Annotated in this window: 53 protein-coding genes and 2 riboswitches (1 of these 55 only partly in view); of the genes, 46 read left to right on the forward strand and 7 right to left on the reverse strand. The window is 38.6% G+C overall.

Going from position 1 to position 57,671, the window contains the following annotated elements:
* From I0Q91_RS07855 to hisC, 31 genes are all read left to right on the forward strand, one after another.
* Window positions 1-849 (forward strand): carboxypeptidase-like regulatory domain-containing protein (locus I0Q91_RS07855; RefSeq protein WP_270453904.1); only part of this gene is annotated, 849 nt, incomplete at its 5' end.
* Between the two features lie 550 nt (window positions 850-1,399).
* Window positions 1,400-2,392, forward strand: a complete 993-nt coding sequence (locus I0Q91_RS14435; RefSeq protein ID WP_270453905.1) for a tocopherol cyclase family protein — start codon at window positions 1,400-1,402, stop codon at window positions 2,390-2,392.
* 115 nt (window positions 2,393-2,507) lie between these two features.
* Window positions 2,508-2,990, forward strand: a complete 483-nt coding sequence (locus tag I0Q91_RS07865; protein ID WP_270453906.1) for a hypothetical protein — start codon at window positions 2,508-2,510, stop codon at window positions 2,988-2,990.
* Between the two features lie 174 nt (window positions 2,991-3,164).
* Window positions 3,165-3,791, forward strand: a complete 627-nt coding sequence (locus I0Q91_RS07870) for a YczE/YyaS/YitT family protein (RefSeq protein ID WP_270453907.1) — start codon at window positions 3,165-3,167, stop codon at window positions 3,789-3,791.
* Window positions 3,792-3,970: 179 nt separating this feature from the next.
* A complete protein-coding gene (locus tag I0Q91_RS07875; RefSeq protein WP_270453908.1) occupies window positions 3,971-4,105 on the forward strand; it encodes a hypothetical protein in 135 nt (44 codons plus the stop codon).
* 212 nt (window positions 4,106-4,317) lie between these two features.
* Window positions 4,318-4,854 carry a hypothetical protein gene (locus I0Q91_RS07880; protein WP_270453909.1) on the forward strand — a complete coding sequence of 179 codons (537 nt, stop codon included), beginning with the start codon at window positions 4,318-4,320 and terminating at the stop codon, window positions 4,852-4,854.
* Window positions 4,855-4,910: 56 nt separating this feature from the next.
* A complete protein-coding gene (locus I0Q91_RS07885; RefSeq protein ID WP_270453910.1) occupies window positions 4,911-9,047 on the forward strand; it encodes a GLUG motif-containing protein in 4,137 nt (1,378 codons plus the stop codon).
* Window positions 9,048-9,065: 18 nt separating this feature from the next.
* Complete coding sequence (locus tag I0Q91_RS07890; RefSeq protein WP_270453911.1) at window positions 9,066-9,626, forward strand: porin family protein; 561 nt, start codon at window positions 9,066-9,068, stop codon at window positions 9,624-9,626.
* Between the two features lie 174 nt (window positions 9,627-9,800).
* Window positions 9,801-9,888: riboswitch (cyclic di-GMP riboswitch) on the forward strand.
* Window positions 9,889-9,913: 25 nt separating this feature from the next.
* Entirely contained in the window at window positions 9,914-10,720 is an 807-nt protein-coding gene (locus I0Q91_RS07895) for a hypothetical protein (protein ID WP_270453912.1), read from the forward strand.
* A 109-nt stretch (window positions 10,721-10,829) separates the two neighbouring features.
* Window positions 10,830-11,510 (forward strand): hypothetical protein, encoded by a 681-nt coding sequence (locus I0Q91_RS07900; RefSeq protein ID WP_270453913.1) that lies wholly within the window; start codon window positions 10,830-10,832, stop codon window positions 11,508-11,510.
* A gap of 105 nt (window positions 11,511-11,615) precedes the next feature.
* Window positions 11,616-12,047, forward strand: coding sequence for a curli assembly protein CsgF (locus tag I0Q91_RS07905; protein ID WP_270453914.1), 432 nt, complete (start codon window positions 11,616-11,618; stop codon window positions 12,045-12,047).
* A 54-nt stretch (window positions 12,048-12,101) separates the two neighbouring features.
* A complete protein-coding gene (locus tag I0Q91_RS07910; protein WP_270453915.1) occupies window positions 12,102-12,425 on the forward strand; it encodes a hypothetical protein in 324 nt (107 codons plus the stop codon).
* A 1-nt stretch (window position 12,426) separates the two neighbouring features.
* A complete protein-coding gene (locus tag I0Q91_RS07915; protein WP_270453916.1) occupies window positions 12,427-12,945 on the forward strand; it encodes a hypothetical protein in 519 nt (172 codons plus the stop codon).
* 57 nt (window positions 12,946-13,002) lie between these two features.
* Entirely contained in the window at window positions 13,003-13,821 is an 819-nt protein-coding gene (locus I0Q91_RS07920; protein WP_270453917.1) for a CsgG/HfaB family protein, read from the forward strand.
* A 213-nt stretch (window positions 13,822-14,034) separates the two neighbouring features.
* Window positions 14,035-15,441: a DUF2330 domain-containing protein gene (locus tag I0Q91_RS07925; RefSeq protein ID WP_270453918.1), complete on the forward strand. Its 1,407-nt coding sequence runs from the start codon at window positions 14,035-14,037 to the stop codon at window positions 15,439-15,441.
* 51 nt (window positions 15,442-15,492) lie between these two features.
* Window positions 15,493-15,747, forward strand: a complete 255-nt coding sequence (locus I0Q91_RS07930) for a hypothetical protein (RefSeq protein WP_270453919.1) — start codon at window positions 15,493-15,495, stop codon at window positions 15,745-15,747.
* Between the two features lie 196 nt (window positions 15,748-15,943).
* Window positions 15,944-17,152 carry a pyridoxal phosphate-dependent aminotransferase gene (locus I0Q91_RS07935; RefSeq protein WP_270453920.1) on the forward strand — a complete coding sequence of 403 codons (1,209 nt, stop codon included), beginning with the start codon at window positions 15,944-15,946 and terminating at the stop codon, window positions 17,150-17,152.
* 123 nt (window positions 17,153-17,275) lie between these two features.
* Complete coding sequence (locus tag I0Q91_RS07940) at window positions 17,276-18,913, forward strand: glutamate synthase-related protein (protein ID WP_270453921.1); 1,638 nt, start codon at window positions 17,276-17,278, stop codon at window positions 18,911-18,913.
* A gap of 29 nt (window positions 18,914-18,942) precedes the next feature.
* Window positions 18,943-20,688 (forward strand): biosynthetic-type acetolactate synthase large subunit, encoded by a 1,746-nt coding sequence (ilvB, locus tag I0Q91_RS07945; RefSeq protein WP_270453922.1) that lies wholly within the window; start codon window positions 18,943-18,945, stop codon window positions 20,686-20,688.
* Window positions 20,685-21,167 (forward strand): acetolactate synthase small subunit, encoded by a 483-nt coding sequence (gene ilvN / locus I0Q91_RS07950; protein ID WP_270453923.1) that lies wholly within the window; start codon window positions 20,685-20,687, stop codon window positions 21,165-21,167. Before ilvB ends, ilvN begins: the two co-directional genes overlap by 4 nt.
* A gap of 22 nt (window positions 21,168-21,189) precedes the next feature.
* The gene (gene ilvC, locus I0Q91_RS07955) at window positions 21,190-22,179 is read left to right on the forward strand and encodes a ketol-acid reductoisomerase (RefSeq protein WP_270453924.1); all 990 of its coding nucleotides are present in this window, start codon (window positions 21,190-21,192) and stop codon (window positions 22,177-22,179) included.
* Between the two features lie 9 nt (window positions 22,180-22,188).
* Window positions 22,189-23,694 (forward strand): 2-isopropylmalate synthase, encoded by a 1,506-nt coding sequence (locus I0Q91_RS07960; RefSeq protein WP_345790964.1) that lies wholly within the window; start codon window positions 22,189-22,191, stop codon window positions 23,692-23,694.
* A 20-nt stretch (window positions 23,695-23,714) separates the two neighbouring features.
* Window positions 23,715-24,977: a 3-isopropylmalate dehydratase large subunit gene (gene leuC / locus I0Q91_RS07965; RefSeq protein WP_270453926.1), complete on the forward strand. Its 1,263-nt coding sequence runs from the start codon at window positions 23,715-23,717 to the stop codon at window positions 24,975-24,977.
* Window positions 24,978-24,979: 2 nt separating this feature from the next.
* Complete coding sequence (leuD, locus tag I0Q91_RS07970) at window positions 24,980-25,480, forward strand: 3-isopropylmalate dehydratase small subunit (RefSeq protein WP_270453927.1); 501 nt, start codon at window positions 24,980-24,982, stop codon at window positions 25,478-25,480.
* The gene (locus I0Q91_RS07975; RefSeq protein ID WP_270453928.1) at window positions 25,473-26,519 is read left to right on the forward strand and encodes a 3-isopropylmalate dehydrogenase; all 1,047 of its coding nucleotides are present in this window, start codon (window positions 25,473-25,475) and stop codon (window positions 26,517-26,519) included. The genes leuD and I0Q91_RS07975 overlap by 8 nt, the downstream gene beginning before the upstream one ends.
* An 18-nt stretch (window positions 26,520-26,537) precedes the next feature.
* Window positions 26,538-28,109 carry a citramalate synthase gene (gene cimA, locus I0Q91_RS07980; protein ID WP_270453929.1) on the forward strand — a complete coding sequence of 524 codons (1,572 nt, stop codon included), beginning with the start codon at window positions 26,538-26,540 and terminating at the stop codon, window positions 28,107-28,109.
* Window positions 28,110-29,777 (forward strand): dihydroxy-acid dehydratase, encoded by a 1,668-nt coding sequence (ilvD, locus tag I0Q91_RS07985; protein WP_270453930.1) that lies wholly within the window; start codon window positions 28,110-28,112, stop codon window positions 29,775-29,777.
* A gap of 115 nt (window positions 29,778-29,892) precedes the next feature.
* Entirely contained in the window at window positions 29,893-30,966 is a 1,074-nt protein-coding gene (locus I0Q91_RS07990) for a branched-chain amino acid aminotransferase (RefSeq protein WP_270453931.1), read from the forward strand.
* Between the two features lie 384 nt (window positions 30,967-31,350).
* Complete coding sequence (aroF, locus tag I0Q91_RS07995; RefSeq protein ID WP_270453932.1) at window positions 31,351-32,184, forward strand: 3-deoxy-7-phosphoheptulonate synthase; 834 nt, start codon at window positions 31,351-31,353, stop codon at window positions 32,182-32,184.
* An 18-nt stretch (window positions 32,185-32,202) separates the two neighbouring features.
* Entirely contained in the window at window positions 32,203-33,090 is an 888-nt protein-coding gene (pheA, locus tag I0Q91_RS08000) for a prephenate dehydratase (RefSeq protein ID WP_270453933.1), read from the forward strand.
* 18 nt (window positions 33,091-33,108) lie between these two features.
* Window positions 33,109-34,206, forward strand: a complete 1,098-nt coding sequence (hisC, locus tag I0Q91_RS08005) for a histidinol-phosphate transaminase (RefSeq protein WP_270453934.1) — start codon at window positions 33,109-33,111, stop codon at window positions 34,204-34,206.
* 100 nt (window positions 34,207-34,306) lie between these two features.
* Here the strand turns inward: hisC and I0Q91_RS08010 are convergent, their stop codons facing one another.
* Both I0Q91_RS08010 and I0Q91_RS08015 read right to left on the reverse strand, forming a co-directional pair.
* Window positions 34,307-35,383 (reverse strand): alanine racemase, encoded by a 1,077-nt coding sequence (locus I0Q91_RS08010; RefSeq protein WP_270453935.1) that lies wholly within the window; start codon window positions 35,381-35,383, stop codon window positions 34,307-34,309.
* 134 nt (window positions 35,384-35,517) lie between these two features.
* Complete coding sequence (locus tag I0Q91_RS08015) at window positions 35,518-35,964, reverse strand: FMN-binding protein (RefSeq protein ID WP_270453936.1); 447 nt, start codon at window positions 35,962-35,964, stop codon at window positions 35,518-35,520.
* Window positions 35,965-36,274: 310 nt separating this feature from the next.
* On the opposite strand from I0Q91_RS08015, the gene I0Q91_RS08020 reads away from it, so the two are divergent.
* The 5 genes from I0Q91_RS08020 (at window position 36,275) to nhaC (ending at window position 42,074) form a co-directional block, all read left to right on the forward strand.
* The gene (locus I0Q91_RS08020) at window positions 36,275-37,009 is read left to right on the forward strand and encodes a histidinol-phosphatase (RefSeq protein ID WP_270453937.1); all 735 of its coding nucleotides are present in this window, start codon (window positions 36,275-36,277) and stop codon (window positions 37,007-37,009) included.
* A 63-nt stretch (window positions 37,010-37,072) separates the two neighbouring features.
* Window positions 37,073-38,758 (forward strand): DUF2207 domain-containing protein, encoded by a 1,686-nt coding sequence (locus tag I0Q91_RS08025; RefSeq protein WP_270453938.1) that lies wholly within the window; start codon window positions 37,073-37,075, stop codon window positions 38,756-38,758.
* Window position 38,759: 1 nt separating this feature from the next.
* Window positions 38,760-39,515, forward strand: a complete 756-nt coding sequence (locus tag I0Q91_RS08030; protein WP_270453939.1) for a Mut7-C RNAse domain-containing protein — start codon at window positions 38,760-38,762, stop codon at window positions 39,513-39,515.
* Window positions 39,516-39,593: 78 nt separating this feature from the next.
* Window positions 39,594-40,346 (forward strand): cytochrome b5 domain-containing protein, encoded by a 753-nt coding sequence (locus I0Q91_RS08035; protein ID WP_270453940.1) that lies wholly within the window; start codon window positions 39,594-39,596, stop codon window positions 40,344-40,346.
* Between the two features lie 285 nt (window positions 40,347-40,631).
* Window positions 40,632-42,074: a Na+/H+ antiporter NhaC gene (gene nhaC / locus I0Q91_RS08040; RefSeq protein WP_270453941.1), complete on the forward strand. Its 1,443-nt coding sequence runs from the start codon at window positions 40,632-40,634 to the stop codon at window positions 42,072-42,074.
* Window positions 42,075-42,192: 118 nt separating this feature from the next.
* On the opposite strand, the gene I0Q91_RS08045 is transcribed toward nhaC, so the two are convergent.
* The 4 genes from I0Q91_RS08045 to I0Q91_RS08060 are packed head-to-tail and all read right to left on the reverse strand — an operon-like array spanning window position 42,193 to window position 45,738.
* Window positions 42,193-43,113: a PLP-dependent cysteine synthase family protein gene (locus tag I0Q91_RS08045; RefSeq protein WP_270453942.1), complete on the reverse strand. Its 921-nt coding sequence runs from the start codon at window positions 43,111-43,113 to the stop codon at window positions 42,193-42,195.
* Window positions 43,114-43,152: 39 nt separating this feature from the next.
* Window positions 43,153-44,169, reverse strand: coding sequence for an ABC transporter substrate-binding protein (locus I0Q91_RS08050; RefSeq protein WP_270453943.1), 1,017 nt, complete (start codon window positions 44,167-44,169; stop codon window positions 43,153-43,155).
* Between the two features lie 17 nt (window positions 44,170-44,186).
* Window positions 44,187-44,960 (reverse strand): ABC transporter permease, encoded by a 774-nt coding sequence (locus I0Q91_RS08055; RefSeq protein WP_270453944.1) that lies wholly within the window; start codon window positions 44,958-44,960, stop codon window positions 44,187-44,189.
* 1 nt (window position 44,961) lies between these two features.
* Window positions 44,962-45,738: an ABC transporter ATP-binding protein gene (locus tag I0Q91_RS08060; protein WP_270453945.1), complete on the reverse strand. Its 777-nt coding sequence runs from the start codon at window positions 45,736-45,738 to the stop codon at window positions 44,962-44,964.
* Window positions 45,739-45,912: 174 nt separating this feature from the next.
* Between I0Q91_RS08060 and trhA the strand changes: the two genes are divergently transcribed.
* The 4 genes from trhA (at window position 45,913) to I0Q91_RS08080 (ending at window position 49,930) form a co-directional block, all read left to right on the forward strand.
* Window positions 45,913-46,554: a PAQR family membrane homeostasis protein TrhA gene (gene trhA / locus I0Q91_RS08065; protein ID WP_270453947.1), complete on the forward strand. Its 642-nt coding sequence runs from the start codon at window positions 45,913-45,915 to the stop codon at window positions 46,552-46,554.
* Between the two features lie 128 nt (window positions 46,555-46,682).
* The gene (locus tag I0Q91_RS08070; protein WP_270453949.1) at window positions 46,683-47,381 is read left to right on the forward strand and encodes an RNA polymerase sigma factor; all 699 of its coding nucleotides are present in this window, start codon (window positions 46,683-46,685) and stop codon (window positions 47,379-47,381) included.
* A 57-nt stretch (window positions 47,382-47,438) separates the two neighbouring features.
* Complete coding sequence (locus I0Q91_RS08075) at window positions 47,439-48,587, forward strand: BTAD domain-containing putative transcriptional regulator (protein WP_270453950.1); 1,149 nt, start codon at window positions 47,439-47,441, stop codon at window positions 48,585-48,587.
* A gap of 140 nt (window positions 48,588-48,727) precedes the next feature.
* Window positions 48,728-49,930, forward strand: a complete 1,203-nt coding sequence (locus I0Q91_RS08080; RefSeq protein WP_270453951.1) for an AfsR/SARP family transcriptional regulator — start codon at window positions 48,728-48,730, stop codon at window positions 49,928-49,930.
* Between the two features lie 201 nt (window positions 49,931-50,131).
* Here the strand turns inward: I0Q91_RS08080 and I0Q91_RS08085 are convergent, their stop codons facing one another.
* Window positions 50,132-50,791, reverse strand: coding sequence for a hypothetical protein (locus I0Q91_RS08085; RefSeq protein ID WP_270453952.1), 660 nt, complete (start codon window positions 50,789-50,791; stop codon window positions 50,132-50,134).
* 798 nt (window positions 50,792-51,589) lie between these two features.
* Between I0Q91_RS08085 and I0Q91_RS08090 the strand changes: the two genes are divergently transcribed.
* The 6 genes from I0Q91_RS08090 to I0Q91_RS08115 form a co-directional block, all read left to right on the forward strand.
* Window positions 51,590-53,140 carry a hypothetical protein gene (locus tag I0Q91_RS08090; RefSeq protein WP_270453953.1) on the forward strand — a complete coding sequence of 517 codons (1,551 nt, stop codon included), beginning with the start codon at window positions 51,590-51,592 and terminating at the stop codon, window positions 53,138-53,140.
* A gap of 497 nt (window positions 53,141-53,637) precedes the next feature.
* Window positions 53,638-55,053, forward strand: a complete 1,416-nt coding sequence (gene ltrA / locus I0Q91_RS08095; RefSeq protein WP_345790970.1) for a group II intron reverse transcriptase/maturase — start codon at window positions 53,638-53,640, stop codon at window positions 55,051-55,053.
* A 210-nt stretch (window positions 55,054-55,263) separates the two neighbouring features.
* Window positions 55,264-55,620 carry a hypothetical protein gene (locus tag I0Q91_RS08100; RefSeq protein ID WP_270453955.1) on the forward strand — a complete coding sequence of 119 codons (357 nt, stop codon included), beginning with the start codon at window positions 55,264-55,266 and terminating at the stop codon, window positions 55,618-55,620.
* A gap of 116 nt (window positions 55,621-55,736) precedes the next feature.
* A riboswitch (cyclic di-GMP riboswitch) is annotated at window positions 55,737-55,825 on the forward strand.
* 31 nt (window positions 55,826-55,856) lie between these two features.
* A complete protein-coding gene (locus I0Q91_RS08105) occupies window positions 55,857-56,828 on the forward strand; it encodes a hypothetical protein (protein WP_270453956.1) in 972 nt (323 codons plus the stop codon).
* A gap of 180 nt (window positions 56,829-57,008) precedes the next feature.
* On the forward strand, window positions 57,009-57,275 hold the full coding sequence (locus I0Q91_RS08110; protein ID WP_270453957.1) for a hypothetical protein: 267 nt from the start codon (window positions 57,009-57,011) through the stop codon (window positions 57,273-57,275).
* 60 nt (window positions 57,276-57,335) lie between these two features.
* Window positions 57,336-57,671: the 5' portion of a hypothetical protein gene (locus tag I0Q91_RS08115; protein WP_270454223.1), read on the forward strand. The gene runs 213 nt beyond the window's last position; only the first 336 of its 549 coding nucleotides appear in the window; the start codon lies at window positions 57,336-57,338; its stop codon lies off the right edge, out of view.

A 57,671-nucleotide genomic window follows, 5' to 3' on the forward strand; every position in this document is an offset into this window, starting at 1 on the left:
GTAGACGAAGATAAGACTGTAACAGTTAATATGGTAACCGAAGCCTATGACGTTACTTTTGAAGTAGTTGATGGAGATAATAATCCAATAGATGGAGCAGAAGTAGAGCTTGGGCCATTACCTTCACAGACTACAGACGCTGATGGCGAGACTGTATTTGAAGATGTACCTGCTCAGGAGTGGGGCTATACAGTAACAGCTGCTGGTTTTGATGATGCTACTGGAACAGTTGATGTAGACGAAGATAAGACTGTAACAGTTAATATGGTAACCGAAGCCTATGACGTTACTTTTGAAGTAGTTGATGGAGATGGTAATCCAATAACAGGAGCAGAAGTAGAGCTTGGGCCATTACCTTCACAGACTACAGACGCTGATGGCGAGACTGTATTTGAAGATGTACCTGCTCAGGAGTGGGGCTATACAGTAACGGCTGCTGGTTTTGATGATGCTACTGGAACAGTTGATGTAGATGAAGATAAGACTGTAACAGTTAATATGGTAGAAGAAGGTAAAGTTGTTCCTATAATTGATAAAAGTGATGTGTTTGTTTCACCAGGCAATGACACAATTACCTTTAATGTTAGGGATACTTCTGGTAATAGAGTTGAGGGATTAGATGATAAAGATGAATGGAAAGTTGAATTAACTGTAGATGGAAATAGTAGTATAGTTTGGGTTTTATATGCAGAGGATTCAGTGAGTGGTTATCCACTACAGGGAGGACTTGATTTCCAAATTAGAGTAGAAGATATTCCAAAAGGTACTGCTTTAAGACAAGTCAAAGTTACGTATATGGGATATGATGAAGATGTAATTGTTGTGGATGGAATGTCATTAGATGAATAATAGAAGTATTTTAAAAGTTATATTAGGTTTTATTTAAAATACTATTGCATTGTATTAGAAAGGTAAAGAATAAATATCCCGCAGTGGATTAGTTTCCCTGCGGGGTTTTTAATTTTATTTTTAAAAGTTAATGTGATAGCAAAACAGGTAAAACATTACATTTTTAGTAATTTAACAGGATTATAATCATAAGAAAAAACTTTTCATGTTAAAGGTCTCTAGAATTTATGATTTTAGATATATATCTTTTTGACTTTGTACATATGGTATAAGTTGCTTTAATACTAATTACGTTTAGTTTTATTTAAAGAAGGATTATATTAATAGATATTATTTTAATGAACATGATATGATTAATAATGATGAATTAAATAATAGAGAGGTTGATTAGTTATCTCCAAAAATATATATTTGTTTTGAAATTGTGACAATGATTTATTATCTGCATAGTGCATCAACAATGGCAGACAGTTTACAGGTGAATTTTGATGATTTGGTCAGGTGTAAAAGGTTGGTCCTAATATATATTTTTGGGATAGGGATAAGGGAGGTGGGCTTTATATTTAATCTGAAAAGAGTGTTAAAGCCGGAGGTTTTTCATGGTCATAAAAAGGAGAAGGATTTCTTTGAGGGCTGGTATTTCAAGATAGTTGATAAAGATGGGGAGAATATTTTTGCGTTTATTCCAGCGGTTTTTCTCAGTGAAGATGAGAGCAAGAGTCATTCATTTATTCAGGTTCTGGATGGGATTAAAATGGAGCCTTATTACCATCGCTATGGGGTTAAGGAGTTTGTGGCTGATGGAGATATTTTTGAGCTGGAACTTGCTGGCAGTTATTTTTCTAGAGATAGGATAAGCCTGGATATTGATGGTGAAGGGCAGCGGATTAAGGGAGAACTCAGTTTTTCAGGGCATAAGCCCTGGCCGGTATCGCTAACTGCTCCAGGTGCGATGGGCTGGTATGCTTATATTCCGCTGATGGAATGTTATCACGGGGTTTTGAGCTTTGATCATGAGATTGAGGGCAAACTGGTTATTGATGGGAGAGAGATTGATTTTACTGGGGGCAGGGGTTATCTGGAAAAGGATTGGGGTAAATCTTTTCCTAAGGCCTGGCTCTGGATGCAGTCGAATCATTTTGAGATGAGTGGTACATCTTTGATGGCTTCAATTGCTCTTATTCCATGGTTGAGAGGTCATTTTCGGGGCTTCATTATTGGGTTTTATCATCAGGATAAGCTCTATCGTTTTACTAGCTATAATCGGGCTAAAATAGACTGCTTTACAATTGATGATGGTGATAATATTCTGCTGGAGCTGGTTAATAAGAATTACAGGCTGAGTATTCAGACCAGGGCTGATGCCGGGACTGGGCTTTTATATGGGCCTTATAAGAATGAGATGATCGGGAATGTTAAGGAGAGTCTGACTGCTGAAATAAAGGTTGAGTTGGTTGATAAGGGGCCAGAGAAGGTGATTTTTGCTGGTACTGGGAGAAATGCTGGAATGGAGCTGACCAATCAGAAGATGATTGTTGATTAAGTTAGTTAGCTTATTTCTGGCTGATTATGCTTTCGGTAGGTATTCCTCATTCTTTTGTTGATCTTCTGTGGTATTATTGTATTAAGAGTATAATGTCGTAGAGGAGGATATAATAATGAGAGAATTAATCAGGCAACATTCGAAGAAATTGGTTTTAATTGTTGGTATGCTGGCATTTGTATTTATTATAGCAGGATGTAGTGCAAATATTTCGCTGTCGATTGATCCTAATCCGATTAGATTTGACGTGGATAATTTAGAGCAGGAAGTTACTGTTACTTTAAGGACTTCCGGGATTGGCAGTGTTGAACTTGACTATATTGATGTACTGATACTGGATAATCAAGATGAAGAAGTTTATTCTGATAGAATTGAGATAAATGAGAGTTCATTTGTTGTGCCTGGAGTGGAGGTCCAGGAGGGTTTTGAGATTGATATCTGCGAGGATTTTATTGATGGAACTGGGCATGATGATATTGATGATGAGCTTTGCCGCGAACTATATGAAGAGCAGTTACAGGGCAGGGAATATAAACTGAGGATTATGGTTCAGGGGTCGATTAGTCCGACTGCTGAGGCTGATATAATATTTGATTAAAAAATGGTATTTGTATGACAATTCTGGATCTTTGGTATATCCTGCTAATTGTTAAATCATACCTTGACAATATAGTTTATAGGTATTACAATGGTTGAGGCTCAAATGAGTTTCAATGTAATATTTATTAACTTATGATGAGTTATAAGATATATTGTTAAGAGGAGTGATTTTTTGATTGATAAGATTAACAGGGTTTTTACCAGAGATTTTTTCTTTAGGTTTGGAGTTTTAATGCTTGGAGTATTTTTGATTAGTTCAGGGATTTATCTATTTATCAATTCTCAGATGGGGTCGGACCCTATTACGGTTTTAATAGATGGTGTTGCAACAACCTTTGGGCTTTCATTTGGTCAGTCAACTTTTGCAATAAATATTGGGATTGTTTTGATGTTGTTGCTTTTGACTGGCAAGAAGTTTGGGCCAGGAACAATCTTGAATGCAGTTTTCGTGGGGGTTTATCTTGACGGATTATTTTTGTTGTTTGGAAATATCACCCCTGATTTAATGGTTTATCGATATCTGATGCTTGTAACTGCAGTTATTTCTCTTGGTAGCGGGATTGCTATTTATGTTTCTGCTAATATGGGAGAAGGACCGATTGAGGCGCTGATGATGGTATTGAAGGAGAGAACTAACTTTTCTTTGAAATCTGTTAAGATGTCGATGGATTTCTGTTTTGGTGCTTTAGGCTTTTTAATGGGCGCCACTTTAGGAATTGGAACTGTTGTCGGTGTTGTGGCGGTTGGTCCTGTGACTCAGACAGCGTTTAATTTTGTCGAAAGAATTAAAAGGAGATAATGTCGTATGGTGTTGCAAATTGGCGTACAGACTTTGTGAAATATGCAAAGAGATACTACCTGGTAACCGTCGGGTAACCGGCAGGTCTGGTGGTGGTTTATATGTCGAATTGATATAGTTTTGCGAGAAAATCGACATTAGTTGCATGTATATTTAGTTTGAATGTGGAGGTGAATTTGATGGAAGCAATGAAATTAATGGTTACAAATTATGAAAAGAAGACGACTGAGGAAAAAGCTGAAAAGGTTAAGCGAGAAGTCATAAATGAAAAGCAGAGTGATGGCTTTGTTAATGGATTTTTAAATTTAATCTAAATTAATTAACTCCCCGGGCAGTTATTTGAACTGTCAGGGGAGTTTTTTTGTTTTTTTGTGGGTTGGGTAGGAAATCGGAGTATATAGGATTTATTGTTTAATAATTGGCTATAATAGTTGTTAATCAACTTTGATGATACTGAAGATTTTGAGCATATATGTCGATAAGTACAATAGATGAAATAAATATTGCTTAAAAGGAGATTACATATATGAAAAGATATAAGATTCCTGTTTTGATGCTAATAGTTTTGTCTGTTTTTTTATTGGCTGGTTGTGACAATCCTTTTACCAGTGATCCGACTGATATACTTTCTGAGTTTTCAATTCCTGAGAGGGTTGAGCCTCAGTATGATCGATCTTATTTTACTGCCATTAGAGACCAGAACCCCAGGATGCTGAGGAACACTCTTCATCCAGATGAAGAGATAATAATAGTTACAAATGGAGATTTTTATGGTAGGGATCTGAGTATTGAGGAGTATAGAACTGTTGAGGATTATGTAGGTAGCTATGTTGATGTTTATTTTCAGGAGTTTGCTATTAATAGAGTTAATTTAAGAGAAAGATCAGTTAGTAATAATAATGACGATTCATTTATATATACAGCTGAAGTTGAAAAGACTTTCCATGAAGTTCCTCATGATGATGAGATAGATAGTAGTTATGTTCTTGAGTATGATCTTGAAATTGAATTGGTAAAAGAAGATAGTGTTTATTATATTGTGAGGATAGAGAAGACTAATTAATATTTATTTGATATATCAAAATAGACTTGACTTAAAGGTAACAAGAGGAGGAAAAAATGAATATAAAATCAACTAAAAAATTTTTATTTATGTCTTTTATAATCGTTTTATTATTAGCTTTTACAGGTTGTGATTCTGTAAGCGATAACTTTGGGAGCTCAGGCTCATATTATGATTCTGATATTAGAGTTGTAATAAATAATGGTGGTTATTTATCAGAAGATGATTTAAATGATATTGCAAGGCAGTTAAGATTAAATCGTGGAGATGAACTGATAGTAAATAGTATCGAAGATGTTGGAGAAAATGAGCCGGTAATTTATGCGACTATTAAAAATTTACGTGGAGAAAATACTGTTGAAATAGGTCATCAAGTATATGGATCTAGTTCAAGGTTAATTAATAATGGCAGTGATAATACCAAATTTACATTAGATGGAGATGTTGATCCAGGTATTGGGAGGGATGATGATCAGAATGATAATGGCGATGAAAATGATAATGATGGAGGACCATCAGGAAGTTTTGTGGATGTAAGTGTTGAAAAATCTTCAATGGCTGATATCCTGGAGCTAACCTTTGTTGATTATGATCAACTTGGAAGAACTTTTCAAGTGTTTGTTAAAGTGTTAGAGCATGATGAAATTGAAGAACAGTCATATATAAAGACTTTAGATGATTTAGAAGCTGGTGATAAATCACTTGATATAGGAATGTATGATGATTATGCTTATGCTGATATTAAACTGCTGGATTCTCATGGAAGAGTTTTAGCTAAAGCTCTTGATTATGAGTTTGATGAAAATACTAATGAAATTGAATTTGATGTTTTAGAGGAACCAGAGGATTTTGAAGAATCTGAAGTTTCGGCGTTAGCTTCTATACAATCAAGATCTCAAAGTGATTATCTTGCTAAGTATACTATGGATTTAAGGAGTAATTATCAGGATGATTGGGTTGATTTAGAATTGGCAAGTGGATATACGAGAGGTCTTCCATCTAGACTATTTACAATTAATCATATTGGGATTGATAGAAGTTTTGATTTTGATGATGTATCTGATTCATTTAATAATATTTTTGATAGAGAACATGAGATGAGTGGAAGCCAGATAGACAATATGGATATTTATTATAGATTAAATGATCAAACAGATTTTCAGAATGCGAGAACACATGAAGTTGCAGGCAATCAGGATGAGATTATAGCAAATCTTACATCTTTATATTTAGATCCAGATGAACATGAAGATGTTAATGCGGAGGGAGATGCACCATATGCTAGGGCTTCGGCTGCTATTTCCTTGGATTATGAAGAACTTGGCGATGATGAGCAATATATTTATACTGTTAATGTTCATGGTTTTGAAGATGGACTTGCTGGAATTCCTGCTGCCAGAAGGTTTGCAGTTGGTAGCCCGACATCTGATGCCAGAGAATTTGGCAATGAAATAGAGCATACTAGTGGTAGTGAATTAAGTGAATTGACAGTTTATATTTTAGGAATGGATACGGGAGATATTGAAGGTGACGGAGATGAAGATGCTCCTTATAAGATTGATAATGCCGAGCAATTAAGTGGAATGCTTCGTTATGCTGAAGGCGATGAAAGAAACGAAGATAATTATTATATATTAACCAGTAATATAAATATGGATGATGTAGAAGACTGGCACCCTATTGGCTCAGAAAACTTTCAATTTCAAGGACATTTAGATGGCCAAAATCATGTGATTTCTAACCTGACAATTGATAGAGATGGCCGTGGTGGATTGTTTGGTGAGATTGGTGAAGATGGTTTGATAAAGAATTTAAGATTATCAAATTTTGATATAACTGGTGATAGATTTGTTGGCACTTTAGCCAGTAGAAATATGGGTAAGATTAAAAATGTTACTTTTGCAGATCCATCAACTGTTACTGGTAATTTTAGTGATATTGGTGGATTAGTTGGACAGAATTTTAATGAAGGCTCAATTATTAATTCAGAATTTGAAGGGACTGTTGATTTTAATGGTGATGAAACTGCTAGAGTTGGTGGCTTTGTTGGCAGTAATATTGATGGCACTATTGAAGACTCTTATGCTTACATTGATAGTGTAAATGGTGTCTATGAAGTTGGAGGATTTGTAGGTTTTAATAATAGTCAGGGTATTCGAGGAAGTTCTGCAACAGGTAATATAGATGGTTTTGAAAAAGTCGGGGGTTTTGTTGGATTAAATGAAGGTCTGATAGAAAATAGCTCTTTTTATGATGGAACTGTTTCTGGAGATGGTGATTCTATTGGTGGTTTTGCTGGAGCAAACAACATATATGATGTTGGTGGTCTTGATCATATAACTGTCGCTGATGCCAATGTTAATGGAATTGATGCTATTGGAGGAGTTGTTGGTACAAACAGAGCTGGTGTGAATAATAGTTCTGTAAATACTGTTGATATATCAGGGGAGTATCATATAGGTGGACTTGTTGGTTATAATAGAGAAGATGGCGATGTCAGGAATAGTGATTTTACAGGAGGCCTGACTGGAATAGATGAAGTTGGTGGTCTTGTAGGTAGAAATACTGCTGGATCTGATTATTCTGGGGATATTCCTGGCGGAGTATTTTATAATAGTATTGATGAATCATTGGATCTTAACAGTGATGGTGATAATGTTGATATATTGATAGGATATAATACAGGTGCTTATGGAGACAATACAGGTTATGGATATTTAGAAGTTGCTGGTTTTGAAATTAATGATGATTTCATTGAACCAAATGGAGAATTGTTGAGGAGACAAACACCTGAAGCAGAAATGGAAATTATAGTTTATATATCAAATACAGGAGATATTAATACTGTTCAAGATATTGAGGTTACTTTAAGCTCTTTAGAATTAGAAGATGATATCATAGAAGTTGAAGATGATTTTGAGTTAGCTAGAAATGCTGATGGTGAATTTGTGATTGAATTTAACGCAATGTATATTGAAAACTTTGATGAAGAAGTTATAATAAATGTTGAAACTAATGATGATGAAGCTTACGGAGTATTTACAATTACTGATGAGTTAAATGATGATGCTGATTTAAATAATTTGGAAATAGAAATTGAAGATATTGAAGATGGTATTGATTATATAGATCAAGAGATGGGAGTTCTTAATCCAGAATTTGGTGTTGATGATGAAGAAAAAGAATATGAAGTATTTGTAAGTCATAAGCATGACTATATTGATATAATTGCAGAACTTTCTGATGAATTAGGTAGAATTGATGTTACTGTAGATGAAGAAGAATCATTTCAAGTTGATAATGAAGAAGAATTTAGAGTTAATTTGAATGATCCAGGTGATGAAACGGAAATAAATATATTGGTTACTGCAGAGAATAGCTCAGTAACAGAAGAATATAAAATTATAGTTGAAAGAGAATCCAGTCCAACAGAACCAAAAATTAATATTGATAATAGTTCAGTAAATACAAATCCAGAGGAAGTATATGCTGCTGCAGTAGATGTGGAGTTTGAGTTTATAATAGAAATAGAAGGTCTACAAGAATTGTATGACTTTTACCAAGAAACTGATGATGATAACACAAATGAAATATATATAAAAAATCCATTCGAAGATAAAGAAGACAGAAATGGAGATCAAATATTAGAAGATGACCATATAATACTTGAGTTTAAAAACAGTGATATAGAAGAAGGTGGCAAAGTAATTGTTGTTCAACAAGAAACATTGAATGTTCCTCTAAAAAATGATAATTATGATGTTTTTATTGATAGTATTGATATTGAAGATGAAGATGAAATTAATCTAATAGGTGTAGAAGATATTAATAAACCTATAGATACAATAGAGGTCAAACCTTTAGACTTGAAAATTGAGGGAACTGTTGATTTAAGTGAAATAGAAGGTGAAGACTCTGATAATGGAGGTATCATTAGAATAGAACTTGATGGAGGTTCAGATAATTATTCAACTATTGATATAAATGAGGAAGAACAAGAATATAAATATAGTTTTGAAGTTAAAAGTGGTGCTAATCATAGTTTATCTGTTCAATTAAAAAATGGTTTAGCTTATAATTATGAAATTGAATATCAAACTGAAGGGAAAGGGGAAAAGTTTGATATAGAAGTTAAAGTCGAATATGAAAACATAATAAAAGACTTTGAAATTATAGAAAAGAATGATCAATAATTTCGAAAGGAAGATAATATGATCGCAAAAATTGATAGGATAACAGGGTATGACATGAAGATTGTAATGGCCGGGGTCTTAATGATGGTTGTATTACTGGCCGGTTCGGTGAGCGCTGATGAACCGGCTGAGATTCCACTTCAGGATACAAAGATTATTGCTGGGGCTAATCTTGCGACCTTTGAAGATACTAATCTTGGCTTTCATTTTTATGGTGGGGCTGGAGTTCCAATTGATGATAACCTCTTTGTAACAGGGAGATATGAGCGTTATTTTGCTGAGGATCTTGGGCTGAATGCTATTACAGCTAACTTTGAATATGATCTGGCCAGGATAGTGACTGATGAATTTGAGTTACTTAGAATTTATGCTCAGGGGAATATTGGTTATTATTTTGGAAATTTTGCTGACGAATCGATTAGTGGACTTGGCATAAAAGGCGGAATGGGAGCTGAGGCTGAGATTGCTGGTGGATTTGGAGCTAGCGTTAACTTGAATTTTCGACCACTGGAGTTTGAAGATGCTGATGTTAATCTGACTGGATTAGAAGTAGGGCTGGGAGCATTCTTTAGCTTTTAATATAATATATTAAATAAGAAAATAGTTACTTAGGGAGTCTCCTTTAATTAGGGGGCTCTTTTTTATGTAAACCTGGCTACAATTTGATGATAAAAGCTGTTCTATGAGAATAGAACTTTGCTTATTATTGTCTAAAACATAGTAAGTTGGTATATTATATATAGATTAAATAATTTACTCTTTGGAAGCAATGATCTATCATCCAATTTGGTCACCTGTAAAGGGTGGTGGGGAGCTAATGGTGAAACCGGCCAAAAAAACTAAATTCCAAAGAGGAGGAATTGAAAATGAGAAAAGCTTTAATTTTAGGTTTGGCGTTGGTGTTTGTATTAGGCATGACAACTATGGTGGGCGCTCACACTAATGGTCCATGGTATGTAGATACTTCCCCATATTTTAATTTAGAATTGGATTACAATGCAGAAATAATGCAACTTGGTAATAATGATACCGCTGCTATTGATCAGGATGGTGATCACCATGCTTTTATAGGTCAGGGTATAGAAATCACACTTCCTGGTGAACCAGTAGGAGCCAGTGAAAATAGTGAAGCTTTTGTAGACCAGATGGGTGACAATAATATGGCTGTTGTTGGTCAGAGAGGTATGAATAACTTCTCCAATATAGAGCAGTGGCGAGAAGATAATTATGCTGGTGTTGGTCAAGATGGAGACGATATGATTGCTAACATTCATCAAAATGCTACAGACAGTTTTGTTCGTGTAAGTCAGTTTGGTGGAGCAGGTTCCGAAGCTGATATTACTCAATATGGTGATTTGAATAGAATTAGAACTAGACAACAGGGTAATGACCATTTTGTTGACGTATATCAAGGCTGGGGAACTTATTTCAATTATGCAACAGTAGAACAAAAAGGTGATGGCCATGAAGCATATGTAACTCAGGGTGGCGGCGAAAGACTTGCTAATAGAAATGGAGTTTTAATTGATCAGGATGGAGAAGATAATTACGCTAAAGCTACTCAATTTGGTACTTTAAATGCAGCAGTTATTGAGCAGGACGCTATTGGACTATCAGCTGTTACTTTCCAAGATGGCGATAATAATGATGCTAATATAAATCAATCAAATTAAATAATAGACTATTTAACAATAACTAATTGATTTTAGGAGGCAGGCTGAATATAGAAGGAGATATATTCAGTCTGCTTCTTCTAGATTGTATTGATCGGGAGGTGTTCTAATGGTCAATTTAAAAAGAATAATGATTGTTACTTTAATTGTTGCAGTAGCAATTGTTTTGACTGGTAATTTAATATATGCTGCTCCAAATGGTAATGGCATGGGCCCGGATGGAGACGGCCCTCCAGGCCAGGTTGATGAAAGACCTCCAGGTATTATTGGTCCTGGTGGCGGACCTGGATTTGAGTTTCCTGGTGGAGATGAATTTCCTGGCAATTTAAATCCATTTATCCCTGGTGATCCCGGGAATGGAGAACCAGGAAATGGTAGACCTGGTAATGGTGATCCAGGTGATGACTATCACTGGGACTATGATTTTGAGCCGATTGCCTTTATCTATCAAGAAGGCGATGAAAATTATGGTCGAATTGATCAACATGGTTCAGGTAACTGGGCTGGAATAAAACAGTTTGGTAATGATAATAATTCAACTATTGATCAATTTGGTGATGAGAACTTTGCCGGTATAGTTCAATTAGGGCATGGCAATGATTCCAGTATAAAACAGGATGGTAATAAAAACCTTGCTGGTATTGGCCAATTTGGCTATGATAATAATGCTGATATTGAGCAGGTAGGAAATTATAATAAAGCATCAATCACTCAATTCGGTGACAATAATCAGGCCAGTATTACGCAAAATGGCAATGGGCTTGACCTTGATATTAGTTTTAACTGGTAGAAATAATTGTGTGGATTTAATTTATTTCCAAAATCGCTGCAAGAGATGCATTTTGCATGCCTGTGGCGGTTTTGGAAATACTTACTGAAACGAGGAGGGTTAGAGATGAAAAAATATGGATTAATAACTCTATTTGTATTGATATTTATTTTTACTGCTGTTAGTACAGCTGGAGCATTGAATTATACTATGAGTTGGAGTTTTCAAAGCTTTAATAATCCCAATGCCAGACAGGTTAATATGAATATAGCTGAAACTCAGGCTGGAATGGTTGAAGAAATGGTTGATCCATTAGAAAGATTTCAGGAGCAGTTTGAGCGGAGAATGATAAGCAGTATTCAAAGAAGCATAATTGAAAGAATTAGAGATGAAGATGCTGAAGGCCCAGCTGAAGGCAGTTATCAGGTTGGTGACCTTGAAATTACTATTTCTGAAGATCAATTAACTGGCGAAGTTACTTTAGATGTTGTTAATATAATTACCGGAGAGAGTACAACTATCAGTTATTCTGATGAATGGTTAGGTGGAGAATTTTAGAGTGGAGGATTTTAGATAAGTTTTATTAATCAATAAATTCCGGGGTGAATGATTATGAACAAATTGATTTTAATTATTTTTATTTCAATTATAATAATTGGCGCTACTGACATCCAGGCCCTGGAATTAGAATACAGCAGCGTGGTCTATGAGATAGATGAAGAGTTTAATATTGTTATCTCACTGGGTTTGGACTGGCAGGGTTTTATTTATCAAGAGGGGGGACATAATTTCTTCTTAATTTATCAGAGAGATGAGGATAATTATTTTAGCATTAAACAGGAGGGTGAAAATAATCGAGCAGCTATAATTCAGCAGGGTAGTGGAAATACTGCTGTTATCAATCAGTCAGGTAGTAATAATGAGGAGGCAGATTAAAATGAATAAAAGATTATTATATATTACAGGTTTTATCCTTTTGATATTTTCATTAATAGTTTTCCCAGTTAGGGCTGAAGATGATCTTGAAACAAGGCTTGAATTGATTGCAGCTTCCCAGAGATTAGAGCAGGAGGGGCATGAAGCTGAACTTCCTGCCAGACATCAATTCGGATTCTCGTTTACTAATTTTAGATCTGGCAGTAATATGATGAACCCTGGAGTCAGACTTGAAAATCAGTTAACTGATTTAGGAGGTAGGCCATTAAAGCTTATTACTGAGGCCTATTATATAAGAGCTGCCAGTGATTTTTCTGGTTTTATCTCATTAGCCTTTGAACCTCATGAGTTAGTATATTTCGGTGCCGGTGGAGCTATTGATTCTCAGGCTGATTATCAGGCTTTTGCTGGAGTTAATATCACTGAAAATATATTTGTTGAAGCTAAGGTTATTAATTCAGGAGAAGATTCTGATGATATAAATGTTTATTTCTCAACTGGTTTTAAGATTGGATTTTAATATATCTTGATATTTTAATAAATTTAGTGATTATTTCTCACAAGGGAGGTTGTATTTATGAAGACTTTGCAGAAAAGATACTTTATACCGGCTTTACTAGTTTTATTAATGGTCGGCCTTTTAATAAATATGAGTTCAGCGGCTGCGTTATCCAGTGAGGAGATTGCTGATTTATCTCCTGAAGAGGCTGAAGCTATTATGGGTGAGATTTTAGAGCAATCTGATGAGATTATGAGCTCAACCCCTAATGTTACTGTTGCTACCCAGCTTTTAGCTTCATTACCTGAGAGGGAAGACAAGCCTGCTATTGCAGTTTATAAAATTGAAGATAAGACAGGTCAGGTAAAGGATATGGGGGCTTCAGTTGTAACCCAGGGAGCCACTGATATGATGATTACTGCTCTAGAAAGGTCGAGGCAGTTTGAGGTTATCAGTCGTGCCGGGTTTAATGATTTTATGAATGAGCAGAATCTTCAATCCAATGATCGGTTTGCATTTGGTGAGGGCCCTGAATTAGGCGAACTAACAGGAACTGATTATATTATCGAGGGGGCTGTTACAGAGTATCAGGTTGATAAAAGTACCGGTGGGACTGGTTTATCAATTGGAGGTCTCGGTGGCACAAGTGAATATGCCAGAGCGACAACAGCTATTGATGTCAGGCTTGTTGATACGACAACAGCTGAAGTCGTCTGGTCAGAGAGTTTGAAAGGAGAAATCCTTGGTGAGAAGGTTGGTCTTCAGGCATTTTCATTTATGGGTGATAATGTAGTCGAATTTGAAACTGGCCAGGGCAAGCAGGAAGTAATTAATATGGTAGTTAGAACACTGCTTGAGGAAGCTGTATTTAAGATGGCTGAGAGTGGAGCCATTTAAAGGCAAGCTTTATAATGGTTTTTAAAAATATAAAAAGTTGATAAAATAGATTTTTGATGCTGGCTCCCCTTGAGGGAGCTTATTTTTTGTTTTTGGATGATTTTTTGAAGTATTATCTAATATTTATCAGTTATTTTAAAGGATTATTCATTGATTAAGTAGAATATTATAATATAAAGGGGAAGATTTTAAAACAGGTTAGGGGGAGTTTACATGAAAAAAGTTATAATAATTGTTATGGCAGTACTTTTACTTATTGGCCTTGCTGGTTTTGGGGCTCAGATTCAGGCTGATAGAGGCTCAATTCCTTTTCGGCCACAGGTTAGAATTTATGAACCGCTGCAGCAGGCTATTATTGCCTGGAATGGCGAGGATCAGATTTTGATATTATCGACTGATTTGTATGCATCAGAACCGACAAAAGTTCTGGAGGTTATTCCTTTGCCAGCAGAACCAGAGGTTACAGAGGCTGATCCTGAAATTTATCAGAAGGTCCATAACTTATATGCTGAAGAATTATATCAGACATTTACTTCATTGAGACGGGATGGAAGTAGTGGTGCTGGAGCAGTGGAACCAGCTGGAGAGGTGACCTTTCAGGAGAAGATTGGGGCCCATGATATCTCAGTTACCAGGGTTAATCGACCTGAAGAATTTGTTAACTGGGTTAATGAATATTTAACTTCACAGGAAGTTGATAACCCAACAATTCCAGAGGTTCTGGCTGAGGTAATTGTTGAATATATTGAAGATGGCTTTGACTGGTTTGTTTTTTCTGTTGTTGAGCTCACAGAAGAGCCTCATTCCCAGGAGGCAATCCAGTATCGATTTGAGTCTGATTCAGCTTATTTTCCATTAAAGATCACCAGAACCGAATCTGGAAGTACTGAGCTTGAAATCATGGCTTTTATGCCCCCCAAACAGATTGACCGGGAGGCAAGTAGAACACTCAACTTTTTGCCGACTAATGTGCCGGTAATAGTTAATAATTTAAAGATATCAGAGATTGATGAAGAGCTCGGTCAGTTGATGTCTAATTATGATGATTCAGCACTCCACCACTGGTATATCCAGGGGGAGTTGAGTCAGTTCCAGGAAGATTTAGTTGTAACAGTTCCAACTCCTTCTGAAGATGAATTGGTTTATTATCAGGAGATTCCTTACCATAATATAAGAGAGTCTGATCTGGGTGATGTGCTTTCTTTAAAAGATGAGCTCAGTGATCGAGAGATTGAAATGCTCTCAGGTGAAATAATTGTACAGCCACTTTCAGATGAGACATTTTTGACAGGCCCATTTATTGATGGTGCTTTAATTCTTAATCCTTATACAGGCAGGACAGTTGTCGGTTATCAGAATTTACTAGATAAGGAAGTTGATTTATATGGATATTATCTTGAAGAAGTTGAGTTTGATCTTCTTAATCTAACAGGCCTGCCAGATTTTTTTGAAAGGGAGATCAGATTTGGAATTATGAGTGAAGATGACAGATATTTTAATCTGCCAGCATTTTATTTAACTGATGTCGATGGGTTTGTGCAACTTTGTGGCGAGGCGCTTTACCTGGAATCTGGATCTTTTATGGCTTCAACAAATTGTTTCTGGCATCCTGAAGAATAATACTTTATAATAAACATAAGCTTGACTATAATTATAACTGGAGGCGATAAAATGAGTGATAATATGGATAAGTTTTTTGAAGATGTCTTTAAAAAATTCGATAAAGATATAGTTGATAGAATTTTACTTATGATTCAGAATGACCGTGAGTTGATGGATAAATATTTAAAGCAGGTTGCAAATAGCAGCAAGGAGACTGTCAACGATGCCTTAAGTAAAAAGATTGAGGAAAAGTATGATCTTCAGTTTAAAGGGAAAAACTACCAGCCCAAGTCAACCCTGGCAACATATTACGAAGAACATTAATGTCTGATAATTTAAACTTTTTATTTTTATTAAACAGCCCCTATCCCTTGATTTCAAAGAGGATAGGGGTTTTTAATTTTTTTATTTTCATAAAAAATAAAATTTTGTTTGACATCAATTAAAATTCTGTTACAATAGAGAGCAATACACATATATTTTATTTAACTAAACTACTAAAGAGAAAGGGGGCTGTATCATGCAGTTATCAAAAAAGATGGAAAACTTAGGAACAGAAGTAGCATTTGATGTGTTAGAAGAGGTGGCAAATCTAACCACGGCAGGAAGAGATATTATTAGTTTAGCAATAGGGGAGCCTAACTTTACGACACCTGAAGTTATCAAAGAAGCTGGAGTGGCTGCAATTAGAAATGATAAGACTGGATACAGCCCTTCTGCAGGAATTTCAGAATTGAGAGAAAGAGTAGCCGAGTATTTATCTGAAACTAGAGATATAGATTATTTATCATCTGAGACTATCGTTGCGCCTGGAGCTAAGCCTTTGATTTTTTATGGTTTACTTGCCTTAGTAGAACCAGGTATGGAGGTTATATACCCGAATCCCGGGTTTCCTATTTATGAGTCAGTTATTGAATTATTAGGTGGGATTCCTGTGCCTTTACCTCTGAGAGCTGAAAATAACTTTGAGTTTTCTCTGTCTGAATTAAAGGAGCTGATATCCCCGAATACCGGTGGTATTATTATTAACTCACCTCATAACCCAACAGGCTCTATTATTTCCAGAGAAAAGCTGGCCCTTTTGGCCGATGAAATTATCAAGCACGATCTCTGGGCTATTTCAGACGAAGTTTATTCAGAACTGGTTTATATTGATGAGGCTTTTAGTCTGGCAGGCCTGCCAGGTATGCAAGAAAGAACTTTATTAATCGATAGTTTTTCAAAATCATATGCTATGACTGGCTGGAGAATAGGTTTTGCCGGTGGCAGTAAAGAATTAATCGATGGAATAAGTAAATTAATTACAAATTCTGTCTCATGTACTGCGACTTTTACTCAACTGGCAGCCCTAACAGCTTTAGAAGAAGCACGAGATGATCTTGATCAGATGAAGAAGAAGCTAGAAGAGCGGAGGGATCTGGTCTGGCGACATCTCAATAGAATTCCTGGCCTTAGTTGCCAGAAACCAGCCGGTTCCTACTACTTTTATGCTGATGTAACTGATATCTGCAAAAATTTGAATTTAGCAGGTTCAGAAGAATTACAAAAGTATTTACTTAAAGAGGCAGGAGTTGCTCTGCTCCATCGGGAATGTTTTGGCGATAAATTCCCAGGAGAAGATCGGGAATATATCAGGTTATCCTTTGCCAGTTGTTCAAAGGATAGGTTAAAAGAAGCAATTTCCAGGATTGAAAGAGCTGTTACCACTCCTAAATCTCAGGTAAGTTAAGATAATTAGGTCAAATAGCGTCCAATTTAATATAAGTTTTAGTAATTTTTTAGACCCTCCGTTAGTGCATTTTATGCATGCGGAGGGTTTTGTTTTTTAAATATCACATCAGGAGGAATTATTATGGCAAATAAAATTAATGATGCAATAGGAGCTGTTAATCGCGGAGATCCATGTCCATCTGGGCTCTGTACTCTATGTCAGTCGGATTGCAAGGGTAAATGTGAGACCTGGCTTTCCTCGCTTTATGGCAAACAGGTTTTGTACCCCAGGGATTTTGGTTCAGTAACTTCAGGAGCCAGAAATATTGATCCGAAGGGAACTGGTTATAATGCTTTAAGAGCTAATGGATATGCTTTTGGATCTGTAGGTTTAAGTGAGGGACTGACAGATAGTGCAGATGATTGTATTTATCCGAATGTTGATATTGAGACTTCTTTTGGAAATAAGGTTAAAAGTCACGCTAAATTACCTATTATGACTGGTGCACTTGGTTCTACCTTTATTGCGGAAAAATACTGGGATTCATTTGCTATTGGTGCTGCCCTTTCTGGTTTTCCCGTTGTTATTGGAGAGAACGTTGTAGGTGTTGATCGAAAATCTAAATTGGAAAGTGGTCGGATTGAAGAAGCTCCTGAGATGGATAGGAGAATTGAAACTTATCAGCGTTATACTAGAAATGGTTATGGAGATATTTTTGTTCAGCTAAATGTTGAAGATACAAGTAATGGAGTGGCTGAGTACTTGATAGAGAATTATAGTGATGATTTAATTATCGAATTAAAATGGGGCCAGGGTGCAAAGAATATTGGCGGTGAGATTCAGATTGAAAGCCTGGAATATGCTGAATTTTTAGCTGAAAGAGGATATGTGATCGATCCTGATCCGACTAAAGAAAAGACCAGAAAGGCTTATAAATCTGGGGGGATTGATAGTTTTGCCAGACATAGCCGTTTAGGCGGAACAGATTCTCCAGAGGTTGATAAATTTAAAAAAAGTTTCTTTGAAAGGGTTGAGTATTTAAGAGAACTCGGCTTTAAGAGAATTTCTTTAAAAACTGGAGCATATGGAATGAAAGAACTGGCCATGGCTTTAAAATTTGCCAGTGAGGCTGAACTAGATTTATTAACTATTGATGGAGCCGGTGGTGGAACAGGTATGAGCCCCTGGAATATGATGGAACATTGGGGAGTACCTTCATTGCCTTTACATACAAAGGCGATAGAATATGCTACAATTCTTGATGAAAATGGTTATAACGTGCCAGATATATCATTAGGCGGAGGTTTTGCTAGAGAAGACCATTTATTTAAGGCTCTGGCACTAGGCTCTCCATATATTAAGTTAGGCTGTCTTGGCAGAGCACCTATGATTGCCGGTTTTCTGGGTTCTAATATTGAAGGTGTTTTTCACCCTGAGAGAAAAGCAGAGGTAAACGGGAACTGGGATGAACTTCCTTCTACTGTCAGGGCTGCCGGGGATACTCCGGAAAGTATATTTTCTGGCTGGTATGATGTTGAAGAAATTGTTGGTGAAAAAGAAATGAAAAATATTCCTTTTGGGGCTGTTGCTTTATATACATTGACAAATAAATTAAGTACTGGTTTGAAGCAATTTATGGCCGGAGCCAGAAAGTTTTCTTTAGATAAATTAGGTAGAGAAGATTTAATGTCTGCAAATAGAAAGGTTGAAAGATTAACTGGAATTCCTTATATGACTGAAGCTTTTGAGGATGAAGCATTAAAAATATTAAAAGATTAATCAATTAAATTAGAAAGGAAGTGATATTTATGGGTAATAAGATGACTGGAGCTGAAATATTTGTTAAAGCTCTTGAAGAGGAGGGCGTAGACACTCTGTTTGGCTATCCAGGTGGTGCCTTAATTCCGATTTATGATGAGATATTTGATGCTGATTTTAAACATATTCTTCCCCATCATGAACAGGGGGGAATCCATGCAGCTGATGGTTATGCCCGTTCTACCGGGAAGGTTGGGGTTACAATAGCGACTTCAGGTCCTGGAGCCACTAATTTAGTTACTGGTCTGGCAACGGCCTATATGGATTCAGTTCCACTAGTTGCTTTTACCGGACAGGTTCCCAGCCACATGCTTGGAACTGATGCATTTCAGGAGGCAGATATAACTGGAATTTCGATGCCTATAACCAAACATAATTATCTTGTAAAGGATGTAAATAATCTTGCTCAAATAATAAAAGAGGCATTTCATATTGCAAGCACAGGAAGGCCAGGACCGGTTTTAATTGACATACCAAAGGATGTTATGGTTTCTAAGGCAGATTTTGATTATTCGAAACCTGTTGACCTTAGAGGTTATAAGCCTAATTATGATGGCCATCCTCTCCAGATTAAAGGTGCAGCTGAAAGAATTAATCAGGCTGAAAAACCTGTGCTTTATGCAGGAGGAGGAGTAAATATTTCAGGGGCTGCTCATTATTTGAGAGAACTTGCAGAAAAAGCAAAGATACCGGTTACAACAACTCTCACAGGATTAGGTGCCTTTGATGAGAAGAGTGAATTAAGTCTGGGTATGCCTGGGATGCATGGTAGCAGTGAATCTAACCTGGCTTTAAGCAATGCAGATCTGATAATTGCTGTTGGCTGTAGATTTGATGACAGAGTTACTGGCAAGCTGGAAAAGTTCGCTCAGGATGCAGATATTATACATATTGATATAGATCCAGCAGAGGTTGGAAAAAGGGTCGCTATCGATATACCGATTGTTGGCGATGTTAAAAATATTTTAAAGAAGCTAAACCCTCAGGTTGAAGAAAAAGCGGCTAATGGCTGGGGTAATCAGATAGCTGAATGGAAGAAAGCAGATGCTAATAATAATCAGGCTGTTGGGATTAATGGCGATCTCTCACCACGACCTGTAATAGAGGCCTTATCTGAACTTACTGATGGACAGGCCATTTTAGCTACAGAAGTTGGTCAGCACCAGATGTGGGCAGCACAGTTTTATAAGTTTGGAAGACCTGGCCAGTTCTTAAGTTCAGGTGGCCTGGGAACTATGGGCTATGGCCTGCCTGCTGCAATTGGAGCTCAGGTTGGCAACCCTGATGAACCGGTTTTCCTATTATCAGGTGATGGCAGCATCCAGATGAACATTCAGGAACTTGCTACTATCAGGAAGAATAATCTTCCTGTAAAAATGATCATTTTAAATAATAAGTATTTAGGAATGGTCAGGCAGTGGCAGGATCTCTTTAAAGATAAGAGATATGCCGCTACCTGTATGAGCCGTCAGGTTGATTGTCCACCGAAATGCAAAGGCCCAAATGAAAACTGTCCAGAGCTGGTACCTGATTTTATTAAGCTTGCTGAGAGTTATGGTATTAAGGCAGAAAGATTAACTGAAGAATCTGAGATTGTTCCAGCTTTAAAGCGAGCACTGGCAGAAGATGGTCCTTATTTTATCGACTGTATAATAGAACGGGAAGAGAATGTATTTCCTATGGTTCCGCCAGGAGGAAGCCTGTATGAAATGATTTTTAAGGAGGAATCAGAATGACGAAACATACTGTATCTGTACTTGTTGCCAATCAGTCCGGGGTTTTAGCCAGGATAGCAAGTCTATTTAGTCGCCGGGGCTTTAATATTGAAAGCCTTTCAGTTGGCCAGACAGAGAAAAGAGATGTCTCCAGGATTACATTGGTTGTTGCCGGAGATGATAAAGATTTAGAACAGCTAACAAAACAACTAAATAAACAGGTCGTTGTTTATAAAGTTAGTAATATCAGCAATGATCCCACAGTTAGCAGGAGTATGGCTTTTATAAAAGTCAGAACTAATTATGAAAATAGGTCAGAGATTATTCAGATAGTTGATGTCTTTAGAGGTGAAATTGTTGATGTGGCAAATGATTCGGTGATGGTTGAAGTTACAGGCGATGAAGGCAAGATCAATGCAATGGAGGAATTATTAGAACCCTATGGAATTGTTGAACTGGTAAGGACAGGTAAGATTGCGATGACAAGAGGTAAAAAATAATAAATTAGGAGAGTGAATAAAAATGGTAGATGTATATTATGATAAAGATGCAGATTTAGGAAAACTTAATGGGAAAAAGATAGCAGTTATCGGTTATGGGAGTCAGGGTCATGCCCAGGCGCAGAATTTAAGAGATTCAGGTCTTGATGTTGTTGTTGGACAGCGTAAGGGTGGGGCAAGTTATGAACAGGCTGTAGCTGATGGTTTTGAGCCAGTTTCAGCTGCCGAAGCTGCAGCTCAGGCAGAGATTATTCAGATTCTATTACCTGATGTTGTTCAGCGAAAAGTTTATGAGGAAGATATTAAACCGAATCTGGAGGCCGGTAATGCCTTGGTTTTCTCCCATGGTTTTAATATTCATTATGATCAGATTGTACCGCCAGCAGATGTTGATGTCTTTATGGTAGCTCCAAAAGGTCCAGGCCATATTGTTAGAAGAATTTATAAAGATGGCGAAGGTGTTCCCTGTCTTTTAGCTTTATATCAGGATGCCACTGGACATGCTAAAGATCTGGGCCTTGCATATGCTAAGGGTATTGGTGGAACCAGGGCAGGAGTTATTGAGACGACATTTAAAGAGGAGACAGAGACAGATCTATTTGGTGAACAGGCTGTCCTCTGTGGCGGTGTAACTGAACTGGTAAAAGCAGGTTTTGAAACCCTGGTTGATGCCGGGTATCAGCCAGAAATAGCTTATTTTGAATGCTTAAATGAGCTAAAATTAATAGTTGACCTGATGTATGAAGGCGGGCTAACTAAGATGAGAAATTCAATTTCAGATACTGCAGAATATGGTGATTTAATTGCAGGCGAGAAAGTTATTAACGAAAGTTCAAGGGAAGCTATGGCTGAACTCTTAAAAGATGTGAAAAATGGAGAGTTTGCCAAACGCTGGTTGCTTGAAAATCAGGTTGGCAGGCCGTCATATAATAAACGTCGGGAGCAGGATGAAAACCATCAGATTGAACAGGTTGGCGCTAAATTAAGAAGTATGATGAACTGGATTGATTAAAGGGGGTTGATGAAAATGGGAGTGAAGATATTTGATACGACTCTCCGGGATGGCGAACAGTCTCCTGGAGTGAGTTTAAATACAGATGAAAAGTTGAGGATTGCCAGACAGCTTGCCAGATTGAATGTCGATGTAATTGAAGCAGGCTTTCCGATCGCATCTGAAGGTGATTTTCAGGCAGTCAAAAAGATAGCTGAGGAGATTGAAGGGCCTGTAATTGCAGGGCTTTGCAGGGCCAACCCGAAGGATGTTGACCGGGCCTGGGAGGCTGTGAAAGCTTCTGACAGACCGAGAATACATACTTTTATTGCAACATCTCCAATTCATATGGAATATAAGTTGCAGAAGAGTCCAGCAGAAGTGCTGGAGCAGGCAGTTGCCGCTGTCAAGCAGGCAAAAGGCTATACAGATGATGTTGAGTTTTCTGCTGAAGATGCTTCCAGAAGTGATCGTGACTTTCTCTGTGAGATCTTTGAAGCAACAATTGAGGCCGGGGCTACAACTATTAATATACCTGATACTGTCGGCTATTCAACGCCAGCTGAGTTTGGAGAGCTGGTCAGATATGTTAAAGAAAATGTTTCAAATATTAATAAAGCTGAGATTAGTGTTCACTGCCATAATGATTTAGGGATGGCAGTTGCCAACTCGATTGCAGCCATTGAGAATGGTGCAGTTCAGGTAGAGACTGCAGTTAATGGAATCGGTGAGCGGGCTGGAAATGCAGCTTTAGAAGAGGTTGCACTGGCTTTAAATACAAGACAGGACTTTTATGGTTTAACGACAGACCTTGATTTAAAAGAGATCTACCGGACCAGCAAACTTGTCAGTCAGCTGACTGGAATGGATATCCAGTTTAATAAGGCAATTGTCGGGAAGAATGCCTTTGCCCATGAATCTGGAATCCACCAGGATGGAGTTATTAAGGAACGGACTACCTATGAAATCATGGATGCAACGACGATTGGGTTAAAAGAAAACAAGATTGTTCTTGGAAAACATTCCGGTCGCCATGCCTTTAGTGATCGCCTTGAAGAGATGGGATATGAGCTATCAGATGAAGATATGAATGATGCCTTTAAGCGCTTTAAAGATCTGGCTGATAAGAAGAATGACATAACCAGCCTTGATCTGGAGGCAATTGTTGAAGATCAGTTCGGACAGGGACCTGAGATTTTAGAATTGAAGAGAGTCCAGGTTACGACTGGAGATGGGATTTCTACAGCAACACTCCATGTTGAAAAAGAGGGGCAAAAGATATTAAAATCGGCCTGTTCTGAAGGTGGCCCGATTGAAGCAGTTTATGATGGTTTAAATAAGGCAGCAGGAATTGACTGTCAGCTTTTAATCTTTAAGATTGATGCAATTACAGGCGGTAAAGATGCTCTGGGCAATGTTACTGTGAAGCTTGAACATAATGATGAAGTCTATATAGGTCGTGGAGTCAATACAGATATTATTAAAGCTAGTGCTCTTGCCTACAAGAATGCAGTTAATAAAATACTTGCAGGATAGTTTAGGAGGAATAATAAATTATGGGAATGACAATGGTAGAAAAAATATTAGCAGCCCATTCCGGTCGTGATAGTTTAGAACCAGGAGAGATAGTGAATGCAAAACTTGATCTGGTCCTGGGAAATGATATAACAACACCGGTGGCAATAGAAGAGTTTGAAAAGATAGGGGTTGAAGAGGTCTTTGATAAGGATAAAATAGCTTTGGTTCCAGATCATTTCACCCCAAATAAAGATATTAATTCAGCCGGTCAGACTAAATCTATTAGAGAATTTGCAGCAGAAAAGGGAATTACCAATTATTTTGAGATCGGGGAGATGGGTATTGAACACTGCCTCCTCCCTGAACAGGGACTGGTTAAACCAGGTCAGATAATAATTGGGGCAGACTCCCATACCTGTACCTATGGGGCTTTTGGGGCTCTAGGCACTGGTGTTGGCAGCACTGATATGGCAGCTGGAATGGCAACTGGTGAAGCCTGGTTTAAGGTTCCAGAGACGATAAAATTTGTCTTTACCGGTAAGCTTCAGCCCTGGGTCAGCGGCAAAGATCTAATTCTCCATACAATCGGAGATATAGGTGTAGATGGAGCTCTTTATCGGGCCATGGAGTTTACTGGCGAAGTTATCGATAGCCTGTCAATGGCAGATAGAATGACGATTTCTAATATGGCAATTGAGGCCGGAGGTAAATGTGGCCTGATCGCACCAGATCAGACAACCTTTGATTATTTAGCTGGCAGAGTTGATGATGACTATCAGGTATTTACAAGCGATGCAGACGCCAGTTATTATAAAGAAATTGAGTATAATGTTAGCGAGCTTGAACCCCAGGTGGCATTTCCTCACCTGCCAGAGAATACCAGGCCGATCAGTCAGGTTAAAGATATTCCAGTTGATCAGGTTGTAATTGGCTCCTGCACAAATGGCCGTTTAAAGGATATAAGGGAGGCTGCTCAGGTTCTTAAAGGCAAGAAAAAAGCTGCAAATGTAAGGTTGCTGGTCTTTCCAGGAACCCAGGAGATTTATAAGCAGGCAATGCATGAGGGGTTAATTGAGATTCTAATTGACGCTGGAGCAGCTGTAAGCACACCGACCTGTGGTCCCTGTCTTGGCGGTCATATGGGCGTTCTGGCTGCTGGAGAAAAGGCGATATCTACAACCAATCGTAATTTTGTTGGCAGGATGGGTCATCCTGAAAGTGAAGTCTATCTTGCCAACCCAACTGTCGCAGCAGCTTCAGCTATTGCCGGGGAAATTGTTAGCCCAGAGGAGGTCGTATAGATATGAAATTAACAGGAGACGTCTGGAAATATGGCGATGATATCGATACCGATGTTATAATTCCTGCCCGTTATCTAAATACATCTGACCCTGAAGAACTGGCCGGACACTGTCTTGAAGATCTGGATAGTGAATTCACAGAAAAGATGAACCAGGGAGATATTATAGTTGCTGGTGATAACTTTGGCTGTGGAAGTTCCAGAGAACATGCACCACTGGCGATTAAAGCTGCTGGAGTAAGCTGTATAATAGCCAATTCTTTTGCCAGAATCTTTTATCGGAATGCAATTAATATTGGCTTACCGATAATGGAATCAAAGGAAGCAGTTAATTCGATTACTGAAGGAGACAGGCTTTCAGTTGATCTTGATCAGGGTTTAATCAAAAATCTTACCAGAGACGAAGAGTATCAAGCAAAACCATTTCCTGAATTCATGCAGGAATTGATTGCCAGCGGTGGCCTGATCAATTATCTTAAAAAGCAGGTGAGTAATAATGACTGATTATAAACTGGCTGTTCTACCTGGTGACGGAATTGGCCCTGAGGTCTCAGCTGAAGCGATCAAGGTTCTTGAAAAGCTGGCATTAGAGACTGAACTGGGTTTTGATTTTCAGGAATTTCCCCAGGGTGCTGATCATTATCTCAATACCGGCGAACTGCTCTCTGATGAAACTAAGGCTGATTTAGAAAAATATGATGCTATCTTTCTTGGAGCTGTTGGAGATCCAAGAGTTAAACCAGGAGTCCTTGAACATGGTATTCTCCTTGATTTGAGATTCTCATTTGATCAATATATAAACTTGAGGCCAATCAGGCTATTGGATAGCCGTTTTACCCCCCTTAAAGATAAAGGGCCTGAAGATATAGATTTTATGGTAGTCAGGGAGAATACCGAGGGCTTATATGCTGGCGCTGGAGGCTTCTTGAAGAAAGAGACAGAACACGAAGTTGCCATCCAGGAGATGATAAATACCTATCATGGAGTTGAAAGAGTGATTGATTATGCTTATCAGTATGCAGCTGATACTGGCGGTAAACTCACCCTCTGTGATAAGAGCAATGTGCTAGAATATTCCCATGACCTCTGGCAGCGGGTATTTAAAGAAAAAAGTAAGCAATACCCTGGTGTTGACAGGGATCATATTTTAGTCGATGCCATGACAATGAAAATGGTCAGGAACCCGGAGGTTTTCGATGTTGTTGTTACCTGTAATATGTTTGGGGATATTATCACAGACCTGGGAGCCGAGCTTCAGGGTGGTATGGGACTTGCTGTTTCAGGAAATATAAATCCTGATGGAGTCTCAATGTTTGAGCCAGTCCATGGTTCTGCCCCTGATATTGCTGGAAGGGCTAAGGCCAATCCGGCGGCAGCGATTCTGGCGGCAGCAATGTTAGTTGATGTCCTGGGCCATGCTGAAGAATCAGCTAGAATAGAAAATGCAGTTGGTCAGGCTCTTCGGCTGGGAATGCAGACAGCCGATATGGGTGGCAGATTAAGTACTGATGAGTTTGGCGATTATATCTGCAGTTTATTATAATATTGGGAGGCAATAGAGATGATAGAACTATACGATACAACATTGCGTGATGGAACTCAGCGTGAAGGTGTTTCATTTTCTACAGAGGATAAATTAAATATCACAAAGAAACTGGCAGCTGCCGGGATCGATTATGTTGAAGGTGGCTGGCCAGGTTCAAATCCTAAAGATATTGAATATTTTAGGAAGGTTAGAGAATTAGAACTTGAGAATACAAAGATAGCGGCCTTTGGAAGCACCAGACGGCCAGGAATTAAAGCAGATGATGATATGAATCTCAGAGCTATCGTTGACTCCGGTGCAGATGTGGCAACAATCTTTGGCAAAAGCTGGCCCCTCCATGTAAAAGAGGCATTAAAGACATCCCTGGATGAAAATATTAAAATGGTAGCAAGCTCGATTGAATATTTAAAAGCCCGGGGAATGGAGGTATTCTTTGATGCTGAACATTTTTTTGATGGATATAAATCGGACAGCGATTATAGCATTCAGGTTCTTCAGGCTGCTGCAGAGGCTGGAGCAGATTGTCTGGTTCTCTGTGATACCAACGGAGGGTCTACCCCTGATGAGATCGGCTCAATAGTCAGGGTTGTTAAAGATAAAGTTTCTGCTGATATTGGTATCCATACCCATAATGACGCAGAGCTGGCAGTTGCTAATTCTTTAGTTGCAGTTAGGGAAGGAGCAGTTCAGGTTCAGGGCACAATCAATGGCTATGGAGAACGCTGCGGTAATGCCAATCTATCATCTCTGATCCCAAATTTACAGCTCAAATACGGATATCAGGTTGTTACTGCTGAACAGTTAAAAAGACTAACAGCAACTTCCAGATATGTTAGCGAGACAGCTAATCTTCTGCCACCAGCCCATATGGCCTATGTAGGCGAGAGCGCCTTTGCCCATAAAGGAGGAATTCATGTAAGCGCTGTCCTAAAGAATGCCAGCACCTATGAGCACGAAGACCCGGAAACCTTTGGCAATCAGAGAAGAGTCCTGGTTTCAGAGCTTTCTGGTAAAAGCAATTTAAGATATAAGGCAGAAGAACTGGGTATTGAGCTGAATGATCAAAATGAAAATCTTCAGGAAGTCTTAAAAAAGATCAAAGAATTAGAACATCAGGGATATTATTTTGAAGGTGCTGAAGCTTCATTAAAGCTATTATTAGAACGGGCCCGGGGAGAATATGAAAAACTTTTCTCTTTAGAATCAGTAAGGATTTTAACTGATAAAAAAGAGACTAATGACCCAAACTCTGAAGCTACAATTAAAGTGCTGGTCAATGGAGAACGGGTACATACAGCAGCTGAAGGCGATGGGCCAGTTAATGCTCTTGATAAAGCACTCAGGAAAGCACTGGTTAAATTCTATCCTGAGATTAAAGAAATTGCATTAGTTGATTATAAGGTCCGGGTTTTAAATGGCCAGGATGGAACTGCAGCAAAAGTAAGGGTTTTAATTGAGACCGGTAATGGCGATGAAACCTGGGGAACCGTTGGAGTTTCAACAAATATAATTGAGGCAAGCTGGCAGGCATTAGTAGATAGTATTCAGTATGGTATTAAATTTAAAGCATCAAAGGAGGCTGTTTAAATGAACCGACCAAGCAATAAAGTGACTAAAAAAATTGTAAATGCTCCCCAGCGCTCACTCTTTAAGGCCCTTGGCCTGACAGATGAAGAACTGGAGAGCCCGTTGATTGGAGTCTGTAATTCCTATAGTGAACTAATTCCAGGCCATCAGGATTTAGATAAGATAGCTGCTGCAGTTAAAAGCGGTGTGACCAGAGCAGGCGGAACTCCCCTGGAATTTGGAACGATTGGGGTCTGTGATGGCATAGCCATGGGCCATCAGGGAATGCATTATTCCCTGGCCAGCAGAGAGTTGATTGCTGATTCGATTGAGTCAGTGGCCAGAGCCCATGCCCTTGATGCTTTAGTTTTAATACCTAACTGCGATAAGATTGTGCCTGGAATGATGATGGCGGCATTGAGACTTAATCTACCGGCAATAGTTGTAAGTGGAGGCCCGATGATGGCTGGACGCCATCAGGGAGAAAACATTGATTTAAAGACAGTCTTTGAAAAGTCAGCTGGAGTCAGTTCCGGTCAGGTTTCTAAAGAAGAACTGGCTGAGATTGAAGATTCTGCCTGTCCAGGCTGTGGCTCCTGCTCAGGAATGTTTACAGCTAACTCGATGAACTGTCTTTCAGAAGTGTTGGGCCTGGCACTGCCTGGTAATGGAACAATTCCAGCTGTTTCTTCAGCCAGAAGAAGGCTCGCCAAAAGATCTGGCAGTCAGGTTGTCAGGCTTTTAGAGGAAGATATCAGGCCAGGTGATATTGTAACCGAGGAATCCTTTGCCAATGCACTCAGGGTCGATATGGCTCTAGGCTGTTCAACCAATACAGCCCTTCATCTACCTGCTATAGCCAGTGAGGCTGGAATTAAGCTGGAGATTGACCTGATTAATGAGATAAAGGAAGAAGTCCCCCATCTCTGCAGTTTAAGCCCAGGCGGGAAATATCATATTCAGGATTTAGATGAGGCTGGAGGAATTCCAGCTGTGATTAAGCGGCTCCTGGATAATGAGCGCTTTAACGGCAGAATGCTGACAGTTACAGGTCAGAGCCATGGAGAAAACCTGGCAGGTATTCAGGTCAAAAATGATGAAGTTATAAGGGAGCTTGCCGATGCCTATCATGCTAAAGGAGGCCTGGCTGTTCTAAAAGGCAACCTGGCTCCAGATGGCTCAGTTGTCAAGCAGGCTGCTGTTGCTGATGAGATGCTGGTCCATCAAGGCCCGGCCCGAATCTTTAACTCTGAAGAGGCTGCCGTTGAGGCAATTAGATCCGGTAAAATAAATTCTGGAGATGTAGTTGTAATCAGATATGAAGGTCCACAGGGAGGCCCTGGCATGCGAGAAATGCTAACCCCGACATCATCTTTAGCCGGAGTTGGTCTTGATAAAGAGGTTGCTCTAATAACTGATGGCCGGTTCTCTGGAGCTACAAGAGGGGCAGCAATTGGCCATGTATCCCCGGAAGCCATGGAAGGTGGACCGATTGCTGCTCTGCAGGATGGCGATCTAATCAAGATAGATATCCCAGGAGAGACTATAGAGGTTGAACTATCAGATGCAGAGCTAGAAAAGAGGCTGGCTCAATTAGAAAGGCCAGAACCAAAGATTAAAAGTGGTTATCTTGCCAGATATGCCAGGCTAGTTGGTTCAGCAAGTAATGGAGCTATCTTTGAACTCTAAAATATTGATTGAAACAAACTTAATAAACTTTAAGTTAAAAATAAATTCAGGTAGTTATTAATAAACACAGGTTTACTAAAAATTTATGTCAAAACAAAAATCAGGAGTGATAATAATGATGGAAGAAATAAAAGTTGAAAAAGTTGATAAAAGAAAAGCACGACCGGCTGACGGTGAACTTAGTTTTGGCCGCACCTTTACAGACCATATGTTTACAATGGAATATGATGAAAATAAGGGCTGGCATGACCCTAAAGTTGTCCCCTATCAACCATTAGAATTGGACCCGGCTGCTGCCTGCTGCCATTATGGCCAGACGACATTTGAAGGTTTAAAGGCATATAGATCTAATAATGGTGCTCTATTATTTAGACCGGAAAAGAATGCTGAGAGATTCAATAATACTAACAGGCGTATGTGTATTCCTGAAATGGATCCAGAATTTTTTGTTCAGGCGATAAAAGAGGCAGTCAGAGTTGATCAGGACTGGATTCCAGCTAAAGAGGGGACCTCATTATACATAAGACCATTTATTTTAGCCAATGAGGTCTATCTTGGTTTGAAACCGTCCTCCCATTATAAATTTGTTATTATAATGTCGCCGGTTGCAGCTTATTATCCACAGGGGATCAAACCTACCAGAATCTATGTTGAAACTGAATATGTCCGGGCTGTCAGAGGTGGAACAGGCTCGGCCAAAACTGGAGGCAATTATGCCGGTAGCCTTAAAGCCCAGTCATCTGCAGCAGATAAAGGTTATGATGAAGTCCTCTGGCTCGATGGGGTTGAGAGAGAATATGTCGAAGAAGTTGGGGCTATGAATGTCTTTTTTAAGATTGATGGAAAGATTGTTACACCAGAGCTTGGCGGGTCTGTCCTGCCAGGGATAACCAGAGATTCGGTAATAACAATGCTTGAAGACTGGGATTATGATGTTGAGGTTAGAAAAATTTCTATTGAAGATATTGCTCAAGCATACAAAGATGGCAGGCTTGAAGAGGCTTTTGGCACCGGTACAGCTGCGATTATATCGCCAATCGGTGAGTTAAATTATAATGGCCTGAAGATGGAAATTAATGACTTTGAGACCGGAGAGGTCGCTTCAAAATTATATAAGACATTAACTGGTATCCAGACCGGCAAGGTGGATGATCCTTATAACTGGACAGAAGAAATTCCATTAGATTGACTCTTGATCACTTAAAAAATATAAATTTATAAAAAATCCCCTTAAATCATTTGACAAAGTTAAATTTATCTGTTAGACTTATTTTTAACGATTTAGAATAATAAAGAATTAACAACGTTGATGGAGCCCAAGTAAGCCTTTTGGCTGAATTTCTCTCCTGAGTTGCCGGCTGAAACTGCAGTAAGCCTGGCCGTCTACCGGCGTTAATCGGTGCGGAAGTTATCTGCTTCCAGTGAGATAATCTCTAAGATCTTTCTATATTTATCTATATCTAGAGATTAAGTCAGGTGGTATCGCGATTATACAGTCGCCCTGTAATGGGGCGGCTTTTTGTGTTTTTATAGAGAAAAATTTATAAAACTATTATTTGGAGGATTGATAATTATGAAATTAGCGAGTAGAACAGAAACGAGAAAGAAGACAGTAATTGAGCTTGATGATGTAAAGATTGGTGGCAACAAGCCGACGATAATGGCTGGTCCCTGTGCAGTAGAGAGTAGAGAGCAGGTAATGGAGACAGCTAAAGCCGTTAGAGCAGCTGGAGCAACTATTTTAAGAGGTGGAGCTTATAAACCCAGGACATCGCCATATTCCTTCCAGGGGCTGGGAGAAGAGGGGTTGCAGTATTTGGCTGAAGCCAGAAAAGAGACTGGGTTAAAGATAGTAACTGAAATGATGGGCCTAGAACAGATGGAGCCAGTAATGGAATATACTGATATCATCCAGATCGGGGCCAGGAATATGCAGAATTATCCACTACTATCGGCTATTGGCGAGCTTGATAAACCGGTGATGCTTAAACGAGGAATGTCAGCAACTATTAGAGAATGGCTGCTGGCTGCAGAATATATTATGGAAGCTGGCAATCATCAGGTAATTCTCTGTGAGCGGGGGATCAGGACATTTAGCGAGAAGACCAGGAATACCCTGGATTTAAGCTCAATTCCTCTGGTAAAAGAGCTCAGCCATCTGCCAGTAATTGCTGATCCAAGCCATGGAACTGGCATGAAAAAGCTAGTTGCGCCAATGTCAAAGGCAGCAATCGCCTGTGGAGCTGATGGTCTCATTCTTGAAGTTCATCCTAACCCTGAAGAAGCCTTATCTGATGGACCTCAATCACTGGAACCAGGAGAGTTTTCTGATTTAATGCAGGAACTGAGCTTAATCGATAGCTCATTAGGCAGTTCTGGAGATAAAATACTGCCATCAGCTATTTAAAAGAAGGGATTTGATAATATGAAAAGATTAGGATATTTAGGCCCACCAGGAACCTTCACTGAGATGGCAGCAGTTAATTATCTTGAAGCAAAGCTTGATAATAGTTCCAGGCTTGAGGCTTACATAGACATTGAGAGATTAATAATGGCAATTGCTGATGGTGAGGTCCCGGCCGGGATTGTGCCGATTGAAAACTCTCTAGAGGGTTCTGTAAATATTACTCTCGATTATCTGGCCCATAAGGTCAATCTCAAGATTCAGGCTGAGATTACCCTGCCGATAGTCCACAACCTGATAGTTAAGCCAGGGGTTAAACTTGATGAAATAGAAAAGGTTATTTCCCATCCCCAGGCTCTGGCACAATGCCGGGATAATATAAAGAAGTATCTTGGAGATACCGAGATTGTTAAGGTTAATAGCACAGCTGAAGCCGTTAATCAACTGAGTTCCAGAAATGAAGCAGCTATCGGTTCAAGGCTTGCTGCCAGAAGAAATAACCTGGAGATCAGCAAAGCAGGTTTTCAGGACGAATCAAGAAACTGGACCAGGTTTGTGTTATTAAGCAGGCCAGGAGTTAACTTAGAGGCCGGCCGGGCCAGACAGGCTCTGGCAGCCAGTAAAACCTCGATAATTCTGGCCCCAGTCAAAAATCGGCCTGGCATACTCCATGAACTCCTTGAAGAGTTTGCCAGAAAAAATATTAATCTGACTAAAATTGAGTCCAGGCCGACCAGAAAGACCCTTGGTGATTACCTCTTCTTTATAGATTTTGAAGGTGATAGCCAGGATAGGGAGATAAAAGAAATATTGAAGAATCTCCGGTTAAAGTCATCATACTTTAAAGTTTTAGGATCATATGCCAGGCTTGAATTTACAAGTGAGGAGCTAGCAGTTGAGTATAATTAAGATTAGGAGGAAGATAAAATGAGTTTAGTAAAAAGGTTAGAGAAGAATATGTCACAGGTTTCAGGTTATGAGGCCGGTCAGGATAAGGCAGAGATAAAGAAAAAGTATAATATTGAGGAGCCGATTAAGCTGGCTTCAAATGAGAACCCATATGGACCATCGCCAGAGGTTAAAGATGTGATTGCCGATGAGACAGCAAGGGTGGCTGAATATCCTGCCAGCAAGGCGACAGAACTCCGGGAGGCTCTGGCTGACTTCTATGATTTATCCACAGAAATGGTTTTTACCGGGAATGGCACTGATGAAATCATTGGATTGCTGGTTGAGCTTTTTAATGGAGAGGAAGACGAGATTATTTATCCAGATCCTTCATTTGCCAAGTATAAGCTTTATATTCAATCAAAAAATGCAAATGGAGTTGCTGTGACCCTGGATGATGATCTAAGACTTGACCTTGATAGGATGGCAGAGGAGATTAATAAAAAGACAGGGATGATCTTTCTCTGTGACCCAAATAACCCGACAGGAACTATGCAGCAGAAAAGTAAAATTAGAGAGTTTATTAATGCTGTGCCTGACGATATCCTGGTCGTTCTTGATCAGGCCTATCATGAATATATGACTTCTGGCGAATATTATCAGGGGCTGGATGAATTAGCTGAAAGACCGAATCTCCTGATATTAAGGACTTTTTCAAAGGCCTACGGTCTGGCTGGTTTGCGGGTTGGCTATGGTCTTGGTTCAGCAGAGATTATTCATTATCTTGATCAGATAAGAGATACCTTTAATTGTAATCGGATAGCCCAGAGGGCCGCCATTGCAGCATTAAGGGATCAACAGCATATTCAGATGAGCCGGGCCAAAAATCAACAGGAACGGGAATATCTCTATCAGGAGCTTGATCAGGCTGGCATAGATTATATTAAAAGTGAAGCCAATTTCCTCCTGATTGCAGCTCCAGGTGATAGCAGAGAAGCTGCTGCCAGGCTTGAGAGTAAAGGAATTATTGTTAAACCAGGTGCTCCCCTTGGTGTTCCAGGGATGCTCAGGGTAACTGTTGGCAGCAGGACTGAAAATGAAATTTTGATTGAGAAATTACAGGAGCTTCATAATTAAAAGTACAAATTCCATAAAAAGCATAATTTCTATTCAAAGCATAACGCCCCCTATATTTTATAAAGAGTCGGCCTGGATAACAAAACCTGGCCGGCTCTTTTTAGTTAACTATTACTTTTTCAACATCCCTTGATTGGCTTAAATGGAGCAGGGCCCCATAATAGAGCTGGAATTCCAGGGTATCGCCAACAGCTATATTAGCTCGGGCATCTTCAATATCAAGAATCAGGTGATCGCTGCTAGCTCCCAGTACTTCAATGCCCTGCTGGCAGGGGATTAGCTGATCTGGATAGACAAAATCTGCTCTACCAATAGAAAGAATTGCCCTTTTTCGCATACCTCTATCTTTAAAAGTTGGTTTCTGGCCGAAGGCATCGACATAACTATTGCCATAGGGTTTTGAAGGTTTAGTTTCAATCTCAATAACCTCAGCCTGGAGGATGAAGGCATCAGTCTTTAGTTCAGGGAGATCATAGCCCCAGATCTCCTGGAGATCCTGGCCAAGAAGCAAAGCCTCGCCTGGCCTGAGCTGATTAATTCTAGCCGGGAGCTTATTATCAAGGAGCAGTGGCAGACAGGTTGTTGCTCCCCCGGAGATTATCTCAAGTTTTCTATTCAGGCAGCTTTCTATCTTTTCGGCAATCTGGATCAGATTATTTAAGTTCTCTGTATCCGGGTTTATACCTCCATAACAGTTGAAATTAGCAGCAACCCCTAGTAGTTTTAAACCTGACATCTTTTCGATTTCTGCTGCAATCTCTACAGATTTTTCTGATGGATAGATTCCTTCTCGGAGATCCCCTGCCTCAATCACTAAAATGACCTGATGGAGCTTATTTAGTCTACTGGCAACCTGATTTAATTTATGTAAAACTTTAAACTGGCTATTAAAGCTGATATCTGTATATCTAATAACATCCTCAACTTCGCTTAAAGCTGGAATTCGTAAAAGTGCCAGGGAAAAGTTGACAGCTGATTTTTTAAGCCTGATTAACCGGTTTAAACGGGAATCACCATATACTGATGTCTTGTTGCCAATAAGCCTGGCTACTTTCTGGTTTGATGGGCAGCCTTTGCCTACACCGATAAGGTTGATATTATTCTGCTGGCAGAGTTTCTGCCAGAAATCAATATTAGCTGCGATTTTATTTAAGTCAATATTTAATTTTGCTGGCATTGGTAAACTCCTTTCAGAAATAGAATTATTATGTATAATTATAACATGAAAATAAAAAAGCTGGAAGTTATTTATATTAAAAAACCTGGCCTAAAGCCAGGCCAGGTTGGGATATATCTTTAGATTTTTATCATTTAGTAACTATAAGGACCTCTATTTAAAGCATCTCTAATAGCTGAAACAATTTTATTACTTCTCATAGTAGCAGCTGTAAAGCCGTCTACTTCTGCATATTCTTCAACGACATCTTCGCCATTAAAGAGATCGTCAGCAGCACTGATTTCTTTACCCTCTAAATATTCTAGAGCTTCTTCATGCTGAAGTCTTAATTCATAGAAGGTGCCTTCATCATGATCATAATAATCTTCGCCACCATAATATAGGTGACGGAAACTAAGATTAGTAAAAGTATTGTCTTCAATTGTAAACTGGACATTAACCTGAATTGAGTCACCATCAGCAAAAATGCCACGATATGTAGCATCTGCATAGTCATCAGCATATTCATAATGAGCCTGCGCAGCAAAACTGAAAGTTAGAGCAAAAGCAAGGACTAAACCTAAAGCTAAAATCTTCTTCATTTTTAAAATTCCCCCTGTTAATAATTGTGATATGTTATATTTGTAACAACTTTAGAGATAAAAAAACTATTAATTTGATATATCCTATTATAATATTCAAGATAAAAAGCTTATCTCCTGCCTGTTTTAAAAAAAAAGAGTTAAATTTAATATAAGTATTCTAATATTTAATCAATAGGACCAGAGAAGGGTTGATGAAGGGTTGGTGCAGGACTGGAACCGACCAGAAATTGGCTCTTGCATATTTTAGCTCAAAAAAGTATAATCATCATAAGGATATTATTGAAATATAAGAAAGGTGTTGATATAGATGAAATTGATCGACTGGCATACCCATCCATATGCTCATGGCGAAGATGAGGTGAAGCCCTGTCAGAATATGGAGCGGCTTCAGGAATTCGTTACAGCTGCTGAAATTAAAGGGCTTGATGGTATAGGGTTTACTGATCATGAAATTTATCTGGATCAGTTTAATTTTGAAAACTTAAAGAAGATAAAACAGGAAGCTGAAATTGAAGTCTTTATCGGAATTGAATTTGATTATGCTCCTGGTCGAGAAGATGAAATTAAGGGGATACTGGATAACCATCCCTTTGATTACTCAATTGGCTCTGTTCATGACATTGGCGATTGGAGCTTTGATTATGCTAAATATAAGGATAGATGGGAAGAATATGATTATGAAGGTCTGATCGGAGTTTATCAGGAGTATTTCAAACTACTTGACCAGGCTGTCAATACTGGCTTTTTTGAGATTATCGGCCATCTTGACCTGATAAAAGTTTTTGATTATGTGATTAAAGACCGGGTCCTGGTCCTGGAAATGGTCGAACCGGTACTGGATTCAATAAAAGAGCAGGGAGCTAAACTTGAAATTAATACTAATGGTTTAAATAAGCCAGTTAATGAGCTCTATCCAGCCCTTGATATATTAAAGCTGGCCAGATACAAAGAACTTGAGATTGTTTATAGCTCAGATGCCCACCGACCGGACAGGGTTGGCGAAAACTTTGAGCTACTGGAAAAATTAATGGAGATAATGTAAGCTGGAGCAGCCAATCTGGATGCTTTAATTTAACTTATATATTTGAGGTGAGGAGGATTCTTATTGAAGAAGAGAATAATTTTTGTCAGCCTGATCTTAATATTAGTATCTGTCTTATCTTTAAATATTAATCAAGTAGCTGCAGAGCAGGTTTACAGGATTGAAAATTATTTAATTGAGATGGAAATCAATTCAGATGGAGATTTTATAATAACTGAAGAGATTGAGTATAATTTTATAGAAGGTGAATTTTCAACTGCTTACCGTGAGGTTCCGGGTAGAGGATTCGCAGAGATAGATTTTATTGCAATTAGTTCAGTCGATAGACAATTAATCAATTATAATGTTAGCGATGGCTCTTCACTTGAGGTTGACTGGGAATACCCTGAAACAACCGGATTAGCTACTTTTAGAATTGAATATGCCGGCAGGGCCGGGTTAATTAGCAGTGATGGCAGGAATATAGTGGACTGGCAGGCCTTGGGCACTGACTGGGATGTGCCAGTCGAGAATGCCAGGGTGATAATTAGTCTGCCAGAGGAGCCTGATGGCATTGAGTTCATTGATGGCGGCGAACCTGATAGTATTTCATACGCCGATTTATATTTTGAAAGAGAGAATATTGAGCCTGGTGAAGGCTGGCGCATAAATTTTAGTTTTAGCGAACAGATTTCCATGCCTGAAAGAGCTTCAATCCGGGATTATTCTGCCTGGTTGATTGGATTATTGATAATCGCCCTGATTCTCGTCATTTACCGGATAGTTGATAGTTATAAACTGATGAAACCAGATTATAATAATGTAAAACTCCTGGATGATGAAATTATTCAATACAATAATTTAAGTTTTCTTGAAAAACTTTTGCTCTATGATTATAAAGGTGCTAAGGGACCAAGAATGCTGGCAGCATTGATCTTTTATCTTGGCAAACTAAACCTTATCCAGTTAAGAGTTGATATTAAGGATAAGTTTTTTGGTGGCGAAAAAGCTGAAATCAAATTGGCTTTACCTGAAGAGATGACTGAAACAGAAGAGATTGATGATTTAAAGGTTTTAAGCGAACTTTTCGATGAAATAGGCGATAATGAAAAGAAACTAGAAAAAGTAATTACAAAGAGTTCTCTCTGGCGAAAGATTGTTGATAAATATAAAGAGAAGGCAGAGGTTAAAGCCTGGAAATCTAATTACAGAAAAAGTATCAGGAGCACCAGTCTGCTAATAGGCTTGCTTTTAATGGCAATCTCGATTGGCATGTTTCTGGATTTTGTAATCAGTGATCGGGTGATCACATTTCTGCCAGCAGTCTTTACTGGAATACTGGCAATAGGTGAGTTCATTCGCTATGCAGTGATTCTGCCTCTAACCGATACAGCTATTAAGATTAGAGAGAAGATAGATAATGAGATCGATGAACGCCGGGAAAGACTGGAAGAACTTGTTGAAACTGATAGTCTGGCTGCCCTTAAATTGATATTAAGCAATCTTGCCTGGCTTTTAGCCGATGATAAGATGACTGGCAGCAAATTCAAAAAATATAGAAAAGAAATTGAAAAGAATATCAGTGATAAAGAGGCTGAATCACTGGAAGTTCCACACTGGCTGGCAGTTGATGGTCTGGAAGGAGCTTTAAAAGCTATTGAGGTTGTTGAATATACGATGATAGCGGTTTATGCTGCGGTTGCATCCACATCAGCTTCATCCGGCGGTGCTGGCGGAGGTGCTGGTGGCGGTGGAGGCGGAGCCGGTTAAAATGAAAGAATTATATTTCCGGTTTTATGGCAAGTTAAATAAGTTTCTTCCAGATGATCAGCAGAAGAGACCGTTTCATCATATTTTTAAAGGCCGCCAGAGTATTAAAGATAGAATAGAAACTGTTGGGATTCCCCATACTGAAGTTGAATTAATCCTGGCCAATAATAGACCAGTTGATTTTTCCTATCTGGTGGAGAGCGGTGATAGACTGGCTGTTTATCCCCATTTTCATCAATTAGACCTGCCAGATACTTATAGATTAAGAGAACCATATTCCAGGAAACCGGAGTTTATAGCCGATGTCCATCTTGGAAAGCTGGCAAAATATCTGCGCCGCTTTAATTTTGATACTATTTATCGAAATGATTTAGAGGATGACGAAATAATCAAAAGTGGAGTGGAAGATGAGAGAATAATTCTTACTAGAGATCACGGGATACTGATGCATAAGCAGGTAATATATGGTCAATTTATTCATTATGATGATCCCAGAGCCCAGTTGTATGAAGTCTTTAACCGGTATGACCTGGATAAATATTATAATGGCAATGAAAGTCGCTGCACCGACTGCAATAGCAGATTAGTTGAAATTGATAAGCAGGCTATAATTGACCGGCTTGAACCTAAGACAAAAAAGTATTTTGAAAGATTTAAGATCTGCCAGGAATGCGATAAGATTTACTGGGAAGGTTCTCATTATAAAAGAATGGAGAATTTTTTCAATAAAATAATCAAATATTATTATAATTATTAAGTTGACAAAAATAGTATTCTTTGATATATTTATTATTAGGAATCGATATTAATAATTTTATTAAAGGGAGTGTTATTAATGGCAAAAAAGAAGTTATTAGTTGTAAGTATTATGGTATTTAGCTTATTATTATTTCCATTAACAGCTTTGGGAGCAGGGCATGGAAGTGCTTCATCCGGGTTTTATTCTACCGAGACCCTGGCAGAATTTGATGGTACCGATGATAATCCAGCCTATGTAGGTTATCATGGCAGAATTTATGATCTCTCAGACACCTTCGCAGATGGAAGCCATGCCGGACATGATGCAGGAATGGATTTGACTGAAGAATTTTATGAGGCCCATGAAGCTGAGCTGATGGAAGGCAGAGAAGTTGTCGGCTATTATTTAAGTAGAGCTATGACTGAAGAAGAACTTGCAAATTATGATGGTCATAATGATAATCCAGCCTATGTAGCTGTTGACGGAATTATCTATGATGGTTCTGATACATTTTCCGATGGAACCCATGGTGGTCATGAAGCTGGCCAGGATTTAACAGATGAATTTCAAGGTCAGCATGGTGAGGATACCCTTATGGCAATGCCTGTTGTTGGCGCTTTAGTATCTTATGAATTAACTCTGGATGAACTGGCAGAATATGATGGCCAGGATGGCAATGATGCATTTGTAGCCGTTGATGGTTTTATCTTTGACGTTACTGAAAGCTTTGAAGATGGAGAACATTTTGGTCATGAAGCTGGCCAGGATTTGACTGATGAGATTGAAGAGGCTGATCATCTCCGTTCAGTATTGCCAGATGTCCCGGTAGTTGGCGTTTTAGTTGAATAGCTTCCCCTTTAATTAAATATATTTATATTGTTTAGGCTGATGGCTTTCTGCTGTCAGCCTTTTCCTTTTTGTTTTTTTATTAATTTAATAATTTAAATTTAAATATAAAGGAGATTAACTACCCTAGTGGGTAGTAATACCGTCTAAGAGGATTTTTTGACTTCTCAGACAATTTTAATAACTTGATTAATTCTTAAATTACTATTATAATAATAGGTGATAATATTCTTTAATTTCTTAATTTCCACTTATATTTATTTAATTATTTTAAGGGGGTTATATTAAATGGCAAAAAAGAAGAATATGGAGTATGATGAATTACCACGGATGCCGACAATGACAGAAGCCATGATTCCAATTCTATTTCTGATTGTTGCTCTCAGTCTCAGTATTATTGTCCTGGAGATTGATCCTCACATTCCGATTGTACTATCAGCAGCTTTTGCAGCTTTAGTTGCTGTCAGGATGGGAGTTAAATGGAATGTTATTGAAGAAGGGATTTTCAGTGGAATTAGAACTGGCTTACAGGCAATTATTATTTTGATGATTGTCGGTATGTTAATCGGTTCCTGGATTCAGAGTGGCATTGTCCCGACAATGATCTATTACGGTCTGCAGATCCTGTCACCTCAGATCTTTTTAGTGGCAGCAGCAATAATGACAGCTATAGTTGCTCTATTTGTTGGTAGTTCCTGGTCTACAGCCGGTACCATTGGTGTTGCACTTGTTGGTATTGGTGGAGGTCTAGGAATCTCGCCAGGATTAGTCGGTGGTGCTATAATATCTGGTGCCTATCTTGGTGATAAGATTTCACCATTATCTGATACTACTAATCTGGCGCCTGGGGCAGCCGGGAATACAAACGTTTTTGAACATATCAGGCATATGTTACTGGTAACTGTGCCAGCCTTTGTAATTACGCTGGTTTTATATGCTATCATTGGTATGCAATTTGCCGGTCAGGAACTTGACGTAGGGGCAATAGAAGAAATTACAATGACACTTTCAGAGAATTTCTGGATCAGCCCTGTATTAATGGTAGTTCCATTGCTGGTTATTGTTATGATCATCTTTAAAGTTCCTCCGATCCCAGCATTAATTGGTGGTGCAGTAATCGGTGGTATTACAGCTATGATAACCCAGGGTGCAGGACTTGGGGCTGTACTTGATACAATGCATTATGGTTACTTTATTGAGACAGGTGTTGAACATGTTGATGAACTCTTGAATGCCGGTGGTTTAGATGGAATGATGTGGACTATATCATTAATCCTGGCTGCCTTGAGTTTAGGTGGAATCCTTGAAAACTGTGGATTCCTGGCAGTTATTTTAGAAAACATCTTGAAGAAAGCTAAAACCTATGGTCAGATCTCACTGGTTACCCATATAACAGCAATTTTTGTTAACTTAGTAGCCGCTGATCAGTATCTGGCAATAATATTACCGGCCAGGATGTTTAGCCATGCTTATAAGGATATTGGCGCCCATCCAAAGAACCTATCCCGGATTGCTGAATCATCAGGTACTGTTACATCACCACTTATACCATGGAATACCTGTGGTGCCTTCATGTATGGTGTTTTAGGAATCAATCCATTGGTCTATGCTCCATTTGCATTCTTTAACTGGTTAACTCCGTTAATTTCCATAGCCTATGGTTATCTTGGAATTGGATTTGCTGAGTGGACAGAAGAAGATGAAAAAGCAGCAGCTGAAGGAGCAGATTAATTAAATACAGACATTAATTAAATAATGACTAGAAATAGTTATAAATAGCTAGAATATAAAAACCCCTGGACAGCTTTTAATCAAGCTGTTCCAGGGGTGTCTTTAATTTATTTAAGGTTTATTTAGGGAAAAGCGTTGAAAGATAGCGTTCGCCCCCATCAGGGGCAATGATTAAAAACTTAGCATCTGCTGGAAACTCCTCTGCAACTGTTAGACCGGCCACAACACCTGCTGCTGAAGACGGTCCTAAAAAGAGGCCATCCTGGACTGCCAGCTGATGCTGAATATTATAAACATCATCCTCATCAAGGAGTAGAATCCGGTCATAAATAGATTTATCCAGAATATCTGGCACAAAACCAGGCCCGGTGCCAGGAATATTATGACTGCCCTGTTTGCCTTCACTCAAAACCGGTGCACAGACCGATTCATAAGTAAAAACCTTAAGCCCAGGAATCTTCTTTTTTAAATAACTGCCAGTACCGGTTAGAGTGCCTCCGGTGCCACAGGATGTAATCAGCAGATTAAGATCCTGGCCGAAAGCTTCTAATATTTCTGGACCAGTAGTCTTGCGATGGGCCTCAGGATTGGCCTGATTCCCAAATTGATCTGGTCTAAAGGCATTAGGATATTCCTCTTCCAGCTCCTTACAGAGTTCATAGGCCCCTTTCATACCCTGATCACCAGGGGAGATGATTAATTCTGCCCCGAAAGCAGCCATCAACTGCCGCCGTTCCTGGCTGGCCTTTTCAGGCAGAACAATAATGGTTTTATGGCCTAAAATTGCTGCCGCCCTGGCCAGACCGATACCAGTATTGCCACTGGAGGCCTCCAGAATTAATCCGCCGCCACCTGCAGGCAGCTGACCTGATTGTTCAGCAGACTTAAGCATCTCAAAGGCCGGCCGATCCTTAATACTGCCAGCTGGATTAAGATATTCAAGCTTCAAATAGAAATCAGGCAGTTCAGCTGGAACCAAATTATTTAATTTGACAATAGGAGTATTACCGATTAAATCTTCTCCAGAATGAATTATCATCTGATTGCCTCCTGACAGGTTGTTGGTTTTAATCCCTTATTAATTGTCTAAAAAGAAACCATCTAGATCGTTATTATCAATAAAACCTGAATCCATTGAAATATCAGCCATCTCCTGGACAGTTCTCTGATTTAATTCTGAACTGAACTGAGTTCTCTCTAAAGATGAACTTATAATTTCTATATCCAATTCCTGCTCAGCAATATCAAGAATGCTGTCCTGAATTATTTCAGCAGTTCTTTCTGGATTATCAGCAATAAATTGATTTGATCTTTCCTGAGCGGCCATAAACTTTTCTGCCACCTCAGGCTGATCTGAGACAATATCAGCTCTGGTTACAACTAAAGTATTTGGAAGCTCGCCATCCCAGGGAACTTCGTTCCATTCCAGAGCAACTTTACCTTCATTTTCATATTCTAAGCGTGAAGCCCAGGGCTCTGAAATTACTGCTGCATCAAGATTACCTCTGCGGAACATACCGCTCAAATTAGCCGGCGGCTGAGTTCTATGATCAACAGAACCGCCCTGTCGCTGAGTAGTCAGGCCAGTCTCTGCCAGCATATGTCTGAGCTGAAGATCATGGGTGCAACCAAGAGCAGGTGTCGCTATTCTTAAACCGTCTAAGTCCTCAGCACCGTTGAAATCAACATCAGGGGCTGTAACTAATAGATTACCGCCAGTACTTGCTCCAGCCAGAGCAACTACTTCTGCTCCCTGGAGAAACCTGTTAAGTGCCGGCCCTGGTCCAACCAGGCCAATATCAATGGAATCTGTCATTAAGGCATCCATAAAGAGCGAACCATTAGGAAAGGTCTCAGTCTTAACATCATAACCCTCAAATTCTTCCTCAATAAAACCTTCTTCTAAACCAACCATTACTGATCCATGGGTCAGATTAGGGAAATAACCAATAACAATTTCACCTTTATCTTCAACTGGCTCATCGCGGACAGCAATGGCATCGAATCCATCTGTATAATTAAAAATTCCAAGTCCAATAATTAAAGCTAAACTCAAAAATATCACTGTATATTTAATCTTATTCTTGCTTTGCATTGAAATTCCTCCTTGAATTACTGCTGGTAACCCCAGCGCTGTAAAATTTTATTTTCTATCTTCTTAAATATATAATTATCGGTGATAAAACCGAAACTTCCAATTAAAATAATAATACCAATAACAAGTCGCATATTACCCATATCCCGGCCCCACATTAGAAGCTGGCCAAGACCGCTGCCACCACCAATAAGTTCACCGGCCATCAAAGCTCTCCAGGAAAATGCCCAGGAGAAACGGAGACCAGTAATTAATGAGGGCAGGGCTGCTGGCATAATAACCCTTCTAAAGACACTAAAACTGCCTGCACCAAGAGTTCTGGCTGATTTTATATAGACCGGATTAACATTCTTAATGCCGCTGGTAGTTGTTGAGGCCATATTCCAGCTGGCTCCCAGGATAATAACAGCAATAATAGCCTGTTCTCCAAGGGAAAACCAGAGTAAGGCCAGTGGCAACCAGACAACACTGGGAACACTCTGTAAAGCCAGTATAAACGGCGAGAGAGCATCATCAGCTGCTGGCACCAGTCCCAAAAGGAGACCTAACAGGAATCCCAGTGTTGAAGCCAGGCTAAAACCGATTAATAGCCTCCTGAAACTGACCAGAATTGCATTAATCAATGAACCGTCCTGGAATCTGGTAACTAGAGTCTCAAGCACAGCCATCGGCTCCGGCAGCAAATAATCAGGCCAGAGATCAAGGCCAGCAATAGTCTGCCAGATAACTAAAAACCCTGCAATTACAATAAAGCGAATGAGAAAAGTTTCCAGTAATTTTTTTAACTTCATCTTATCCTGCAACCTTCTCAATTAGTGCCTTCTGTTTCTGATCATCTTCGCTGAGTAAATCCTCAAGAATTTCAGCCTCTAAATTAACTATCTTCTGTTGATTCGGTTTTCTAGGATAGGGCAGATCTAACTCATATTCTGCCTTTATCTGACCAGGATTGCTGGCCATTACCAGAACCCGCTCAGAAATCAGCAAAGCTTCCCGGATGCTGTGGGTAACAAAAATAATTGTCATATCAGTATTCTGCCAGAGTTTAACCAGTTCCTGCTGTAATTTAAAGCGGGTCTGTTCATCCAGGGCCGAAAAAGGCTCATCCATCAGCAGTATATCAGGCTTTAAGACCATTGATCTGGCCAGAGCTACCCGCTGTTGCATGCCACCACTTAACTGATGGGGATAGGCCTTTTTAACATCTGCCAGCCCGACTTTTTTCAGCTCCTGATGGGCAAGTTCCAATCGCTTCTCTTTATCTATATTACGTTCCTTTAAGCCAAAGGCCACATTCTTTTCTACATTCAGCCAGGGGAATAGAGCTGCTTCCTGCATCATCATTACCCTATTCTGTGCCGGCCCGGTAATAGGCTGCCCCTGACAGTCTAACTGGCCGGAATCCTGATCTTCCAATCCGGCGATTATGTGAAGGAGAGTAGACTTCCCACAACCAGATGGCCCTAAGAGTGTTACAAATTGGCCAGTATCTACCTCCAGGTTGATCTTATTTAAGACAAGTTCTCCACCATACGACTTCTCGAGTTCTTTACTGCTAATTGCAAACAAATAATATCTACCTCCTAAAAAGTAATTAAAACTGTTAAGTGGTTTACAGAAAACCAACCTAACTGCTATACATTATATTAAACCATAGTACGTATGTCAAGTTTATATTAATATTATTTTTAATTTATGTTATAATTAATGTAATTGTTATGACTTTAAAAGGAGTTGAGATAGATGGCAGATAATTATGCAGATACTTATGAAGAAGAACTAGTAAATGCAGTATTGCATGGAATTGGACTGGGAATGGCCATAGCTGCAACCGGAGTACTGGTTGTAATGGCCAATCTCTATGGGGAACTAAGACAGATTGTATCCTATAGTATTTACGGCACAACTTTAATTATTCTATATTTAGCTTCAACCCTCTATCATAGTTTCCCCTACGGCAAAGCTAAATACGTCTTTAGAATTATTGATCATTCAGCAATCTATCTTTTAATAGCCGGGACCTATACCCCAATAACCCTGGCCACATTAGATGGACTCTGGTCCAGATCGGTCTTTATTGTTGTCTGGGCAATTGCTGTCCTGGGAATAGCCCTAAATATTATCTGTTTTGAAAAAGTTAAAAAGGTCTCGCTGGTCCTCTATCTGGTTATGGGCTGGCTCAGTATCCTGGTTATCCGGGATTTAATCTATAACCTGCCGACAGCCAGTCTTATCTTTCTCTTTATCGGTGGCTTATCATATACAGTTGGAACAATCTTCTATGTAAAGAAAGGCTTAAAATACAACCATGCAATCTGGCATATCTTTGTGCTAGGCGGCAGCATCTTCCACTTTTTCACAGTCTTTTATAATCTTCTAGGTTAGACCAGCTAATTAAAGTAAGTTTTTCAGATAATAAGAAGGAATAATCCTGACTCCCTAGAATTATATTGATAGCATCCAAAAAATAGTAATAATATTTTAACAAGAGTACCATTCTGAAGGGAGGATTTATGGTAGATATAGCCTGTAAAGAATTAACTGCAGAAGAGCTCGTAAATGACTACGGACCGTTGATATCCAGCCTGGCCTATAGAATGATACCGGATAGCCATATCGCTGAAGAAGCTGCCCAGGAGGCCTGGTATGAAGTAATTAAAAGTCTTGAAAGCTTTCGTGGAGAATCAAAAATATCGACCTGGATCTACAAAGTAGCCTATAGAACTATCAGCAAATACTGGCCCAATAAAAAGCTATATGATGAAAAATTTCTAAAACACTGCTTTGACGGCCCTGATGTCAGAATCCCTGATCAGATAGATTATGACGGCCGGCTCTGGCTTAAAGAACAGTGTGATCGCTGCCTGACTGCAATTCTGCAATGCTTAACCCCGGAAAAGAAAGTCGCCTATGTCCTAAGAGATGGTGCAGAACTTGATTATGAAGTTATTGCAGAAGTCATGGATAAAAAAGAAGCCACAGTTAGAAAGATAGTCTCCAGATCCCGTAAAAAAATCAAAAAGTTCTTAAATGACCAGTGCACATTATATAATCCTGATGGCAGCTGCAACTGCAGAATCAAAGATCAGGTTGAAGAATTTAATATTAGAGAAGAATATGAAAAGATTTATTCAGCAATAGATGAGGCCCATTTTTATGCAGCCTCAGAAAAAGTCATGCCAGATAAAAATTATTGGAAAAAAAACCTCTAAAGATGTCACAAAACTGCTCCAGTTCTACACTAATATAAATAGGGAAGGAAAATAGACATGGTTCCAAATTATGACAATCTTATAATCAATACCCTGGGTGAACTATCTATAAAAAAGGGAGATGAGATCATCTACACCGAACAGGGTCCAAAATTAAGAAAACGCTGGCGTTTATTTCTTATCCTTCTATTTAATAGAGGAGAGAAAATTTCTGATACCAGGCTTATCCAGGAACTGAATTTAGCCGATAATTCCAATCCCAATCAGGCCTTAAGGGCCCTTATCTATAGGCTTCGCCAGGATATCAGAAATAGAGAGGGTAACTTTATTTTCAGCGAAAACGGCGGTTATATTTTCAATGAGGGCAGTCCTTTCTGGCTGGATACAGAAAAATTCGATCAGCTAATAAAAAAGGGCAATCAGGTTGAGGCAGTGGAGAAAATCAAGTATTACCGGCAGGCTATTCAACTTTATAAAGGAGATTTCCTGGAAAATAGTGAACTAACCTCAAAGGAACTATTAAATATTCGCCAGCACTATAGGTCAAAATTCACAGAAATAATTAAAATGGCTGCTGAGATTTGCAAAGAGCAGGGAGATTATCAACAGGCAATCGAACTTTATGAGACAGGCTTACAGGTCAATAATATTAATGTAGACTTTTATTATAACCTGATCCAGCTCCTAAAGGAGGTCAAGCTTCCAGACCAGGCAGTTATCAAGGCTGAAGAGGCAATGTCTGTCTTTGATAATTATGATCTTGAGATTTCAGCCGAATTTCAACAGGAGATATCATCACTAATCTCAATGGATAATAATCTCAGCATGGAAGACATGATATCCGATGAAATAGAAAACGAAAAGGCCTTTGAATGCGGCCCGATAACCTTCTCCAAAATAGTTAACTTAGAAAGACGGAGAAGTAAAAGACAGGATAGAGAGATCTACCTGGTTAAATTTAAGCTCATGCGCCAGGTCAGTCCATCTGAAATGATTGAGGCTGAAAGGATCCTGCATAAAAATCTCCTTGATAATTTAAGAGTATATGACTTAATAACCAGGCTTAAACCCAGAGAGTACCTGCTCCTTTTAGTCGATATTTCTGAAAAAGAAGTTGAAAAGATAATTGGCAGGATCATTGAAGAATACGATGAAAGCCTGCCGCCACCTGAGATCATGTTAGATTATGAATACAAAAAAGTATAAAATTTTCAAAATGTGATAGCCGGCATAATAAACATTGTAACAACCTATAGCATTTAAAAGATTAGCAATTTTTGATATATTGTTATCAAGGAAACTCTAGCTTTTGCGCTTATTAAAGTATGAAGGAGGGTCAATAATAAATGGCAGGAGAACTGAAAATATATACACTCGGCAACTTTAAGGTCGCTAATAGTGAAAAGGTGATTACCGAGAATATCAATAAATCCAGCAAGCGCTGGAAACTACTCCAGTATCTAATAACTTTCAATAATCAGGAAATCTCCAGAGATGAATTGATCATGATCCTGGGCTTAAATAATAATGACGACCCGGAAAGCTCTCTTTCGGCTTTAGTCTACAGACTCAGAAGCCTTTTAAACAAATATACCAACCAGGGCAATGGCCATTTCATCAAAACTTCCGGCTCAGCCTATACCTTCAACGGCGATGCCAATTACTGGCTTGATTCAGAGGTCTTTGAAAATAAATGCGAACAGGTTGTCGGATTAATCGAGGAATCTTCAGACGGAGCAGTTGATCTCTTCCAGGAAGCCCTTAAAATCTACCAGGGCGATTACCTCCAGGAAGCCCGCTCAGAAGAATGGCTCTGGTCTGCCAGAAACTATTACCGTGATCTCTTAAGGAATACGGCACTGGAACTCGATGGTTACTTAAAAGAAAGAGAAGAATACGATACCCTCCTGACTTTCTATGATGAGATTCAGAAACTAATCAAATTTGATGAAGATGTAATTATCGGGTATCTCGAGGCTCTGATCGGTGCCGGCAAGGAAAATGAAGCCCGGGCTAAATATCAGGAAATTAAAACCCTGTATCAGGATAATGGCCTGAAAGTACCTCCCAGGCTCCAGAATATTTTTAGAGACCTCAAAATTGAAAGGGCGGAGCAGCCAGAAGAATTCCTCAGTACCATTGATGAAGCCGCTGATGAAGAAGGTGCCTATCTCTGCACACCTGACAAGTTTCTGGAACTCTATAAACTGGAAAAACGGCGCTGCCAGCGAGATGGACCGTCAAGATGTATCATCCATCTAAGGCTTACTGAAGAACAAAAAGAAAGACAGCAGGAAATAAAATTTGATCATATAGATAATATCGGCAATCAATTTCTCCAGCTCCTGAATGATCAGCTCAGGAGCGGCGATATCGTTACCCGCTGGAACAAGAAACATTTCATAGTTCTCCTGGCCAATATCGAATGCAATGATGCCGAAAAAGTTACCAGCAGAATCAAAAATTCCTTTAAAGCAAGGTTTGGCCTGCCAGCTGGCCTGAGCATTTCCCAGAAGATTTATAGGCTCAAAGATCATAAATTAAAATAAATTGTCAAAGAACGTCTTTATTTAATCTCCCATCGCAAGATGGGACTATTTTTTTGCCCTAATCAATCAGCACAGATCAGCTCCAGCCAGACCAGCATTCAACCAGACCTGATCCAGTCCCTCCCCGGTACCTCCTCGGTATCTCCTCGGTACCTCCCCGGTCCCGATATGCTTTTAACATACGAATAACACATTTTTGACTCAAGCCTGATTGTCATAATTAAGAACTTCATAAACAGCTGAGATCCCGTCACCCTCAGGTCTGACAATTCGGAACCAGTAATCTCTATTAGGCTTTAACCTATCCACCATAAAGCTTCCTCTACCCTCAGAATCAGTCATCCCCTCAACTTTCCGTTCAAGATCATCAAAATCACCAATACCGGTAAGAGTATCACCGCCATTCCAGTTATTAAAGTTGCCCTCACCAACAATCAAATAATATTCTAGCTCGGCTTCGGCCTGATATATAATCTCAAGTTCCACCCAGTTATCTCTGGAACCAACAGACTCACTGGGATCACCTGATCTTTTCACAAATTCAACACCGTAAATTGTCCTGAAATTATTGCCATTATGAAATGAAGTCAGCGCTGCCCTCATAAAAAGATTATTCCCATTTAAAGTCGTTCCCTGACTCATCTTATTCCAGGCTGCTTTATCATCAACGGTCAGTAATTTCGAAAATTCAACTGCTTCTTTGAATAAATTTCTATTCTTTCTTGAAGCCTTGCTATCTCCACCATCATTTTTCACATATCTCCGACAAATAGACTTGCCATATCTCTTATAATAAACAAACTCTTTACCAAATTTTCCACTGGCAGCCTCAGACATCAACGGCATTTTAACTTTACTCAAATTATCATCCCCCTTTTATTTGTCAGACCTATCCTAAAGCAAGATTTCACAAGTCAGGCAATCTATATCAACAGCAGTTTAGCACTTTACTCTGCTGGCTTTCTATTTAAGTGATATTTCTAATTAGTATTAAGAAAATCCTTTATTTTCTAAATACAACTCATCATAACACCATAATAAATAAATTGCAAGTGCTTTTTCAAAAATAATAAATTTATTTTTTAACTGGTACAAATTGTCGTTGCCACGACAATCGGGAAAATTCGAAATGCATTTTGACGTCTTCCCGATGAACTGAAATGACCGGATAAGAATACGCATTTAAAAAGACTCATTAAAAACATATGTCGATTTCATCGACGACTGCAATTGGGAAAGCAATTATTTTTAAGTTTATCATCCCAATATCATTCACAATCCATATCCAATATTATATAATTAAATTTAATAACAAAGATAAACTCTATTTAACTAAATTAGCCATTTAGATTAAACTGATTTCCAGGGGGAGTTAACAATGTACACCATGGTTTGCAATAACTGCAGCAAAAAGTCATATTCCAGTTCCTCCAGCGGTGAATGGGAATGTCCTTATTGTGGCGAGCATATTGAAGATGAAGAGTTAAGTTTAATCTAAAATCAATTAATTGCTTTACTAACCTGTCATTAATTTAATGGCAGGTTTTTAGCGTTATCCTAACATCATTCAAATTCTCTATAAATAATAATATAATTAGTATAATAATAAATTTGAAGATATGAACATAAATCTAAAATAAAAGAGGAGGAATCATTATTTTGAAAAAAATATTATCATTACTAACTGTTTTTACTTTACTTATGGTTTTTTCAGCCTGTGACAATATTGGTGATAATGGAGTAGATATTATTGACCAGACTTATGATATTACTGTTGAGGTTCTAGATGAAAACGACCAACCAGTCAGTGACATTGGAGTTGTTGTTAATAGCGATGAAATCTATGATACTGATGATTCAGGAAGAGTAGATATTTCAAGTCTCGAAGGCGAAAACCGTATAGAAATCCAGGACGACAGCTACCCTTCTAAAACAGTAGATAGCAGCAACGATGGCGACATCATAACCTTTAGGCCAGATGAAGTTACTGGCAGCGGCCTAACTATTAGAGGCAAATTATCAGATGAATCTGAAGTCCAGGCTGCTGATACCAGTAACAACCCAGACATTGGCCAGATAGTTCTCATATTCAGGTATGGCTATGAAGTTATCGACATTGAAAATGAGACTTTTTCTATTGATTTCCCTAGAGAACCTGGCGCAATCACCTTTGTTGATGCAGATGGCAATTATGCCGGTAACCTTGCTTTAGAAAATGGCATGGATTCAATCCCTGGCGATCTTATTGATGAAGATACAAATGAAATAGATCTCGGTTTAATAACCTTTGAAGATGGCACCGCTTATTCCGAAGATGATGAAGTCGTATTCGATAGTCTTACAATTCAGGATAATGACCTGGATGCCGTTGCAGTTGCAGGCAGCTTCTTTAGTGCAGCAGCTATCAGCCCTGACCTAGTTGAAATGATGGCAACTGAATCTCAGGAGATAAGACTCCAGGCCATGTATTTTGTCAGTAATATGACATTAACCGAACCAGATGAAGATAACATAGTAAAAATAAATAATTTCAAAGATTTAGAAATAGAAAACCATCAATTAGAAATCGCCTTTACCCCACAGGTTATATCAGATAGTGATATCGAGGATGATAATAATACTTCAGGTATTGATTTTTACCTGAGCTATAATAATGGTTCACCAGAATATTTTAGAGATGATCAGGTTATTAATCATTATGACACAACAAATATATATTTCCAAAGAGATGGCCTGCCTGGTGCAGGTGAGTATTTTATAGAGAATAATATTGAAAATCTCGATGAATTCACATTTTATCTTCCAGATGTTATCGATCAGGCTGAAGATCACTTTATAACCCTGGATGTTGAAATAGAACTATTTGAAAATGATGAAGGCGATTTATTAATAGACAGAATCAATTGGACATATAAGACATTATCAGGCCAGAAATTAACAGATCCAGAAAATATTTTAACTGGTCAGGAAGTCCAGATTTCAGCCCATACAGATGATAGAGACGAACTTAAAGGTGAATATTATGAAAGTGATATTCATGGTCCAGGAAGAATTTATAGTTCTGACAAAATAACTGATTTATCAGACACTGTAAAGGATCTTAGAGATGAAGAGATTTACTGGGATGATGTTGGTAGTATTAATCTTCCTTATGATGATCTATATGATGTCCATTATGTAACGGGCTATATAAAAACAGAACAAAACTAATAAATTAAACTTAGCTCATTTTTCATATAACTCTTTTAATAACCCTCACACCAGGCATCCTGGGTGGGGGTTATTTTATGTTTGCCTGGCATGGATATTTGCTAATCAGTGAAAGTCTGATGTGGGGGTTAATAGTGCCAACCACTAGCTGAAGACAAGGGTGTCCATCGTGAGATGGAATCTGAAGGAAGTTGGAGGCAAAACTTCGGTCTGAGGAATACGAACTGTATAAAAGGCATATTCCTGTGGGTGAGTTTGCATAACAAAATAAAGCCCAAAACTATTCGAAACAGGAAGTGTAAATACAGCAGATAGGTGAAGTGAAAGTAAATATTCTTAACCAGGGAAGGTCTGACAGTAAATTGTGGTGATGAACTTCTAAGCAATAAACTCTGCAGTAATGTAAGAGCTGAACTGTCAGAATGCAGCAGAAGTCATAGTAGATTGATGGATATATACATCAATTGAAGGATGAAACATTAGGAGGTTTCTTAGATTTGAACAACTCGACGGAAACACATAGAAAGCAGACAACTTCATATGAAGGCTGCTCTCAGGAGAGAAGGCTGGAAGCTAGAAGTAATGAGAGAGTGCAGAGTGTTTCTGCGGCGTTGCCGAATGTAGGAAACGGTGAAAATGCAGACTCCAGTAATCTGATGGAGAAAATTCTAGAGGCTCCTAACCTGAATAGGGCATATAAAAGAGTCGTCAAGAACAAAGGCAGCCATGGAATTGATGGAATGAGTGTAGATGAACTTCTACCTCATCTTGAAAGAAATGGCAGACAGCTTCTAAAAGATATACTGGAATGTAACTACAAACCACAGGCTGTAAGAAGAGTAGAAATACCTAAGCCTGGTGGTGGAGTAAGACTACTTGGTATCCCAACAGTAACGGATAGAATGATTCAGCAGGCAATAACACAACAGCTGACACCAATATTTGACCCAGGATTTTCAGAATATAGTTATGGGTTCAGACCTGGAAGGAATGCACATCAGGCAGTAAATAAAGCTAAAGAATATATAAATGATGGCTATACATGGGTGGTCGATATTGACCTTGAAAAGTATTTTGATACTGTTCAACATGATAAACTGATGTCTTTGGTAGCCAGAAAAGTGCAGGATAGAAGGGTGCTGAAATTGATAAGAGCTTATCTTAACTCAGGAGTAATGATTGATGGTCTAATTAAGAAAACAGATGAAGGATGTCCTCAGGGAGGACCTCTAAGTCCACTACTCAGTAACATTATGTTGGACGAACTGGACAAAGAATTGGGAAAACGCAATCATAAATTCTGCCGTTATGCTGATGACAATCAGATCTATGTCAAAAGTAGGAAAGCGGCTGAAAGAGTTATGAAAAGCATAACTTTATTTATTGAAAAGAAACTGAAACTTAAAGTTAATACAACAAAAAGTGCAGTCGGCAGACCCTGGAGAAGAAAATTCTTAGGGTTCTCATTTTATCGGATGAATGGTGAAGTAAGGATAAGAATCCACCCGAAATCAATCAAGAAAATCAAAACAAAGATAAAAGAACTCACATCAAGAAACAAGCCCTGGACGATGAAATATCGTTTTAAGAAATTAAAACAGACAATCACAGGGTGGGTTAGCTATTACAAAATAGCTGATATGAAAAGCAAGATGCGAGCTCTTGATCAGTGGGCAAGACGACGAATAAGAATGTGCTACTGGAAACGGTGGAAGAAGGTCAAAACCCGCTTTAGGATGCTCAGGAAATTAGGTATTAAAGAGCCCAAAGCGTGGGAATATGCTAACACAAGGAAAGGCTACTGGAGAATATCCAATAGCCCTATACTTGCAAAAAGCTTTACCAATCAGTTATTAAAGAAACTCGGATACTTTAGTTTTACAGAAAGATATGCACAAGTAATTAATACTTAATGAACCGCCCAGTACCGAACGGTATGCTGTGGTGGTGTGAGAGGACGAGAAATAAATTAATTATTTCTCTCCTACTCGATTGCGTTATCCCAGCATCATCGTGCATTATCCCAGCATTATTCAAATCATCGCAAGTATTCCCTATAATAATAAACAGAAAGTGATAGAAAAATCAATAGAGATCGCAGCATCAATAGGAGGAAGTTATTTATGGAGTCGGCCTTTATCTGCGATAAAATCCTATTCAGTCACATATATGAGCTGGAAAGTCGACGGTCTGAAAGAGATTGCTGGCCCTCGACCTACTTTTACCAGATAAAGATTGACACTTATCCAGAAAATCAACCCAGTATCAAAGAGGCCGGCCAGCATTTGCTGGATATCCTTTCCTCAGAAATTAGCTGCTGCGATGTCCTCTGTCAGCTAAATCATGACCAATACGCATTAATCCTTTATGATGTCGATTCCAGAGAAGCTGACAGAATAAAAGATAGAATCTCAAACCATTATAAGCAAACAGCTAGCAAGCTTGAAGCTAAGCTTGAGATAGATTACAAATCCTTATAATAGAATAAATCAAACCTGGAGGTGATTAAAAAACCTGACTCAGCCGAACTGAAAGTTGCTGGATTGGCAGTTTAGGCATGTGGAGAGCACTATAAGAATTAGCTTAATATTTAACCTTCCTTATTGGAGGCAGTGACCTGTTATCTTAAATCTGGTCACCTGAAAAGATAGCAGTGAGCCAGTGGTGAAACCGACCAAAGGGAAAAACCAAATCCAATAAAGGGGGATTAATACTAATGAGAAAACTATTTATCGGTATTTTAGCAATAGCAGTCGTCTTTGGTATGAGCATGGGAGTAATGGCTGATGAAGGTCATGAAGCTACAATTGACCAGGATGGGACTAATTTAGATGCTATGATTGAGCAAGTGGGTGAATCTCATGAGGCTAAAATAACTCAAGAAGGCAATCTTTGGGGATTAGGTCATGATATTCATGATCCAGGCTGGGAAGCTGCAACATATTCCTGGATTGATCAAGCAGGAATAAGAAATGAAGCAATAATTAATTCAGTATCTAGCAGTGATAATACTGCATTATTTTTAAGAATTAATCAAGATGGTATGGAAAATTTTGCTGAAATAAATAGAAATTATGATGAAAATGGTGCTAATTCTTGGTCTGAGATAGATCAAATGGGAAATGAAAATAAAGCTATAATAGATTCATATTTATCAGATTACCCATGGTCAATTTCAAGTGCAGTAACTATCTATCAAGATGGAGATGAAAATAAAGCTGATGTTTTCTCAGGTGGGGAAACTCAGAACCTAGGCGGTAGTGATGCAGATTTAGTTCAAGAGGGTAACAGAAATATCATTGAACTAGTTCAAACTGAAGCAAATGCTTGGATTAAACAAGATGGAGACGATAATTTATTCAGGCTTGAGCATAATACAGAATTCCCAGCACAAAATGACTCAGAAGTATTCTTCACTCAGGAAGGCGACGAAAACAAGTTTGTAGGATTTAATGGTGAAGAAAAAACCGATCGGGCAGTACAAACTGATTCCGTGTTTGCTGGTCAGCAAACTGGTGATAGAAATGTTATAGGTCTCCACCAGGGTGGAAATGATTCTGCAGAAATAAATCAAATTGGAAATGATAATACAGCTTTATTATGGCAAAGTGAAGATGCAGGTCATTCATCTGATATAAATCAAGAAGGATATGAAAATACTGCTGAAGTAATACAAAGCACTAATTAATAGATCTAATAGGTGTTATAATAATGGGCACCTTATTTAATAAGGTGCCCATTATTTCAAAAGCTTAGTTAATTATAGTTGTTTATAGTTATAGGCCTTAATTATTGGTTATAGATTATATTTTTAGTTTTAAGGATTCAAAATGATCTTTAACTAATAAAAAGGAGGCTTATTAATATAATGAAAAAACTATTTGCTTTTACTTTGGCTGTTATATTAGTCTTTGGTATCAGTTTTGTTGGATTGGCAGGCAATGAAGCAGATATTGACCAGATAGGGGACAGCGCAGAAGCTGATGTGGAACAAATAGGTAATGAGCATTTAGGAATAATAAATCAAACAACTGGTAATGTTGCTAATTTAGAACAAGAAGGATCTAATCATGTGGCAACTATTAATCAACAGCATCCTTCAGAAATAGCAGTAATTACATCTGAAATTATTTAAAAAGGAGATAACCATACAGCAGATATTCTTCAGACTTTTGGAACAGGTAATTCTGAAGCTATAATATCTCAAGATGGCGAATTGAATTTAGGGGATATTTATCAAGCCGGGCCAGATATGAATGCTGATATTGAGCAGGATGGTATAATAAATACTGCTTTAATTTATCAAATTTGGGCTCGAGAAAATAATTCAATTATAAAACAAGAAGGGGAATCTAATTTTGCTAATATAAATCTTATGTCATCAGTAGAGGGAAAAGCAAGAATAAATCAAGAAGGAATCGCAAATGAAGCAGAAATATTTGGTGATATCGCCCATAGAGGTATCTATTCAATAAATCAAATTGGAGAAGCTAATACCGTTAATATTAATCAGCATGACTTTGTTGAAGGT

The sequence above is a fragment of the Halonatronomonas betaini genome, assembly GCF_015666175.1.
Taxonomy (GTDB): Bacteria; Bacillota; Halanaerobiia; order Halanaerobiales; family Halarsenatibacteraceae; genus Halonatronomonas; species Halonatronomonas betaini.

Coding starts and splice junctions, on each gene's coding strand:
- I0Q91_RS08105 (WP_270453956.1), top strand. CDS start 55,857: ATGAGAAAACTATTTATCGGTATTTTAGCAATAGCAGTCGTCTTTGGT.
- I0Q91_RS07930 (WP_270453919.1), top strand. CDS start 15,493: ATGAGTGATAATATGGATAAGTTTTTTGAAGATGTCTTTAAAAAATTC.
- pheA (WP_270453933.1), top strand. CDS start 32,203: ATGAAAAGATTAGGATATTTAGGCCCACCAGGAACCTTCACTGAGATG.
- I0Q91_RS07960 (WP_345790964.1), top strand. CDS start 22,189: ATGAAAATGGGAGTGAAGATATTTGATACGACTCTCCGGGATGGCGAA.
- leuC (WP_270453926.1), top strand. CDS start 23,715: ATGGGAATGACAATGGTAGAAAAAATATTAGCAGCCCATTCCGGTCGT.
- I0Q91_RS07905 (WP_270453914.1), top strand. CDS start 11,616: ATGAAAAAATATGGATTAATAACTCTATTTGTATTGATATTTATTTTT.
- I0Q91_RS07990 (WP_270453931.1), top strand. CDS start 29,893: ATGATGGAAGAAATAAAAGTTGAAAAAGTTGATAAAAGAAAAGCACGA.
- I0Q91_RS07865 (WP_270453906.1), top strand. CDS start 2,508: ATGAGAGAATTAATCAGGCAACATTCGAAGAAATTGGTTTTAATTGTT.
- I0Q91_RS08020 (WP_270453937.1), top strand. CDS start 36,275: ATGAAATTGATCGACTGGCATACCCATCCATATGCTCATGGCGAAGAT.
- I0Q91_RS08035 (WP_270453940.1), top strand. CDS start 39,594: ATGGCAAAAAAGAAGTTATTAGTTGTAAGTATTATGGTATTTAGCTTA.
- I0Q91_RS07915 (WP_270453916.1), top strand. CDS start 12,427: ATGAATAAAAGATTATTATATATTACAGGTTTTATCCTTTTGATATTT.
- I0Q91_RS07935 (WP_270453920.1), top strand. CDS start 15,944: ATGCAGTTATCAAAAAAGATGGAAAACTTAGGAACAGAAGTAGCATTT.
- I0Q91_RS08045 (WP_270453942.1), bottom strand. CDS start 43,113: ATGATAATTCATTCTGGAGAAGATTTAATCGGTAATACTCCTATTGTC.
- ilvN (WP_270453923.1), top strand. CDS start 20,685: ATGACGAAACATACTGTATCTGTACTTGTTGCCAATCAGTCCGGGGTT.
- I0Q91_RS07975 (WP_270453928.1), top strand. CDS start 25,473: ATGACTGATTATAAACTGGCTGTTCTACCTGGTGACGGAATTGGCCCT.
- I0Q91_RS08075 (WP_270453950.1), top strand. CDS start 47,439: ATGGTTCCAAATTATGACAATCTTATAATCAATACCCTGGGTGAACTA.
- nhaC (WP_270453941.1), top strand. CDS start 40,632: ATGGCAAAAAAGAAGAATATGGAGTATGATGAATTACCACGGATGCCG.
- ilvC (WP_270453924.1), top strand. CDS start 21,190: ATGGTAGATGTATATTATGATAAAGATGCAGATTTAGGAAAACTTAAT.
- I0Q91_RS07925 (WP_270453918.1), top strand. CDS start 14,035: ATGAAAAAAGTTATAATAATTGTTATGGCAGTACTTTTACTTATTGGC.
- I0Q91_RS07910 (WP_270453915.1), top strand. CDS start 12,102: ATGAACAAATTGATTTTAATTATTTTTATTTCAATTATAATAATTGGC.
- I0Q91_RS08070 (WP_270453949.1), top strand. CDS start 46,683: ATGGTAGATATAGCCTGTAAAGAATTAACTGCAGAAGAGCTCGTAAAT.
- leuD (WP_270453927.1), top strand. CDS start 24,980: ATGAAATTAACAGGAGACGTCTGGAAATATGGCGATGATATCGATACC.
- ilvB (WP_270453922.1), top strand. CDS start 18,943: ATGGGTAATAAGATGACTGGAGCTGAAATATTTGTTAAAGCTCTTGAA.
- I0Q91_RS07940 (WP_270453921.1), top strand. CDS start 17,276: ATGGCAAATAAAATTAATGATGCAATAGGAGCTGTTAATCGCGGAGAT.
- I0Q91_RS08050 (WP_270453943.1), bottom strand. CDS start 44,169: ATGCAAAGCAAGAATAAGATTAAATATACAGTGATATTTTTGAGTTTA.
- I0Q91_RS07880 (WP_270453909.1), top strand. CDS start 4,318: ATGAAAAGATATAAGATTCCTGTTTTGATGCTAATAGTTTTGTCTGTT.
- I0Q91_RS07885 (WP_270453910.1), top strand. CDS start 4,911: ATGAATATAAAATCAACTAAAAAATTTTTATTTATGTCTTTTATAATC.
- hisC (WP_270453934.1), top strand. CDS start 33,109: ATGAGTTTAGTAAAAAGGTTAGAGAAGAATATGTCACAGGTTTCAGGT.
- I0Q91_RS08015 (WP_270453936.1), bottom strand. CDS start 35,964: ATGAAGAAGATTTTAGCTTTAGGTTTAGTCCTTGCTTTTGCTCTAACT.
- I0Q91_RS07895 (WP_270453912.1), top strand. CDS start 9,914: ATGAGAAAAGCTTTAATTTTAGGTTTGGCGTTGGTGTTTGTATTAGGC.
- I0Q91_RS08100 (WP_270453955.1), top strand. CDS start 55,264: ATGGAGTCGGCCTTTATCTGCGATAAAATCCTATTCAGTCACATATAT.
- I0Q91_RS07890 (WP_270453911.1), top strand. CDS start 9,066: ATGATCGCAAAAATTGATAGGATAACAGGGTATGACATGAAGATTGTA.
- I0Q91_RS07875 (WP_270453908.1), top strand. CDS start 3,971: ATGGAAGCAATGAAATTAATGGTTACAAATTATGAAAAGAAGACGACT.
- ilvD (WP_270453930.1), top strand. CDS start 28,110: ATGAACCGACCAAGCAATAAAGTGACTAAAAAAATTGTAAATGCTCCC.
- cimA (WP_270453929.1), top strand. CDS start 26,538: ATGATAGAACTATACGATACAACATTGCGTGATGGAACTCAGCGTGAA.
- I0Q91_RS08010 (WP_270453935.1), bottom strand. CDS start 35,383: ATGCCAGCAAAATTAAATATTGACTTAAATAAAATCGCAGCTAATATT.
- trhA (WP_270453947.1), top strand. CDS start 45,913: ATGGCAGATAATTATGCAGATACTTATGAAGAAGAACTAGTAAATGCA.
- I0Q91_RS08080 (WP_270453951.1), top strand. CDS start 48,728: ATGGCAGGAGAACTGAAAATATATACACTCGGCAACTTTAAGGTCGCT.
- I0Q91_RS08030 (WP_270453939.1), top strand. CDS start 38,760: ATGAAAGAATTATATTTCCGGTTTTATGGCAAGTTAAATAAGTTTCTT.
- aroF (WP_270453932.1), top strand. CDS start 31,351: ATGAAATTAGCGAGTAGAACAGAAACGAGAAAGAAGACAGTAATTGAG.
- I0Q91_RS07920 (WP_270453917.1), top strand. CDS start 13,003: ATGAAGACTTTGCAGAAAAGATACTTTATACCGGCTTTACTAGTTTTA.
- I0Q91_RS07900 (WP_270453913.1), top strand. CDS start 10,830: ATGGTCAATTTAAAAAGAATAATGATTGTTACTTTAATTGTTGCAGTA.
- I0Q91_RS08055 (WP_270453944.1), bottom strand. CDS start 44,960: ATGAAGTTAAAAAAATTACTGGAAACTTTTCTCATTCGCTTTATTGTA.
- I0Q91_RS08110 (WP_270453957.1), top strand. CDS start 57,009: ATGAAAAAACTATTTGCTTTTACTTTGGCTGTTATATTAGTCTTTGGT.